Source organism: Rossellomorea sp. DA94, from assembly GCF_029834455.1.
Classification (GTDB): Bacteria; Bacillota; Bacilli; order Bacillales; family Bacillaceae_B; genus Rossellomorea; species Rossellomorea vietnamensis.
This window is the reverse complement of the sequence record NZ_CP122397.1, coordinates 280,001-337,671: the sequence shown is the minus strand read 5'-3', so window position 1 is coordinate 337,671 and position 57,671 is coordinate 280,001. Positions and strand designations below refer to the sequence as shown.

The 57,671-nt window shown below is 45.5% G+C and carries 45 protein-coding genes, 2 tRNA genes, 5 rRNA genes and 3 riboswitches (2 of these 55 running past the window's edge); of the genes, 5 read left to right on the top strand and 47 right to left on the bottom strand.

The genetic code is table 11. The features are described 5' to 3' along the window. Window positions 1-431: the 5' portion of a DUF3048 domain-containing protein gene (locus P8596_RS01845; protein WP_279725639.1), read on the bottom strand. 607 nt of this gene lie to the left of the window's left edge; only the first 431 of its 1,038 coding nucleotides appear in the window; the start codon lies at window positions 429-431; the stop codon falls past the left edge of the window. A gap of 30 nt (window positions 432-461) precedes the next feature. Continuing rightward, window positions 462-2,201: an adenine deaminase C-terminal domain-containing protein gene (locus tag P8596_RS01840; protein WP_279725638.1), complete on the bottom strand. Its 1,740-nt coding sequence runs from the start codon at window positions 2,199-2,201 to the stop codon at window positions 462-464. 125 nt (window positions 2,202-2,326) lie between these two features. Here P8596_RS01840 and P8596_RS23835 point away from each other — a divergent pair, with 125 nt between their 5' ends. Continuing rightward, a complete protein-coding gene (locus tag P8596_RS23835; RefSeq protein WP_082197432.1) occupies window positions 2,327-2,779 on the top strand; it encodes a YgaP family membrane protein in 453 nt (150 codons plus the stop codon). A gap of 180 nt (window positions 2,780-2,959) precedes the next feature. Then, the gene (locus P8596_RS23830; RefSeq protein WP_330994755.1) at window positions 2,960-3,049 is read left to right on the top strand and encodes an EYxxD motif small membrane protein; all 90 of its coding nucleotides are present in this window, start codon (window positions 2,960-2,962) and stop codon (window positions 3,047-3,049) included. Here the strand turns inward: P8596_RS23830 and purD are convergent. The 34 genes from purD to groES all read right to left on the bottom strand — a co-directional run bounded on the left by purD (window position 3,027) and on the right by groES (window position 46,641). Continuing rightward, entirely contained in the window at window positions 3,027-4,298 is a 1,272-nt protein-coding gene (gene purD, locus P8596_RS01830; RefSeq protein ID WP_279725636.1) for a phosphoribosylamine--glycine ligase, read from the bottom strand. The two genes, P8596_RS23830 and purD, sit on opposite strands and share 23 nt — an antisense overlap. A 242-nt stretch (window positions 4,299-4,540) precedes the next feature. Next, window positions 4,541-6,076: a bifunctional phosphoribosylaminoimidazolecarboxamide formyltransferase/IMP cyclohydrolase gene (gene purH / locus P8596_RS01825; protein ID WP_279725633.1), complete on the bottom strand. Its 1,536-nt coding sequence runs from the start codon at window positions 6,074-6,076 to the stop codon at window positions 4,541-4,543. 118 nt (window positions 6,077-6,194) lie between these two features. Next, window positions 6,195-6,770: a phosphoribosylglycinamide formyltransferase gene (gene purN / locus P8596_RS01820; protein WP_279725631.1), complete on the bottom strand. Its 576-nt coding sequence runs from the start codon at window positions 6,768-6,770 to the stop codon at window positions 6,195-6,197. Window positions 6,771-6,806: 36 nt separating this feature from the next. After that, window positions 6,807-7,835, bottom strand: coding sequence for a phosphoribosylformylglycinamidine cyclo-ligase (gene purM / locus P8596_RS01815; RefSeq protein ID WP_279726949.1), 1,029 nt, complete (start codon window positions 7,833-7,835; stop codon window positions 6,807-6,809). Window positions 7,836-7,846: 11 nt separating this feature from the next. Beyond that, a complete protein-coding gene (purF, locus tag P8596_RS01810; RefSeq protein WP_034760830.1) occupies window positions 7,847-9,268 on the bottom strand; it encodes an amidophosphoribosyltransferase in 1,422 nt (473 codons plus the stop codon). Then, window positions 9,244-11,478 (bottom strand): phosphoribosylformylglycinamidine synthase subunit PurL, encoded by a 2,235-nt coding sequence (gene purL / locus P8596_RS01805; RefSeq protein WP_279725629.1) that lies wholly within the window; start codon window positions 11,476-11,478, stop codon window positions 9,244-9,246. The genes purF and purL overlap by 25 nt, the downstream gene beginning before the upstream one ends. After that, window positions 11,462-12,148 (bottom strand): phosphoribosylformylglycinamidine synthase subunit PurQ, encoded by a 687-nt coding sequence (gene purQ / locus P8596_RS01800; RefSeq protein ID WP_159361075.1) that lies wholly within the window; start codon window positions 12,146-12,148, stop codon window positions 11,462-11,464. Before purQ ends, purL begins: the two co-directional genes overlap by 17 nt. Then, window positions 12,145-12,399: a phosphoribosylformylglycinamidine synthase subunit PurS gene (purS, locus tag P8596_RS01795; protein WP_224521587.1), complete on the bottom strand. Its 255-nt coding sequence runs from the start codon at window positions 12,397-12,399 to the stop codon at window positions 12,145-12,147. Before purS ends, purQ begins: the two co-directional genes overlap by 4 nt. Beyond that, a complete protein-coding gene (gene purC, locus P8596_RS01790; protein ID WP_224521588.1) occupies window positions 12,387-13,112 on the bottom strand; it encodes a phosphoribosylaminoimidazolesuccinocarboxamide synthase in 726 nt (241 codons plus the stop codon). Before purC ends, purS begins: the two co-directional genes overlap by 13 nt. 108 nt (window positions 13,113-13,220) lie before the next feature. Beyond that, window positions 13,221-14,516: an adenylosuccinate lyase gene (purB, locus tag P8596_RS01785; RefSeq protein WP_061810341.1), complete on the bottom strand. Its 1,296-nt coding sequence runs from the start codon at window positions 14,514-14,516 to the stop codon at window positions 13,221-13,223. Then, window positions 14,513-15,673, bottom strand: a complete 1,161-nt coding sequence (purK, locus tag P8596_RS01780) for a 5-(carboxyamino)imidazole ribonucleotide synthase (RefSeq protein WP_279725628.1) — start codon at window positions 15,671-15,673, stop codon at window positions 14,513-14,515. The genes purB and purK overlap by 4 nt, the downstream gene beginning before the upstream one ends. Beyond that, window positions 15,660-16,139, bottom strand: a complete 480-nt coding sequence (gene purE, locus P8596_RS01775; RefSeq protein ID WP_279725626.1) for a 5-(carboxyamino)imidazole ribonucleotide mutase — start codon at window positions 16,137-16,139, stop codon at window positions 15,660-15,662. Before purE ends, purK begins: the two co-directional genes overlap by 14 nt. A gap of 162 nt (window positions 16,140-16,301) precedes the next feature. Further along, window positions 16,302-16,403: riboswitch (purine riboswitch) on the bottom strand. Window positions 16,404-16,490: 87 nt separating this feature from the next. Then, window positions 16,491-16,691, bottom strand: coding sequence for an NETI motif-containing protein (locus P8596_RS01770; protein ID WP_034760823.1), 201 nt, complete (start codon window positions 16,689-16,691; stop codon window positions 16,491-16,493). Next, window positions 16,688-17,218 (bottom strand): DUF2179 domain-containing protein, encoded by a 531-nt coding sequence (locus P8596_RS01765; RefSeq protein WP_206858423.1) that lies wholly within the window; start codon window positions 17,216-17,218, stop codon window positions 16,688-16,690. Before P8596_RS01765 ends, P8596_RS01770 begins: the two co-directional genes overlap by 4 nt. 259 nt (window positions 17,219-17,477) lie before the next feature. Continuing rightward, complete coding sequence (locus P8596_RS01760; RefSeq protein WP_279725624.1) at window positions 17,478-18,128, bottom strand: peroxiredoxin-like family protein; 651 nt, start codon at window positions 18,126-18,128, stop codon at window positions 17,478-17,480. A 770-nt stretch (window positions 18,129-18,898) separates the two neighbouring features. Next, window positions 18,899-19,015 (bottom strand): 5S ribosomal RNA (gene rrf, locus P8596_RS01755). A gap of 103 nt (window positions 19,016-19,118) precedes the next feature. Further along, window positions 19,119-22,054: ribosomal RNA gene (locus P8596_RS01750) — 23S ribosomal RNA — on the bottom strand. Between the two features lie 196 nt (window positions 22,055-22,250). Next, a 16S ribosomal RNA gene (locus tag P8596_RS01745) occupies window positions 22,251-23,802 on the bottom strand. Together the 16S, 23S and 5S rRNA genes form the textbook arrangement of a ribosomal RNA operon. A gap of 401 nt (window positions 23,803-24,203) precedes the next feature. Then, window positions 24,204-26,273, bottom strand: coding sequence for a glucose-specific PTS transporter subunit IIBC (gene ptsG / locus P8596_RS01740; protein ID WP_279725623.1), 2,070 nt, complete (start codon window positions 26,271-26,273; stop codon window positions 24,204-24,206). Window positions 26,274-26,456: 183 nt separating this feature from the next. After that, window positions 26,457-27,299: a glucose PTS transporter transcription antiterminator GlcT gene (glcT, locus tag P8596_RS01735; protein ID WP_279725622.1), complete on the bottom strand. Its 843-nt coding sequence runs from the start codon at window positions 27,297-27,299 to the stop codon at window positions 26,457-26,459. 216 nt (window positions 27,300-27,515) lie between these two features. Then, the gene (locus P8596_RS01730) at window positions 27,516-28,850 is read right to left on the bottom strand and encodes an NCS2 family permease (protein ID WP_279725620.1); all 1,335 of its coding nucleotides are present in this window, start codon (window positions 28,848-28,850) and stop codon (window positions 27,516-27,518) included. A 109-nt stretch (window positions 28,851-28,959) separates the two neighbouring features. Next, a riboswitch (purine riboswitch) is annotated at window positions 28,960-29,061 on the bottom strand. Window positions 29,062-29,231: 170 nt separating this feature from the next. Then, window positions 29,232-30,785, bottom strand: coding sequence for a glutamine-hydrolyzing GMP synthase (guaA, locus tag P8596_RS01725; protein WP_279725617.1), 1,554 nt, complete (start codon window positions 30,783-30,785; stop codon window positions 29,232-29,234). Between the two features lie 129 nt (window positions 30,786-30,914). Continuing rightward, window positions 30,915-31,016, bottom strand: a riboswitch (purine riboswitch). Between the two features lie 39 nt (window positions 31,017-31,055). Continuing rightward, entirely contained in the window at window positions 31,056-33,260 is a 2,205-nt protein-coding gene (locus P8596_RS01720; RefSeq protein ID WP_279725615.1) for a transglutaminase TgpA family protein, read from the bottom strand. Beyond that, window positions 33,257-34,474, bottom strand: coding sequence for a DUF58 domain-containing protein (locus tag P8596_RS01715; protein ID WP_279725612.1), 1,218 nt, complete (start codon window positions 34,472-34,474; stop codon window positions 33,257-33,259). Before P8596_RS01715 ends, P8596_RS01720 begins: the two co-directional genes overlap by 4 nt. Continuing rightward, window positions 34,475-35,431: an AAA family ATPase gene (locus P8596_RS01710; protein ID WP_034766072.1), complete on the bottom strand. Its 957-nt coding sequence runs from the start codon at window positions 35,429-35,431 to the stop codon at window positions 34,475-34,477. Between the two features lie 213 nt (window positions 35,432-35,644). After that, window positions 35,645-36,328: a hypothetical protein gene (locus P8596_RS01705; RefSeq protein ID WP_279725610.1), complete on the bottom strand. Its 684-nt coding sequence runs from the start codon at window positions 36,326-36,328 to the stop codon at window positions 35,645-35,647. Between the two features lie 92 nt (window positions 36,329-36,420). Beyond that, window positions 36,421-37,248, bottom strand: coding sequence for an NAD(+) synthase (gene nadE, locus P8596_RS01700; RefSeq protein WP_279725608.1), 828 nt, complete (start codon window positions 37,246-37,248; stop codon window positions 36,421-36,423). Between the two features lie 71 nt (window positions 37,249-37,319). Next, entirely contained in the window at window positions 37,320-38,789 is a 1,470-nt protein-coding gene (locus tag P8596_RS01695) for a nicotinate phosphoribosyltransferase (RefSeq protein WP_279725607.1), read from the bottom strand. 114 nt (window positions 38,790-38,903) lie between these two features. Further along, entirely contained in the window at window positions 38,904-41,438 is a 2,535-nt protein-coding gene (locus P8596_RS01690) for a right-handed parallel beta-helix repeat-containing protein (protein WP_279725605.1), read from the bottom strand. A 12-nt stretch (window positions 41,439-41,450) separates the two neighbouring features. Beyond that, window positions 41,451-42,851 (bottom strand): fibronectin type III domain-containing protein, encoded by a 1,401-nt coding sequence (locus P8596_RS01685; RefSeq protein WP_279725603.1) that lies wholly within the window; start codon window positions 42,849-42,851, stop codon window positions 41,451-41,453. Window positions 42,852-43,061: 210 nt separating this feature from the next. After that, window positions 43,062-44,249, bottom strand: coding sequence for an alanyl-tRNA editing protein (locus P8596_RS01680; protein WP_279725602.1), 1,188 nt, complete (start codon window positions 44,247-44,249; stop codon window positions 43,062-43,064). A gap of 64 nt (window positions 44,250-44,313) precedes the next feature. Continuing rightward, the gene (locus P8596_RS01675; protein ID WP_279725601.1) at window positions 44,314-44,460 is read right to left on the bottom strand and encodes a hypothetical protein; all 147 of its coding nucleotides are present in this window, start codon (window positions 44,458-44,460) and stop codon (window positions 44,314-44,316) included. 203 nt (window positions 44,461-44,663) lie between these two features. Further along, window positions 44,664-46,298: a chaperonin GroEL gene (gene groL / locus P8596_RS01670; protein ID WP_034766062.1), complete on the bottom strand. Its 1,635-nt coding sequence runs from the start codon at window positions 46,296-46,298 to the stop codon at window positions 44,664-44,666. Between the two features lie 55 nt (window positions 46,299-46,353). After that, a complete protein-coding gene (groES, locus tag P8596_RS01665; protein ID WP_034766060.1) occupies window positions 46,354-46,641 on the bottom strand; it encodes a co-chaperone GroES in 288 nt (95 codons plus the stop codon). A 295-nt stretch (window positions 46,642-46,936) separates the two neighbouring features. Here groES and P8596_RS01660 point away from each other — a divergent pair, with 295 nt between their 5' ends. Further along, window positions 46,937-47,680, top strand: a complete 744-nt coding sequence (locus P8596_RS01660; protein WP_034766059.1) for a CPBP family intramembrane glutamic endopeptidase — start codon at window positions 46,937-46,939, stop codon at window positions 47,678-47,680. Further along, window positions 47,677-47,886, top strand: a complete 210-nt coding sequence (locus P8596_RS01655; protein WP_034766057.1) for a YdiK family protein — start codon at window positions 47,677-47,679, stop codon at window positions 47,884-47,886. Before P8596_RS01660 ends, P8596_RS01655 begins: the two co-directional genes overlap by 4 nt. Before the next feature lie 15 nt (window positions 47,887-47,901). Here the strand turns inward: P8596_RS01655 and tatC are convergent, their stop codons facing one another. Genes tatC through P8596_RS01640 form a run of 3 tightly spaced genes read right to left on the bottom strand, consistent with a single transcriptional unit; the run spans window position 47,902 to window position 49,587 of the window. Further along, entirely contained in the window at window positions 47,902-48,669 is a 768-nt protein-coding gene (gene tatC / locus P8596_RS01650) for a twin-arginine translocase subunit TatC (RefSeq protein WP_279725599.1), read from the bottom strand. Between the two features lie 15 nt (window positions 48,670-48,684). Further along, complete coding sequence (locus tag P8596_RS01645; RefSeq protein ID WP_034766054.1) at window positions 48,685-48,855, bottom strand: twin-arginine translocase TatA/TatE family subunit; 171 nt, start codon at window positions 48,853-48,855, stop codon at window positions 48,685-48,687. 54 nt (window positions 48,856-48,909) lie between these two features. Continuing rightward, window positions 48,910-49,587 (bottom strand): redox-sensing transcriptional repressor Rex, encoded by a 678-nt coding sequence (locus P8596_RS01640; protein WP_034766052.1) that lies wholly within the window; start codon window positions 49,585-49,587, stop codon window positions 48,910-48,912. Between the two features lie 190 nt (window positions 49,588-49,777). On the opposite strand from P8596_RS01640, the gene P8596_RS01635 reads away from it, so the two are divergent. Further along, window positions 49,778-51,718, top strand: a complete 1,941-nt coding sequence (locus tag P8596_RS01635) for an ABC-F family ATP-binding cassette domain-containing protein (protein WP_279725598.1) — start codon at window positions 49,778-49,780, stop codon at window positions 51,716-51,718. A 350-nt stretch (window positions 51,719-52,068) separates the two neighbouring features. Here P8596_RS01635 and tsaD read toward each other — a convergent pair whose 3' ends face one another. The 8 genes from tsaD to P8596_RS01595 all read right to left on the bottom strand — a co-directional run. Further along, complete coding sequence (tsaD, locus tag P8596_RS01630) at window positions 52,069-53,085, bottom strand: tRNA (adenosine(37)-N6)-threonylcarbamoyltransferase complex transferase subunit TsaD (RefSeq protein WP_224521601.1); 1,017 nt, start codon at window positions 53,083-53,085, stop codon at window positions 52,069-52,071. Next, on the bottom strand, window positions 53,082-53,519 hold the full coding sequence (gene rimI / locus P8596_RS01625; protein ID WP_224521602.1) for a ribosomal protein S18-alanine N-acetyltransferase: 438 nt from the start codon (window positions 53,517-53,519) through the stop codon (window positions 53,082-53,084). The genes tsaD and rimI overlap by 4 nt, the downstream gene beginning before the upstream one ends. Before the next feature lie 21 nt (window positions 53,520-53,540). Further along, window positions 53,541-54,239, bottom strand: coding sequence for a tRNA (adenosine(37)-N6)-threonylcarbamoyltransferase complex dimerization subunit type 1 TsaB (gene tsaB, locus P8596_RS01620; RefSeq protein WP_254652800.1), 699 nt, complete (start codon window positions 54,237-54,239; stop codon window positions 53,541-53,543). Beyond that, the gene (tsaE, locus tag P8596_RS01615; protein ID WP_229597239.1) at window positions 54,236-54,691 is read right to left on the bottom strand and encodes a tRNA (adenosine(37)-N6)-threonylcarbamoyltransferase complex ATPase subunit type 1 TsaE; all 456 of its coding nucleotides are present in this window, start codon (window positions 54,689-54,691) and stop codon (window positions 54,236-54,238) included. The genes tsaB and tsaE overlap by 4 nt, the downstream gene beginning before the upstream one ends. 167 nt (window positions 54,692-54,858) lie before the next feature. Further along, a tRNA-Asp gene (locus P8596_RS01610) sits at window positions 54,859-54,935 on the bottom strand. A 90-nt stretch (window positions 54,936-55,025) separates the two neighbouring features. Beyond that, a tRNA-Met gene (locus tag P8596_RS01605) sits at window positions 55,026-55,099 on the bottom strand. A gap of 79 nt (window positions 55,100-55,178) precedes the next feature. After that, window positions 55,179-55,295, bottom strand: a 5S ribosomal RNA gene (gene rrf / locus P8596_RS01600). A 102-nt stretch (window positions 55,296-55,397) separates the two neighbouring features. Then, window positions 55,398-57,671 (bottom strand): 23S ribosomal RNA (locus P8596_RS01595) (it continues 662 nt past the right edge of the window).

The window sequence follows — 57,671 nt, the reverse complement described above, 5'->3', positions numbered from 1 at the left end:
TTCGCCTCAGGACTGTATCCGTGAGCGACATACAGACTGTCATATCCTTTTGCAAGCTCTATATAGTAATCTCTGGCGCTTCGGACAGGGCCGATTTCTTTCGGCATCCTGCTTTGGAATATGGCTAGGAAACGGGTGATATCCCCCTCGGCCAACACTTCATACACAATATCCGCTTTCGACAGTCCGGATTGGGGCCTTGCCTTCGGATGGTTATTCACCATCACGGCGACCGCCCGGTTCATTGATTCTTCCTTATCGGCCATCCCCGTTAAAGGATACTGATTCATTTCTTCTGTTTCTACGCCTGTCTCTTCCTTCACCACTGGAGTTGCGGCTTCTTTATCAGATTCTTTCTTTATCTCTTTATCTGAACTACATGCGACAAGTGCGAACGAGCTTAACGCAATGATCAAAGCTCTTTTCAGCATGTTTTTGACACCCCTATTTACTTTACTATTTTAACGCATTATTGTTGGAAAGAGTACCGTTTTCTTCATTACATCATAGATTCCCTTTTGTGTCATCCTTATATAAGGCAGATGAGTGGACTGAAGGAACAGCAATGTATAAATCGGATCAGAGAAGCGGTAGCCCCTCTCTTTTAATAAGTCTTTAAGTGTCTTTTCTTCCTCAATCAGCTCGGGCATTTCCTTCTCTGAAAGTAATCCGCTTAATGGCAGTGGAATCTCGTGCAGGATTTCACCGTTCTCTGCAAGAACGATCCCGCCACCGATTTCTTTCATCCTGTTGAAAGCTGCAATCATATCAGGCTTACTTTTTCCAATCAGGATAATGTCCCCTGTATTGGAGTAAGACGATGCAAACCCCATCACACCTTTAGAGAATCCTTTGATCATGGTGCTGATCCTCCAATTGCCATTCCGGTCCAACAACATGAGGAAGGATTGGTCATGATCGGGATCAAGCAATTCCTCTGATGGATTGATGGAAATGGAGTAAGGCTTGGTGATGACATCGTTCACCATTTCGATCCCAAACGGCATGGAGAATTGGAGATCGTCATACCCTACTTCCCAATCAAGTGATAATGGGGTGAATCCGTTTGCCCCCCAATTGATTTCGGTGGGATCTTCCATCTGTTCACCGTTTTTACGGACCCAGGCACCCTTGGAAAGCACGGAGACCGGAGTCGGATCATCCTTTGCCCGGAGAAAATTAATGTTTGCGACCCGGCCTGTAGCAATCATCCCGTGCAGGTGGGTGATATTGTAATAATTGGCAACGTTGTAACTCGCCATATTATAGGCTTCGATGGGCGGTATGCCCTTGTCGATGGCCATTTTGATCATGAAATCCAGGATACCTTGCTCATAAAACCCCGGTGTCGATCCATCTGTGGTAAAAAGAAGGGAATCGTATGAATCGATGCCTTTTTCTTTTAGCCCGTCTAACAGAGCCGGTAAATCCGGTCTGATCGATGAATGACGCAGTGTAACCGTCAGCCCTTGAATCAGGCGCTTGTATACATCCTCACCCGTCATGGCTTCATGATCGCCGTCAATGCCCAATAAACGAAGCTTGGCAATCGTCTTGTCTGAAGCCCCCGGAAGATGACCTTCCACAATTTTCCCCATCCGTTTGGTTTCCTGCATCCAGTGAAGGATCAGGTCATCTCCTTCGAGGAGACGCGGCCATGCGGTCAATTCCCCGCCTTGAAGCACCGAATCATGTTCGAGCCACGATTTCACTTCCCCATTTGAAAACGTAACCTCTTCATCGACCATCTCGGTTTGAGAGTCAAAACGTGTCCACCAGTACATCGTGACCGGCATTTTGCTGAACTCCCTCAATAAAGTAAACGCTTTCTTTTTTTCCAATTGTAAAAACATCATCAGGTTATCATTGACGAATGTCGTTGTACCGGTTTGGGATGCATACTTGGAAAAAGATTGGGGATTATAAAGCTGAAACGGGTGTACATGCGGTTCGATATATCCTGGAACGAGGTACTGTGATTGGCAATCCATCACTTCGCATTGCTCAAGGTTTTCCGGGAGTTGATCACCAGTATAGACAATCCTGTCCCTGTAAATCCAAATATGTCCCTGCACCCATTTCTTTAATGTCGAGTGAAGGTATGTTGCATTCTTTAAAAGAAGACTGGGAGACAATTCTCCATTCAGTACTTGTACATGTTCTCGCAGTTGTTTGTTCTTCCATCTGTAGCGCTGTTCCAAAGTGAACACTCCTCTAGTGGAATGATATTAGTTTAAGTTTCAATTTATGTTAACATATTTTACTATTTAACGCATTAAAGGTTTACAACAATTATGTGAATTTTCGATTAAGGAGGAATTTACAAATGAAAGTATCATCAAACATCGGGATCATCAATGCCCTGATCCGCATCACGGTTGGATTTACCATTTTAGCGTGGAGTACATCAAAGCTTGCAAGACGTCCATGGAGGGACTCCTATCTTGTCATGGCCGTAATCGGCGCCATGAAAGTCGGAGAAGGAATCCTGCGTTATTGCCCTGTCACGGCCCTGTTTGAAAAAGGTGGAGATGGAGAAGGCAAGAACGGCGGCTTTGGAGGATTTAAAGCAAAGGATATGATGAACTTCAAAGACATGCTGAAATCCGACAAGAAGGACCACACTGATAATGGGCACCAGCACCAACCAACAAACGAACACACACAAGACCCGACGAAAAACACCAAAAAAGAATCCAACTTCAACCCCGAAGAACTCACCAACCAGGAAGTCCAGGAAGCATTGACGGGTTCTAAAGGGACGGACCTTCATTCTTAAGGGTCTGAAAGGACATATATCCTGTGAAATGCCGTAACAGCGGGAATCCTGTTGATTGGCTCCCTTCAAAAAGGCATGATTGCCGAGGTCCGTCCCTCTTTATAGGACATCCCTCGGCAATTTTGCATCCATATTTCATTAAAGGAGTTGTTTGTATTGTTCTGGGAATATTTAACCGATATGTCGTATGTTCTGTTTTCGTTAATCGGCGGAATCGTCGCCATTGCCTACGTGTATGTCCGTAAATCTAGGAAGAGACGTGTTCGATAGCTTTCCGGCCGATATCTCTTCTATAGAACAAGCCTTTGCACTCTGCTTTAGCTAATTCTTTATAAACGGCGGTTTGCGCTTTTTCTACAGTGGGAGCAGAGGAAGCGACCAGTAACACTCTTCCGCCATTTGAAACAAGGGAACCGTCTTCTGTTAATTCAGTTCCTGCATGATAAACGAGTGTATCATCCATCGACTTTTCAAGATCAGGCAGTGGGATTCCTTTTTCATAGTCACCTGGATAACCTTCTGCTGCCAGCACCACGCCAAGGACCGCGTCATCTGACCATTCCAAATCGACAGGCTTTCCTTCAATGATGTTCTTCACTACGAGACCGAAATCAGAAGTCAGACGCGGCAGTACTACCTGCGTTTCAGGATCACCAAATCGTGCGTTGAATTCAATCACTTTCGGGCCCTCACTTGTCAACATAAGCCCGGCATATAAAATTCCGGTAAATGAACGATCCTCTTTCACCATCGCTTGAGCAGTCGGGTGGAGGACCGTGGAAATCGCTTCTTGCACAACCTCTTCCGAAATATGCGGCACCGGGGAATACGCACCCATACCTCCTGTATTCGGACCTTGATCCCCATCATAGGCACGCTTATGATCCTGTGCGATGACCATTGGATAAACCGACTCACCATTTACGAAAGCCATGAGGGAAAACTCTTCCCCAAATAAGCATTCTTCGACAACGACTTTCGATGAGGCATCCCCGAATTTCTCGTTCAGGAGCATTTCTTCCAGTGCACTGATGGCCTCTTCCTCTGTTTCCGCAACTACCACACCCTTACCTGCAGCAAGTCCATCGGCCTTCACTACGATCGGGGCACCGGCTTCCTTCACATATTCGATCGCTTTCTCCACGCTTGTGAATACTTCATACGATGCCGTTGGGATATTGTACTTTTTCATTAATTCTTTCGAGAACGATTTGCTTCCTTCTATGATGGCCGCTTCTTTCGTCGGTCCGAATATGTGCAGGCCTTCTTCCTGGAAGCGGTTGACGATTCCCTCAAGCAACGGATTTTCAGGGCCAACAAACGTATATGCTATGTCCTCTTTCTTGGCAAAATCAATGAGTTCACACACGTCGGATTCAGTGTAAGGGAGATTTGTTGCGACACTTGCGATCCCTGCGTTCCCGGGTGCACAGAACACTTCTGTCACACTTGTACTTTCCGCAAACTTCCTGCATATGGCATGCTCGCGGCCGCCACGTCCGATCACTAATACTTTCATCTTGAAAAAGCCCCCTTTTTTAAGAAAACCCCTCCTGTTGAGCTGTAGATAAGGAGAGGTTGGTATATGGAATGAATATGTGCTGGATGTGCACTGATGGCACCGAAGAGGAGGGGTGTGAGGTCCGTCCCTCATCCCACTCCCCATGAACCAGCTGTTTTTCTTGAATAACCCCTTGTTATTAGGGTTGAACAGTAAACCTCATTAGTAATTCAGTCAAATTTCGAGGTCCGTCCCTCCCATTAATGTTTGAAGTGGCGGATTCCTGTCATGACCATGGTGATACCGTATTGGTCTGCTTTTTTGATGGAGTCTTCGTCACGGATGGAGCCTCCAGGTTGGATGATGGCTGTGATGCCTGCTTTGGCAGCGGCTTCTACGGTGTCGTCCATCGGGAAGAAGGCATCTGATGCCATGGCGGCTCCTTTGGCTTTCACTCCGGCTTGCTCGAGTGCAATGTTTGCAGCACCGACGCGGTTCATCTGTCCCGCACCGACTCCAACGGTCATATGAGCATCCGTTACCACAATTGCGTTCGATTTCACATGCTTCACGACTTTCCAGCCCAGCTTCATTGCTTCCCATTCCGCTTCCGTCGGTTCACGTTTTGTCACGACTCTGAGGTCTGCATCATCAAGGGTGAACGTGTCATCGGCTTGAACGAGCAATCCGCCTTCCACCGTGGTTAACTTACGCTCGATTTTGTTTGTGGTTTCAAAAGGAACCGTCAATAAACGGATGTTCTTCTTACCTGAAAGAATTTCAAATGCTTCGTCACTGAACGCAGGAGCAATCACGATCTCAAGGAAGATTTCATGAAGCTGTTTCGCTGTTTCTTCATCCACGACGCGGTTCAACGCGACAATGCCGCCAAAAATGGAGGTGGAATCCGCTTCATACGCTTTCGAGAAGGCTTCCTCGATGGTCGATCCGATGCCGACACCACACGGATTCATATGCTTCACAGCAACAGCTGCCGGTTCCGTGAATTCTTTTACGATTTGAAGGGCCGCATTGGCATCATTGATATTATTATAGGAAAGTTCTTTTCCATGAAGCTGTCGAGCCATGGCCACAGAGAATTCAGAGCCAAGTGGCGCACGGTAGAAAGAAGCCTGCTGATGTGGATTCTCCCCATAACGGAGCGTCTGCTTTAATTCGTATGTTCTCGTAAAACGTTCGGGGTGCTCTTCACCTGAAATGTCCGTCATGTATTCAGCGATGAATGCATCGTAAGCTGCCGTGTGACGGAAGACCTTTGCCGCAAGTTTACGGCGTTTCTCTAAAGACAGTTCACCCTGAAGCTTTAACTCAGCGATGACCTCATCATAGTCCAACGCATCGACGACGACCGTGACGTATTGATGATTCTTAGCAGCCGCACGCAGCATCGTCGGGCCACCGATATCGATGTTCTCAATCGCTTCTTCTACACCGACATTGGGCTTTGAGATGGTCTGTTGGAACGGATAAAGGTTGACACATACAAGGTCGATCCCTTCGATTCCTTGTTCCTGAAGCTGTTTTCGATGGCTTTCCTCACCGCGTTTTGCAAGTAATCCTCCGTGGATATTCGGGTGAAGGGTCTTTACGCGACCTTCAAGGATTTCTGGAAACCCCGTCACTTCTTCGACTCCCATGACGTCTACGTCATTTTCTAAAAGGAGCTTCTTCGTTCCGCCAGTCGAAATGATTTCATACCCCAATGTCTTTAATTCCTTCGCAAATTCGATGACTCCGCTTTTATCTGAAACACTGATCAATGCTCTTTTTTTCAATGTCTGATCCTCCTCTGCCTTATGTACTGCTGATTTTATTTCATTATATTGAAATCAAAGGTCCGTCCCTCACCACTTTACCACACTACCATGATAAAGCAACCACTCTTCCCCCTCTTTAGTAACCCGTTGTGAGGAAGAGGTGGTTCAGGGTGTTTGGGTATAGGTGGTGTTCGACATGCTGGATTTTGTCCTGCAGTGACTGCCGGGTTTCACCTGTTGTCACACGGACGATCTCTTGTGCGATGATCTCACCTGTGTCCATGCCTGCGTCTACGAAGTGAACCGTGACGCCGGTGATCTTCACTCCGCCGTCGATGGCTTGTCCGATAGCGTCCTTCCCTGGAAAAGAAGGAAGGAGTGACGGATGGATGTTGACGATTCTTCCACCGAAGCTTTCAAGAAGCGTTGGACCGACCAATCTCATATACCCTGCTAATACAATAAAATCAACACCCAAATGAGCCAGCTCATTTAGGATTTCCTGTTCAAATGCCTGCTTATTTTCATAGTCTTTTGCCCGAAAGACGAAGGTTGGGATTCCTGCAGTTTGGGCGCGGTGAATGACAAACGCGCCCGGCTGGTCACATACAAGAAGCCTGATATTCGCTTTCAGAGTTCCGCTTTGTACAGCGTCTACTAGTGCTTGAAAATTACTTCCGCTTCCTGATGCAAAAATGGCAATCTGTCTCATGACTCGCCCCCGTTATTGACATGCTCATCCTTATTCTCAACGAACAAAGCTAACCCCTGTTCCTTTCGAAACGTGTCCAATGATAAAGGCGTCTTCTCCCTGTTCATTGAAGAATCGAAGAATGTCTTCTGCTTGCTCTTCCTCTACAGCTAACACAAATCCAATCCCCATGTTGAAAATGTTGTACATTTCACTGCGCGGAATGTCGCCATAGTGCTCAAGGGCAGGGAAAATACTTGGAATATCCCAGCTTCCTTCCTTTATCTCTGCTTGCAACCCATCAGGCAGCATCCGTGGAATATTCTCAATGAAGCCTCCACCCGTAATATGGGACATCCCGTTAATGGAGAATTGTTTAAGTGCCGCCAGTACAGGCTTCACGTAAATCCTTGTTGGTGTAAGCAATGCTTCCTTTAGTGTGGTCCCGATTTCAGGTATCGATTCTTCCAAAGAAAACGACTGATCTTCAAAGAATACTTTCCTTACTAAGGAGTACCCATTACTGTGTATACCACTGGACCCCAGTCCGACTAACACATTTCCTTCAGAAATTTGTTCGCCTGTGATGATCTCTTTTTTTTCACAGGCACCTACAGCGAATCCAGCGATATCATATTCTTCGTCTGAATACATACCCGGCATCTCGGCAGTTTCTCCACCGATCAGCGCACAGCCCGCTGTTTCACATCCGTCCGCAATCCCTTTTACAATACCTTCTATCTTCTCCGGGAGAGCTTTCCCGGTCGCTATATAGTCTAAGAAATACAGTGGTTCCGCTCCTTGAACGACAATGTCATTCACGCACATGGCCACGCAATCGATCCCGATCGTGTCGTGTTTGTCTGCCATGAAGGCAAGCTTCAGCTTCGTTCCGACTCCATCTGTGCCTGAAACGAGAACTGGCTCACTCAAGTTCAAGGAAGATAAATCGAACATTCCTCCAAAGCTTCCCAATTGACCAAGGACGCCTTCACGGGCCGTTCGTTTCACATGCTTTTTGATCCGGTCTACGGATTCGTACCCCGCTTCAATATCTACTCCTGCCTGACGATACGCATTTGCCATCATGATTCCCCCTATTTCACTAACTCTTTTTCATGTGGATGAAGTGTATCCGGGTAGATTTCCGTTGGATACTTCCCTGTAAAGCAAGCCATGCATTGTCCGCGGTTTTCCGATGAATCATCACGGCCAATGGCTTTGATCACGCCTTCCGGACTCAAGAATGTCAGCGAGTCCGCACCGATGATCTGACGCATTTCCTCCACTGAGTTAGAAGAGGCGATCAATTCTTCATGAGTGGATGTATCGATGCCGTAGAAGCAAGGGTTCTTGATGGGCGGTGAACTGATGCACACATGCACTTCCTTCGCTCCCGCTTCTTTTAGCATGGTGACAATCCGTTTGCTCGTTGTTCCCCGTACGATGGAATCGTCGACCATGACGACACGCTTACCCTCAACGACTCCCCTTACAGGTGAAAGTTTCATCTTCACACCCTGTTCACGTAGGGATTGAGAAGGCTGAATGAACGTACGGCCTACGTAACGATTCTTGATCAGTCCCATTTCATACGGAATCCCTGAAGCTTCCGCATAGCCGATAGCACTTGAGATGCTGGAATCCGGGACACCCGTTACAACATCTGCCTCAATCGGCGCTTCATTCGCCAGTTCCATCCCCATCCGCTTTCTCGCCGAATGGACGTTGATTCCCTGGATATTGCTGTCCGGTCGTGAGAAGTATACGTATTCCATCGTACACATCGCATTTCCGCCTGAAAAACTAAACCGTTCTGAGGTCAATCCCTCATCATTGATGATCACAAGCTCCCCCGGCTCGATATCCCGTACAAATTCAGCCCCAACGATATCAAAGGCACATGTCTCTGACGCCACACAGTAAGCATCCCCGAGCTTACCGAGAGATAATGGGCGAAGACCGTGTGGATCCAAGGCCACCATCATCTCTGTTTCTGTCATGACGACAAATGCGTAAGCACCCTTCAACATCGTCAGTGCGTTTTTCACGCGATCTTTCAGATTAAAGTACCCGCTTCTTTTAATTAAGTGAGCCAGCACTTCTGTATCCGAGCTTGTTTGAAAAATACTCCCCTGTCCTTCAAGCTGGTGCTTCAAGGCGTTTGCATTGACCAGATTCCCGTTGTGGGCAAGAGCAAGACTACCGCTCTGCGAGTTGAAGAGAAGAGGCTGGACGTTCTCGTAGCCTCCTCCTCCTGCCGTCGCATAGCGCACGTGACCGATGGCCGAATCCCCTTCAAGCTTCTCGATCGTGCCTTCCTGGAACACTTCCGTCACAAGGCCTTCCCCTTTAAGGCAGCGTAACGTGTCACCGTCTGAAACGACGATACCTGTCCCCTCTTGTCCCCTATGCTGCAAACTATGAAGGCCATAATACGTAATTTGTGCTGCATTGGGATGTCCCCAAATCCCGAATACGCCACATTCTTCGTTTAAACCTTTGATTTCAGCAGGCATGGGATCGCTCCTTTCCAAGCTGACTCCAATTCTTCTACAGATGCATGTAAAATGACGTCTCCATTTTCTGATGTCACCTTGATTGATTCAAGATCGGTCACGTTACCAATGGCTTTCGCATCTGGAACGAGTTTCTCAAACTCATTCTTGTGTTCCGGTTTCACCGATACGATGAATCTGGATTGAGTTTCACTGAAAAGGTCAGCTACAGTGTTTTCTCCAGAAACCTGGACGCTTGCTCCCAATCCATTTGTTCCAAAAGTTGATTCCGCTAGAGCAACAGCGAAGCCACCTTCAGCGATATCATGGGCAGATGCCACTAGACCTTTTTGAATCGCTTCTAACAGCTGCATTTGGCGGCGAAGCTCTGTCTGCAAATCAATCGCAGGTGCCTGACCGAAGATTTTTCCTTCCGTCAGTTTTTGAAGCTCGCTTCCGCCAAATTCTTCACGGGTTTCACCGATGACATAAATAGAATCTCCGGCTTCCTTGAAGCTTTGAGTCGTAATATGATCGATGTCCTCAATCAGGCCTACCATCCCCACTACAGGTGTTGGATAAACGGCCGTCCCCATTGATTCATTGTATAAGGAAACATTCCCGCCGATGACCGGGGTCGACAGCTCACGACACGCTTCGCTCATCCCTTCAACCGACTTCTCGATCTGCCAGAAGATTTCCGGTTTCTCCGGGTTTCCGAAGTTTAAGCAGTCTGTAATTGCAAGTGGGATCGCTCCTGAACAAACGATATTACGCGCTGCTTCGGCAACTGCAATCTTCCCTCCAACTTCCGGATCCAGGTACAAATAACGAGAATTACAATCCGTTGTCATGGCAAGTGCTTTTCTCGTACCGCGTACACGTACGACCGCTGCATCAGAACCCGGGCTCACAACCGTACTCGTTCTCACCTGATGATCATATTGATCATATACCCATTCCTTACTTGCGATCGTTGGCTGCTGTAACAATGCCTTAAGCGTTTCTTTGTAATCCTCAACCTTTGGAGCGGGCGTTTCCATTGCCTGAAACTCTTTATAGTAAGCCGCTTCTTGGGAAGGCTTGTGATAAACAGGCGCCTCTTCAGCTAGTGCATCGACCGGCACATCTGCGACAGCTTCCCCTTTGTGAAGAAGACGAAGACGCTTATCATCTGTTACCTTCCCGATGGAAACCGCTTCTAAGTCATATTTAGAAAAAAGATCGACAATCTCTTGTTCACGACCCTTTTCCACGACGATCAGCATGCGTTCCTGTGATTCTGACAGCATCATTTCATATGCCGTCATGCCTCTTTCCCGCTGTGGTACAAGATCAAGATCCATTTCGATTCCGGATCCCGCTTTACTCGCCATTTCCGCTGAAGAACTTGTCAGGCCGGCCGCCCCCATATCCTGAATTCCCACAAGAGCATCGTTCTGAACAAGCTCCAAACATGCTTCAAGAAGTAATTTTTCCATGAATGGGTCTCCCACTTGAACCGCCGGACGCTTCTCTTCCGATCCTTCATTCAATTCCTCGGATGCGAAAGTCGCTCCGTGAATGCCGTCACGACCAGTTTTAGCCCCGACATACATGACGGTATTGCCGACACCATGCGCCTGACCTTTTTTAATATCCTTATGATCGATCAACCCGACACACATGGCGTTTACAAGAGGATTTCCTTCGTACGAAGCGTCGAACTGAACTTCCCCGCCGACCGTCGGGATCCCGATACAGTTACCGTATCCGGCGATACCCGCTACGACTTCTTTAAATAGATACTGAACACGAGGAGAATCCAACTCTCCAAAGCGTAAAGAGTTGAGGAGTGCGACAGGTCTTGCCCCCATCGAGAATACGTCTCGTATAATACCCCCGACACCCGTTGCTGCTCCTTGATAAGGCTCAATCGCTGACGGATGATTGTGACTCTCGATTTTGAACACCACTGCTTGATCATCGCCAATATCAACAATCCCAGCTCCTTCTCCAGGTCCCTGAAGAACGCGTTCACCTGTCGTTGGGAACTTCATCAGTACAGGCTTCGAATTTTTATAGCTGCAATGCTCTGACCACATAACAGAGAAAAGACCGGTCTCTGTGTAGTTCGGCGTTCTTCCCAGGATGTTTTCCACCATTGAAAATTCTTCGTCTGTTAAACCCATCTCACGATAAAGCTGCTCTTCTTTCACTTGCGTTGAAGTTGGTTCAAGCATTAACGACATGTTTTTCCCTCCAGTGTTTCACAATCGATTGAAATAGTTTCTTCCCGTCTTCACTACCTAGTAAAGTATCCATGGCACGTTCCGGATGAGGCATCATCCCAAGGACATTTCCTGCTTCATTGGTGATTCCTGCAATATTCTCAACGCTTCCGTTCGGATTTTCATCCGTATACGTGAAGACAATTTGATTGTTTTCCTTCAGTGTGATCATCGTCTCCTCATCACAGAAGTAGTTCCCTTCGCCGTGGGCAATCGGAATTTGGATCACATCATTCTTTTCATAGCCGTTCGTGAACATCGTTTCATTATTCTCAACGGTTAACGGCACGGTTTTACAAATGAATTTCAAGCTGTCATTCCGGCGCATGGCCCCTGGCAGTAGACCTGTTTCGAGTAAAACCTGAAATCCGTTGCACACACCCAGAACCGGCTTCCCTTGCTCTGCCGCCTTCACGACCTCTTTCATGACGTTCGAGAAACGGGCAATCGCTCCTGAACGAAGGTAATCTCCGTACGAGAATCCCCCTGGTAATAGAATCGCATCATAGTTTTCCAGATTATCAGCATCGTGCCAAACGTAGTCCACTTCTTCACCGATTTCATCCTTGATCGCATGGTACATATCGATGTCACAGTTAGAGCCTGGGAATACAATTACTGCAAACTTCATTGAGCGACACTCTCCTCGATTTCATATCGGTAATCCTCGATAACAGGGTTCGCAAGCAGGCGATGACACATTTCCTCAATCGTCGCTTCCACGTTTTCAACAGATGATGGAAGAGTCAACTCCATATACTTTCCGACGCGCACATCTTCCACACTTTTGAATTCCATTGAATGCAGCGCCTGTTTCACAACACTTCCTTGAGGATCTAATACACTTTCTCTTAATGTGATATAAACCTTTACTTTGTACATAGTTTGTTTCCTCCTAAGCGTTCTAAAATGATTGAGTATACTTCTGTTAAACTTCCAATATCTCTTCTGAAAACATCTTTATCTAGTTTCTGATTCGTTTCGGCGTCCCACAGACGGCATGTGTCTGGTGAGATTTCATCCCCTAATAGAATCGTCCCATTTCGGTCTTTCCCAAACTCTAATTTGAAGTCGACAAGCGTGACTCCCGCTTCTCTAAATATCTCTTGAAGGACTTCATTCACACCGAGTGCCATCTCTCTGATCTCGGCACGTTCTTCCCTAGACGCGATCTCCAGGAAATCAATATGATCATCCGTGATCAGCGGATCTCCAAGATCATCGTCTTTATAGTAAAATTCGATGATCGGCTTTTGAAGGGGTGTCCCCTCTTCTTTTCCAAGCCGTTTGGATAAACTTCCTGCAATCACGTTCCGGACCACGACTTCAAGTGGAATGATCCTTACACGTTTGACCAGCTGCTCATCCTCTGAAATCTGTTTAATAAAGTGACTCTGTATCCCTTTTTCAGCAAGCTTTGAAAATAGCAAGCTCGAAATCTTATTATTTAAAACCCCTTTGCCGTCGATATCCGCTTTCTTCTCCCCATTGAAAGCAGTGGCAGAATTCTTATACTGAATCCAGACAACGTCTTCATCGTTCGTTTCGAAGATCTGCTTAGCTTTCCCTTCATATAAAAGCGTTCCTTTTTCCATATGAAATCCCCCTGTTTGTTGAAAATTGCCAATCTTCAGTCTATATTTTCATAAAAAAAGGAAGGGATTCCGTTAAAAACCCCTGCCTTATTCATTTGTCAGAAGGACTTATACCAAGCCGCAACGTTCAAAAATTGTATCCACATGTTTTAAGTGATAGTTGTAATCGAAGCAATCATCAATGTCAGCCGGCGACAGCTTGGACGTGATGGTTGCATCCTCCTCGATAAGAGAACGGAAGGCCACTTGCTTCTCCCACGCCTCCATTGCTTTCGGTTGAACCGTATCATACGCTTCCTCACGGGTCATCCCTTTGTCGATAAGAGCGAGAAGAACACGTTGCGAGTAGATCAAGCCAAGTGTGCGATCCATATTGCGCTGCATATTTTCCGGGAAGACCGTTAAGTTCTTGATGATGTTGCCGAAACGGTTCAGCATGTAATTAAGGGCGATCGTCGCATCCGGCAGAATCACACGCTCTGCTGAAGAGTGAGAGATATCGCGCTCATGCCATAATGGCACGTTCTCATACGCTGTCAGCATATATCCTCTGATCACGCGGGCCATCCCCGTCATGTTTTCAGAACCGATCGGGTTACGCTTATGCGGCATCGCTGACGATCCTTTTTGACCTTTTGCGAAGAATTCTTCTACTTCACGCGTCTCACTCTTTTGCAATCCGCGAACCTCAACAGAAAACTTCTCGATGGACGTCGCAATCAGGGCAAGCGTCCCCATGTAATGAGCGTGACGGTCACGCTGAAGTGTTTGTGTGGAAACCGGTGCAGGCTTGATGCCTAGCTTTTCGCACACGTAAGACTCCACGAAAGGATCGATATTGGCATACGTTCCAACCGCACCGGAAATCTTACCGAATTCCACTCCGTCAGCCGCTGCTTTGAATCGTTCCACGTTACGCTTCATCTCTTCATACCAAAGGGCAAGCTTCAGACCGAATGTAGTCGGCTCCGCATGAACACCGTGCGTACGTCCCATCATGACCGTATGCTTATGCTCAATCGCTTTGTTTTTTAAAATTTCAACGAAGCGTTCCAAGTCTTTTAAAATAATCTCGTTCGCTTGCTTCAGTTGATACGAAAGGGCCGTATCTACAACGTCCGTAGAAGTCAGTCCGTAATGAACCCATTTTCTTTCTTCCCCAAGCGTTTCAGAAACCGCTCTTGTGAAAGCTACGACGTCGTGTCTTGTTTCTTCTTCAATTTCCTTGATGCGGTCCACATTGAAGCCTGCGTTCTCACGGATCTTCGCCACATCCTCTTTCGGAATGTCCCCGATCTCAGCCCATGCTTCACAAGCAAGGATTTCTACTTCAAGCCATGCTTGAAAACGATTTTCCTCTGTCCAAATTGCTCCCATTTCAGGGCGTGTATAACGTTCTATCATACCAGTCGTCCTCCGATCTTTTCTTGCACCTTCCAAATCCCGGCTTCCTTTACGTTCGACATTGTCTCTTCTAACTCATTCGTTAAGATCGTGACATGCCCCATCTTGCGCTTCGGCTTCGGTACACCCTTGCCGTACAGATGGATAAACCAGTCCGGGTGTTTTGGAACAGCCTTCATTATAGGCTCGATATGCTCTCCTAATAGATTAACCATCACAGCGTTCTTTAATAAGGTCGGTTGAACAAGCGGCCAGTTGCAAACAGCTTTGACGTGCTGGGCGAATTGGGAGAAATCACATGCTTCAATCGAGTAATGGCCGGAATTATGCGGCCTTGGAGCCAGTTCATTGATGTAGATGTCCCCGTCTGCTGTCAGGAACATTTCAATTGCCAGCGTTCCCACAAGATCAAGCGTCTCACTGATTTGTTTAGCCATCCCAATCGCTTTCTCTGCTGTTGCTTCGCTCACCCTAGCCGGCGCGATTGTTTCATGTAAGATGTTATCTACATGAATGTTTTCCACTACCGGAAAGTTCGTTTGCTGTCCGTCAGGATTACGTGTCACGATCACGGATAGCTCTTTTTCAAAAGGAATCCACTTCTCTAACACACATGGACCGTTCTCCAATAAAGAAGCGGCTTCCTCTATCTCGCGTACTTCCCGGATCACAAATTGACCCTTCCCGTCATAACCGCCCCTCGTCGTTTTCAAAACCACTGGATAGCCAAGCTTTTCTATATTATCATAGATGTCCTTCTGTTGTTTAATCACAGCATAAGGAGCTACTTCCACCCCTGCAAACGTAAGGGCTTCCTTCTCCATGATGCGGTCCTGAGTGATGCGGATCAATTCAGCACCTTGTGGTAAATAAGCTCGCTCAGACAGCCATTTCAGCGCTTCATAGTCGATGTTCTCGAATTCGTATGTAATCACGTCGCACTCTTCGGCCAGTCTGTATAATGCGTCATACTGATCGAAGCCGGCGGTGATCACAAGGTCTGCTACCTGGGCACACGGTGAATCCGGTGAAGGATCTAATACGGCCACCCGAAAGCCTCTTGCTTTCGCATCCAATGCCATCATCCGGCCAAGCTGTCCGCCGCCGATAATCCCAATCATCTGTCCTGGTAGTATCGTCTTCTTATTCAAGGTCATCACTGCTTTCCATCACTTTTTCACGTAGAGCTTCCCGTCTATTATCCAATCTTGCCGCCAACTCTGTATCTTCTATCGAAAGGATTTGAGCAGCAAGGAGTCCCGCATTCGTGGCTCCCGCTTTCCCGATTGCCACCGTCGCAACGGGTACTCCGCCTGGCATCTGTACGATGGATAACAGTGAATCCATCCCATTCAATGCCTTTGACTGCACCGGAACCCCTATTATAGGCAATGTGGTTTTCGCTGCCACCATCCCCGGTAAATGTGCAGCCCCTCCTGCACCTGCTATGATCACTTTCACTCCGCGTTCTCTTGCCCCTTCGGCAAATTCAAACATATAATCAGGTGTCCTGTGAGCCGATACCACCTGTTTCTCAAATGGAATCTCAAGCTCCTCCAATACCTCACACGCATGCTTCATTGTTTCCCAGTCCGATGTACTTCCCATGATTACTGATATCATAATGGTGACAGGCACCTCCCGTAGTTTACCGAATCCCCGTTAACAAAAAATACCCAGATCAACTGTTCTCTACTTTACTTTGAGAGAAAGCAATTGATCTGGGTATTTTACAGAGAATGGTCCCTTCAATCAGGGTAAGGTCCACACCATGAGATCTGCATCCAGACATCTACTTTCCCTCATAGTCCGACCATTTACGGTAGTCAGGTAGAGACTCATGGGCCATATTCCCATTATTATATGAGGGTATTCGGTTTATTTGTCTCCATCATAACGTGATATGAAGACTCTGTCAACGAATAATCGAACGATAATAAAAGTCTGAAAATTAATGTTCGGGTTTGAAGCGTTTTACTCTTCAATCCTTTTTCCTTCAAAGACAATTGTCTGCCTTATAGGGACATACTCCGTTTTATTTCCTTCTTTCTGTTCTTCAAAAACAGGCTTTTCCATTCGTCTAACCGGCATATAGCCCATTTCCTTCATACGATCGAGGCATTCTGCAATACTCTCGTTTTCCTGCACTTCAAATAATAACTTCTTTTTACTCATTCTTTTAATTTTCCTTTACGTATATTTCGCACGGTCTTCACCCAGAACCCGCCGTGGATCGCTTTCGGTTCATAAGCAATGATGAACGCTTTCGGATCAAGCTCTTTAATTGTATCATACAGCTTCATCTCATACTTCCTCGGTGTCAGGATCTGCAGGGCCATCCGGTTCCCCTCAAGGCCATTCGCCTCCCAATTCGTCACACCGTATCCACGTGCACGAAGCTCATTCGGAAGTGCCTTATCATACTCCTTCGTAATCACATTCACCGTGATATATCCAAGAGCCAGCTTCTCCTCGATCTTCATACCGACAATGACACCAAGACCGTACCCGACTGCATACGCAATCAAATTCTGGATCTCATTCAAATTGTCCAGCACAAGCCCCAGACCCACTACATAAATGACAACCTCAAAGGTACTCACAAACGCTGCAAAATATCGATAACCCTTCAACGTCAGGATCATTCTTATCGTAAAAAATGATACATACACAATATTGATCAATAAAATGATGATGACCATCATCACACTGTTCTCTAACACCTGGATGCTCCTCTCTACACTACTACCTGTAGTATGCTCAAATTAAGTTCCTATTTTACTAGAAAAAATCGAGAATATGAACCACTTCAGAAAGAATAATGAGTGAATATTAGATGACAATTTCTAGAAAAAACGCAGTGCCACACTCCTTGTTTTTCCTATTTGGGGCGGATTAAAACAAAAATGGCTATGTGGCCGCTTTTCATAAGCAGCTACATAGCCGTCCTGGACTGCAATCTTATAAAGCTTTTAACTTCTCAACCACTTCAGAAGGTTCTACACGATCTTTGTAATCGGCTTTCGTATATTCGTACGCAATCGTTCCATCCTGCTGAATAATATACGTCGCAGAAACAGGAAGGGTCCAGGAATCACTATCGTTCGCTTTCTCAAGATCGAGTCCCTTTTCTTTGTAGATGTCTACCAAGTATGGAGGAAGTTTGTACACAAGCTTATATTCATCCGCCACTTTATTTCCTTCATCACTCAGAACAAAGTAATCAAGTTCATTTTTTTCTTTAGTAGAAAGGGATGCATCCGGCGTCTGCGGACTGACCGCTACAAGCTCAGCTCCCGCAGCTTTAATGTCCTCCATCAGCTGTTGGTAGGCACGCAGCTCCATGTTGCAATACGGGCACCATCCGCCGCGATAGAACGTCAGGATCACTGGTCCTTGGTCTAGAATCTCACTTAATTTCACTTCTTTGCCTGAAGCATCGGGTAATGTGAAGTCTGGTGCTTTGTCCCCTACGCGGAGACCTTTACCGTCATCTGAGTTCTCTAGTTCTGTGATGGCTTTCCCCATCTTGTCCTGCATTTCCTGAGGGGTTTTCTCTTTGAACTTAGCGATGTATTCGTTGTATTGTTCACGCATGTTTGTTGTTGTCATTTAGATGACCTCCTTTTGGGGTTTGGGTTTAGTATAAAGGGGTTGGGGGTGGGGAGGAAAGGGATGTGCTTGGGGGGATGGGTTGCTTTGTGTGGGGTGGGATTTGGGTTAGATCTGGTTTAAATTGTGAAAAATTGAACAAATAAAGTTTCGATAGGCATTATATTGAATAAATGATAGATTCCTATTCTATTTTTTAAAAATGAGTCTACTTTTCCTTTATATTTGATCCTAGTGGGAACACTTTGGATGAAATACTTTGATGAGGATGTCAAATTGGTAGAAAGGGTAGCTGTATTAAGAGATTAGTACAGGTATGATGGAATAATTGCGTCGTTTTTAAGCCTGATTGCGTCGTTTTCGGGATAATTGCGTCATTTTTTCGTTTATTGCGTATTTTACCGAATAATTCCTTTCCGGAGACTCATTGCACACCATTTTAAAACAAAAAAAAGAGCAACTCCTAAGAGCTACTCTTTCTTCACATTTGCCTGGCGACGTCCTACTCTCACAGGGGAGCCCCCAACTACCATCGGCGCTGTAGGCTGCGGCTAGTGATGAGCGGCGAATCTCTTCGTCCGCTTCACTCGTTCAGATCCTCGTGTGGGAGCCTGAACGAAGGTCTTCTCTCCCTCGCGTCCTCGACCTTCTTGCTCCTCCCTACCCTCGCACTGCGGTCCAGGAGAGATCTAATAAAACAATCATGTTCTTCGAACTTCAAATCAAAACAAAAAAGAGTAACTCCTAAGAGCTACTCTTTCTTCACATTTGCCTGGCGACGTCCTACTCTCACAGGGGGAGATCCCCCAACTACCATCGGCGCTGAAGAGCTTAACTTCCGTGTTCGGCATGGGAACGGGTGTGACCTCTTCGCCATTATCACCAGACGAATATTCAATTGAAGGTTTGTTCCTTCAAAACTAGATAAAGAATTGATGTCAAGAAAGCCGAATATCGACCAATTGTTGTTCATTAAAATAATGACTCTTTGTGGTTAAGTCCTCGATCGATTAGTATCAGTCAACTCCACATGTCGCCATGCTTCCATCTCTGACCTATCTACCTAGTCATCTTCTAGGGATCTTACTCACTTACGTGATGGGAAATCTCATCTCGAGGGGGGCTTCATGCTTAGATGCTTTCAGCACTTATCCCTTCCGCACATAGCTACCCAGCGATGCCTTTGGCAAGACAACTGGTACACCAGCGGTGCGTCCATCCCGGTCCTCTCGTACTAAGGACAGCTCCTCTCAAATTTCCTGCGCCCACGACGGATAGGGACCGAACTGTCTCACGACGTTCTGAACCCAGCTCGCGTACCGCTTTAATGGGCGAACAGCCCAACCCTTGGGACCGACTACAGCCCCAGGATGCGATGAGCCGACATCGAGGTGCCAAACCTCCCCGTCGATGTGGACTCTTGGGGGAGATAAGCCTGTTATCCCCGGGGTAGCTTTTATCCGTTGAGCGATGGCCCTTCCATGCGGAACCACCGGATCACTAAGCCCGACTTTCGTCCCTGCTCGACTTGTAGGTCTCGCAGTCAAGCTCCCTTGTGCCTTTACACTCTGCGAATGATTTCCAACCATTCTGAGGGAACCTTTGGGCGCCTCCGTTACTCTTTAGGAGGCGACCGCCCCAGTCAAACTGCCCACCTGACACTGTCTCCCACCCCGATAAGGGGCGCGGGTTAGAATTTCAATACAGCCAGGGTAGTATCCCACCGATGCCTCCACCGAAGCTGGCGCTCCGGTTTCCAAGGCTCCTACCTATCCTGTACAAGCTGTACCAAAATTCAATATCAGGCTACAGTAAAGCTCCACGGGGTCTTTCCGTCCTGTCGCGGGTAACCTGCATCTTCACAGGTACTATAATTTCACCGAGTCTCTCGTTGAGACAGTGCCCAGATCGTTACGCCTTTCGTGCGGGTCGGAACTTACCCGACAAGGAATTTCGCTACCTTAGGACCGTTATAGTTACGGCCGCCGTTTACTGGGGCTTCGATTCGCACCTTCGCTTGCGCTAAGCACTCCTCTTAACCTTCCAGCACCGGGCAGGCGTCAGCCCCTATACTTCGCCTTACGGCTTCGCAGAGACCTGTGTTTTTGCTAAACAGTCGCCTGGGCCTATTCACTGCGGCTCTCTCGGGCTTGCACCCTACCAGAGCACCCCTTCTCCCGAAGTTACGGGGTCATTTTGCCGAGTTCCTTAACGAGAGTTCTCTCGCTCACCTTAGGATTCTCTCCTCGCCTACCTGTGTCGGTTTGCGGTACGGGCACCTTTTTCCTCGCTAGAGGCTTTTCTTGGCAGTGTGGAATCAGGAACTTCGCTACTATAATTCGCTCGCTATCACAGCTCAGCCTTCACGATGATGGGATTTGCCTCATCATCAGCCTAACTGCTTAGACGCACATATCCAGCAGTGCGCTTACCCTATCCTCCTGCGTCCCCCCATTGCTCAAACGGAAAAGAGGTGGTACAGGAATATCAACCTGTTGTCCATCGTCTACGCCTATCGGCCTCGACTTAGGTCCCGACTAACCCTGAGCGGACGAGCCTTCCTCAGGAAACCTTAGGCATTCGGTGGATGGGATTCTCACCCATCTTTCGCTACTCATACCGGCATTCTCACTTCTAAGCACTCCACCAGTCCTTACGGTCTAGCTTCGCAGTCCTTAGAACGCTCTCCTACCACTGACACCTAGAGGTGTCAATCCACAGCTTCGGTGATACGTTTAGCCCCGGTACATTTTCGGCGCAGAGTCACTCGACCAGTGAGCTATTACGCACTCTTTAAATGGTGGCTGCTTCTAAGCCAACATCCTGGTTGTCTAAGCAACTCCACATCCTTTTCCACTTAACGTATACTTTGGGACCTTAGCTGGTGGTCTGGGCTGTTTCCCTTTCGACTACGGATCTTATCACTCGCAGTCTGACTCCCATGGATAAGTCTTTGGCATTCGGAGTTTGTCTGAATTCGGTAACCCGATGAGGGCCCCTAGTCCAAACAGTGCTCTACCTCCAAGACTCTTACACATGAGGCTAGCCCTAAAGCTATTTCGGAGAGAACCAGCTATCTCCAAGTTCGATTGGAATTTCTCCGCTACCCACACCTCATCCCCGCACTTTTCAACGTGCGTGGGTTCGGACCTCCATTCAGTGTTACCTGAACTTCATCCTGGACATGGGTAGATCACCTGGTTTCGGGTCTACGACCACATACTCAAATCGCCCTATTCAGACTCGCTTTCGCTGCGGCTCCGTCTTATCAACTTAACCTTGCATGGGATCGTAACTCGCCGGTTCATTCTACAAAAGGCACGCCATCACCCGTTAACGGGCTCTGACTACTTGTAGGCACACGGTTTCAGGTTCTATTTCACTCCCCTTCCGGGGTGCTTTTCACCTTTCCCTCACGGTACTGGTTCACTATCGGTCACTAGGGAGTATTTAGCCTTGGGAGATGGTCCTCCCAGCTTCCGACGGGATTTCACGTGTCCCGCCGTACTCAGGATCCACTCAAGAGGGAATGAAGTTTCAACTACAGGGTTGTTACCTTCTTTGACGAGCCTTTCCAGACTTCTTCGTCTACTTCATTCCTTTGTAACTCCGTATAGAGTGTCCTACAACCCCAAGAGGCAAGCCTCTTGGTTTGGGCTATATCCCGTTTCGCTCGCCGCTACTCAGGGAATCGCAATTGCTTTCTCTTCCTCCAGGTACTTAGATGTTTCAGTTCCCTGGGTCTGCCTTCCATACTCTATGTATTCAAGTAAGGATATTGTTCCATTACGAACAATGGGTTCCCCCATTCGGAAATCTCTGGATCAAAGCTCACTTACAGCTCCCCAAAGCATATCGGTGTTAGTCCCGTCCTTCGTCGGCTCCTAGTGCCAAGGCATCCACCGTGCGCCCTTCATAACTTAACCGAATTGGTTGTTACATCAGGTTTAAAACCTAAAATGGCGATACTCGGTAATTTCTTGACTATCAATTTATCTTTATCTAGTTTTCAAAGAACAAACACAACTTTTATCTCGTAAGAGATAAAAAATGTTTTGATGGTTGAACCATCAAAACTGAACAAAACTTCGACTGTCAAACGTTTTAGTAAATCTTCCTTAGAAAGGAGGTGATCCAGCCGCACCTTCCGATACGGCTACCTTGTTACGACTTCACCCCAATCATCTGTCCCACCTTAGGCGGCTGGCTCCAAAAGGTTACCTCACCGACTTCGGGTGTTACAAACTCTCGTGGTGTGACGGGCGGTGTGTACAAGGCCCGGGAACGTATTCACCGCGGCATGCTGATCCGCGATTACTAGCGATTCCAGCTTCATGTAGGCGAGTTGCAGCCTACAATCCGAACTGAGAACGGTTTTATGGGATTGGCTAAACCTCGCGGTCTCGCTGCCCTTTGTACCGTCCATTGTAGCACGTGTGTAGCCCAGGTCATAAGGGGCATGATGATTTGACGTCATCCCCACCTTCCTCCGGTTTGTCACCGGCAGTCATCTTAGAGTGCCCAACTGAATGCTGGCAACTAAGATCAAGGGTTGCGCTCGTTGCGGGACTTAACCCAACATCTCACGACACGAGCTGACGACAACCATGCACCACCTGTCACTCTGTCCCCCGAAGGGGAAAGCCCTATCTCTAGGGTTGTCAGAGGATGTCAAGACCTGGTAAGGTTCTTCGCGTTGCTTCGAATTAAACCACATGCTCCACCGCTTGTGCGGGCCCCCGTCAATTCCTTTGAGTTTCAGTCTTGCGACCGTACTCCCCAGGCGGAGTGCTTAATGCGTTAGCTGCAGCACTAAGGGGCGGAAACCCCCTAACACTTAGCACTCATCGTTTACGGCGTGGACTACCAGGGTATCTAATCCTGTTTGCTCCCCACGCTTTCGCGCCTCAGTGTCAGTTACAGACCAGAAAGTCGCCTTCGCCACTGGTGTTCCTCCAAATATCTACGCATTTCACCGCTACACTTGGAATTCCACTTTCCTCTTCTGCACTCAAGTTCCCCAGTTTCCAATGACCCTCCACGGTTGAGCCGTGGGCTTTCACATCAGACTTAAGGAACCACCTGCGCGCGCTTTACGCCCAATAATTCCGGACAACGCTTGCCACCTACGTATTACCGCGGCTGCTGGCACGTAGTTAGCCGTGGCTTTCTGGTTAGGTACCGTCAAGGTGCCGCCCTATTCGAACGGCACTTGTTCTTCCCTAACAACAGAGCTTTACGATCCGAAAACCTTCATCACTCACGCGGCGTTGCTCCGTCAGACTTTCGTCCATTGCGGAAGATTCCCTACTGCTGCCTCCCGTAGGAGTCTGGGCCGTGTCTCAGTCCCAGTGTGGCCGATCACCCTCTCAGGTCGGCTACGCATCGTTGCCTTGGTGAGCCGTTACCTCACCAACTAGCTAATGCGCCGCGGGTCCATCTGTAAGTGGTAGCTAAAAGCCACCTTTCAACATTTCCTCATGCGAGGAAATGAGTTATCCGGTATTAGCCCCGGTTTCCCGGAGTTATCCCAGTCTTACAGGCAGGTTACCCACGTGTTACTCACCCGTCCGCCGCTGATATCAGGGAGCAAGCTCCCATCAATCCGCTCGACTTGCATGTATTAGGCACGCCGCCAGCGTTCGTCCTGAGCCAGGATCAAACTCTCCGATAAAAGTTTGAATAGCTCTTTAAAAATAAATCTAGAATTAACGTTGACGTATTGTCTTGTTTTGTTCAGTTTTCAAGGTTCAATGTTCCGTTGCTTCTCTCGAAGCGACTTGACCATCATATCAAGAATTCAGTGCGTTTGTCAACAACTTTTTTGAAATGTTTTATGATCTCGTTGAATGTTGTTTATGTAACCCGCTACTCTCTTGCGACGGTTTTTAAAGTATATCAAGCTATTAGATATTCGTCAATAGATTTACTAGATTTAATTTAAAAACTTTCACACCCTCCTACTATGAGTTCGTGATTCTTCTATTTAAAACAACCATTATCTTCTATATATAAACAAAAATAAAACCGGCTCACCTTCCATGATGGCAGGTGAGCCGGTGTATCATTTGACTATTAGTCGATCTTAATGATGTTTTCGTCGTTACGGTTAATGTTACCAGACTTCTCGATTGTCACTTGTTGACCTTCTTTTAGGTTTGTGAAAACAATCGGTGTCATGATGGATGGTGCGTTTGCCTTGATGTAGTCAAGATCCACTTCTAGTAATGGTTGACCGGCTTCTACCTGGTCCCCTTCTTTCACTAGCGCTTCGAATCCTTTACCTTCCAATTTCACTGTATCGATTCCCACGTGGATCAAGACTTCACGGCCTGCTTTGGACTCAAGTCCGATGGCATGCTTCGTTGGGAATACGTTCACGACTTTACCTGTGATTGGAGAAACGATTGTTCCTTCAGTCGGCACGATCGCGAAACCGTCACCCATCATCTTACCTGAGAATACTTGGTCAGGAACTTCTGTGATGTCTTTGATCTCACCTGTGATCGGAGCTACGAATTTTTCGTTGTCGCGTTCTGTTTGAAGAGCTTCCGGATTCACCTCTTCGATTTGTTGCTCTACTTCTTCGTTTGCGTTTGTTTCTACTCTGCGTGGAGCTTTCCCACGGATGATGTCTTGCATTTGTGATTTGATTGTGTCTGATTTTGGTCCGAAGATCGCTTGAATATTATCTCCCACTTCAAGTACACCTGAGGCACCCAGTTTTTTCAGACGGTTTTTATCTACTTGTTTCACGTCATTGACGGATACACGCAGACGAGTGATACATGCATCTAAGTGAGCGATGTTCTCTTGTCCACCCATTGCGTCAAGGATGTTGTATGGAAGATCACCAGCTGAGCTTGCAGGAGCGTCATCTTCATCTTCATCCACGTCTTCACGACCAGGAGTCATAAGATTGAACTTGCGGATAGCGAAACGGAATCCGAAGTAGTAGATGAATGCAAACACGATACCTACCGGGATGACGATCCAGGCATTCGTTTGTGGGTTAATCAATCCGAATAGAATGTAGTCAATTAAACCACCCGAGAATGTCATACCAATCTTTACATTTAACAGATGCATCGTTAAGAATGATAAACCTGCAAAGATACAGTGTATTCCAAATAGTACTGGTGCTACGAATAAGAATGAGAATTCGATTGGTTCTGTGATACCTGTCAAGAATGAAGTCAAGGCAGCGGATGCCATGATCCCACCTACAACAGCTTTACGTTCCGGCTTCGCTTCATGGTAGATCGCCAATGCCGCTGCTGGAAGTCCGAACATCATGAACGGGAATTTACCTGTCATGAACGTACCTGCAGTCAGGTCTTGTACACCATCTTGAATTTGTTTCATAAAGATTGCCTGGTCCCCACGTACAACATCACCAGCTGCTGATGTGTAAGAACCGAATTCGAACCAGAATGGAGCATAGAAAATGTGGTGCAATCCGAATGGAATAAGTGAACGTTCAATTACACCGAATACAAACGCTGCAAGTGCTCTGTTTTCACCGAGCATAAAGTTAGAGAATGTGTTAAGACCATCTTGGATCGGTGGCCAAATTAATAACATTAATAATCCTAATACCACGGAAGATGCTGCTGTGGCAATTGGAACAAATCGTTTACCTGCGAAGAACCCTAAATATGAAGGAAGTTCAATTTGGTAGAAACGGTTGTACATGGACGCTGCCAGGATCCCGACGATGATACCGCCGAATACACCTGTTTGTAGGGTTGGGATACCGAGGACCAGTGCAAATGCAGGATCGACACCGTCACCTGTAACGTCACCAATACCTAATCCTTCAACCGTTCCCATTGTTACGTTCATAATCAAGAAACCAACGATAGCCGCTAGACCGGCTACCCCTTCTCCACCGGCAAGACCGATGGCAACTCCGACTGCGAAGAGCAATGCCAGGTTTCCGAAGATAATTCCACCCGCTTGTTCCATTACGCTGGCAACGGTTTCAACGCCGCCGTTATTAAGGAATGGGGCAATGTCTAGAAGCGTTGGATTTTGAAGAGCATTACCAAACGCTAGTAAAAGTCCGGCTGCTGGTAAGATCGCAACTGGAAGCATTAATGCTTTACCGACTTTTTGTAGTACACCAAAAGCCTTTTTAAACATGTGAGTTTCCTCCCTTTATTTTCATTTTCGACTAATTAGATGATTGCGCCTAACCAAACAAAAAAGGCATGAGAAAAGAGGATAATGAACGTATATGGATAGACTACCCCAAAATACACGTTTCAATTATCTTCTTTACTCATGCCTGATCGAATCAGTAACACGTAAGAAAAGATAAGTACGTTAATTCACTTTATTTTGAATCCGCTGCAGATGCATTGTGAGGTATACTGCCTCGGCATCGTACACGGGTTTCTGCAATGTTTGCTGCATCATCTTAATCAGCTTCCAAGATAGATTATAGCAGACAGGGTATTCTTCTTTCAACAGTTTTGCAATTTTTTCTGGTTCTTCTACTCTTTCTCCCCTGAGAACCCTCTCGATCGTATAGCGAATATGACGTATGAGCCTCATATAATCGACGCTTTCTTTATTGATTTCAACGTCCAGCTGTTGTTCGATCATCCCTATCAGTCGACTGACCAACTGGGAATGCTGATTCACCTCAGAAAGATCCTTGTTCATCATGGCACTGTGAATATGAAGGGCGATGAATCCCACTTCCCCTTCAGGAAGATGAACATCAGTCATTTCATTGATCATGCCTACGACTTCTTTCGCTATTTCATATTCAAATGGATACAGCGTTCTTGTCTCCACCAGGAACGGATTCCGAATCTCCATCCCTCTCATCAATCGGTTAATGGCAAATAGAATATGGTCTGTAAGGGCGATATGGATATGCTCGTTAAGGAATGAATTGGTTCTTTTCCTGATCAATTCGATGGCAGAGATAATGACGTTTGACATATCCTCATTTAAAAAAGGAAGAAGGTTTTTGTATTGCTCCTGTTCTTTTTCCCCTTTTAGGACAAACATCTTTTCGGCAATATCATTTTGGATGGGATCACCCTTTTTCCGGTTGAACCCTATCCCCTTCCCGATCAGCACGACTTCTCCGTAGCTCTCGTGAACGGCAATCAATACGTTATTGTTTAAGACTTTTTTTACATTTAAAGTAGACATACTCAATTCTCCCTATATATTCGACCATTTTCGACACTACCCGATTCCATGATTTTAACGAAAACTGACCCTTTTTTCAATTGATACTTCTTACCTTAGTACTACTTTCTCTACCATTGTTGTTATTCCCTTTATTTATTTTCTACACTTTCTCCGATAAAAACCAAAAAGAAGCTGATCTGCAAGCGATCAGCTTCTGATGATGGTTGTCTATTTTTATACGAGGAAGATAAAGTACAGTACAAAGATCACAAACAGGAAATACATGATTGGATGAATTTCTTTTCCGCGACCTTTCATGATCATCGTAATCGGATAGAAAATGAATCCGATGGCGATACCCGTTGCAATACTGTACGTAAGCGGCATGGCAACGATGGTCAGGAATGCCGGTACAGCAACTTCGAATTTCTTCCAATCGATTTCACCTAATGACGATACCATCAGTACCCCTACAATGATAAGGGCCGGTGCCGTCACCGCCGATGTGATGACCGCCAGTAATGGGAAGAAGAAAATCGAAAGCAGGAATAGGATAGCCGTTACAACTGATGCGAATCCAGTTCTTGCTCCTGCAGCAACCCCTGCAGATGACTCGATGTAAGACGTGGTTGTAGATGTTCCCAGGATCGCTCCTACTACTGTTGCACAAGAATCCGCGAACAACGCTTTACCGGCTCGTGGTAATTTATTGTCTTTCATAAGTCCAGCCTGGTTGGCCACCGCTACCAGTGTACCGGCTGTATCAAAGAAGTCGACGAATAGGAACGTCAGGATGACTACAAGCATTTGGATGGTAAAAATACTGCCTGCATCATTGAATAAAGGTTCAAGTGCTGCACCGAATGTCGGTGCAAGACTTGGTGCCGCATCCACTACTCTTTCCGGTGTATCAATCAGTCCTGCGATCATTCCCACGATGGCCGTTACGACCATCCCAATGAAAATTCCGCCTTTGACGCCTCTTGTCATTAAAATGACCGTGATGACAATTCCGAAGATGGCAAGTAACGTAGTTCCCTTTGTCAAATCACCCAGACCGACTAATACGGCATCGTTATTTACGATGATGCCTGCATTTTGAAAACCGATGAAGGTAATGAATAAACCGATTCCGGCTCCAACAGCGTATTTTAATTCTGCTGGAATCGAGTTAATGATTTTTTCCCGGATGCCAGACATTGTCAAGGCGATGAAAATAAGTCCTGAAATCAAGACGCCCGTCAAAGCCGATTGCCAAGGTACACCCATTGTTAATACGACAGTGTATGCGAAGAAGGCATTCAAGCCCATTCCCGGTGCCAATGCAATCGGATACTTGGCGATGAGCCCCATGATCAACGACCCGATGGCCGCAGCCAACGCTGTCGCTACGAACACTGCACCATAATCCATTCTCATGCTGTCCGGAAGATCCGGCACGGATTGAAGGGTCAACGTAAGCGGGTTGACGATTAAGATATAAGCCATCGATAGGAAGGTGGTCAATCCCCCGATGATCTCCCTTTTATAATTCGTTCCTAACTGGTCAAACTGAAAGAAATTCCTCATGCTTGTACTCCTCCTATAGAGTCGCCGTAGAAAATAAAAAAACCTCGAACTACCAGAGTTCAAGGCTTTGACTGTTAAGATCAAGATCAAGAAGGAACCAACGTACGGTCCTTTTCATCCATCACCTCGTAGTCAAGCCATTTACGGTAGCTTGGTAGAAACGCTCGGGCCTTATTCCCGAAATTATACGACGTAATACTTTTATTATGTTTTTTATGATTACAGTACTATTGTACCAACGGGATTTCAGTCCGTCAATACAAAATACGAACATTATTATATATTTTCCGATACAATGTTCGTTTAATACAAAAAACGACAGGCATCCTCCGTCTTTGTCGAAACGGAAGAAACCTGTCAGCTTTACAACTATCTATACCATTACTCCCACTCAATCGTTGCAGGTGGCTTACTCGTCACATCATACACCACGCGGTTAATATGATCGACTTCGTTCACGATGCGTGTGGAAATTTTCTCTAATACATCCCATGGAATACGTGCCCAATCCGAGGTCATACCGTCAATGGACGTGACAGCACGGATTCCGATTGTGTAGTCATAGGTTCTGGCGTCACCCATGACACCGACACTTCGGATGTCAGGAAGAACGGTGAAATATTGCCAGATGTCACGGTCAAGTCCGGCTTTCTTGATTTCATCACGAAGAATGTAATCAGACTCACGGACGATTTCAAGCTTCTGTTCAGAAATTTCACCAAGCACACGGATACCAAGACCAGGTCCCGGGAATGGTTGGCGCCAAACGATTTCATCCGGAATACCGAGCTCGGAACCTAATGCACGCACCTCATCCTTGAATAATGTGTTCAGAGGCTCGATCAAGGTGAACTGCATATCTTCAGGAAGTCCACCGACGTTGTGGTGGGACTTGATCGTTTGCGCAGTCGCCGTACCGCTTTCAATGATGTCTGTATATAACGTACCTTGTGCTAGGTATTCGATTCCTTTAAGCTTCGTCGCTTCATCATCGAACACATAAATGAATTCATTCCCGATGATTTTACGTTTTTGCTCAGGGTCGGATATACCTTTTAATTTATTCAAGAAACGATCCTGGGCATCTACTTTAATCACGTTCATATTAAAGCCGTCAGCGAATGTCTTCATGACACTGTCAGCCTCGCCTTTACGAAGGAGTCCGTGATCGACGAAGATACATGTCAATTGGTCGCCGATGGCTTTGTGGATCAATACAGCCACGACAGATGAATCGACCCCGCCGCTTAATGCGCAAAGGACCTTTTTGTCCCCCACTGTTTGGCGGATCTTGTCCATTTCCATTTCAATGAAGTTCTCCATGGACCAATCGCCTGTGCATCCACATACTTCGAATACGAAATTCTTGAGCATTTCGTTCCCGTGTTCTGAGTGTCGTACTTCAGGGTGGAATTGTACCGCATATAACCCTTTTTCCTCGTTACTCATAGAAGCGATCGGGCAAGATGGATTCGTTGCGTTCACATCGAATCCTGCAGGAGCTTCGACTACAAGATCCCCGTGACTCATCCATACGACTTGCTCTTCGGGAAGATTCGAGAATATCTTGGACTGCTTCTCGATATTGATGGCTGCCTTCCCGTACTCACGGTGCTTAGCGCGTTCTACCTTACCGCCAAAGTGCATCGTCATCAACTGCATGCCGTAACAAATTCCGAGAATCGGAATATCAAGATCAAAGATGCGCTCATCGCAACGGAATGAATCTTCACCGTATACACTGTTCGGTCCGCCTGAGAAGATGATCCCCGTCGGATTCATTTCCTGGATTTCTTCAAGGGTAACTGTATGCGGATGGAGCTCACTGTAAACACCAAACTCACGAATTCTTCGCGTGATTAATTGATTATATTGACTTCCAAAGTCCAATACGACGATCATTTCCTGATTGTGCAATTCTTCTTTACCAAGCATTCAGTTCACCTCTTCAATTTATTTACCTACTACCATCTTTTGTTGTTAGCATTCCAAAAAAAATATAAAAAAAACTAGACTCCGCCTTAAAAAAAGGCAGAATTCTAGTTTTTTGAATACACGGATGTCAACTAAGAACACTGCCTTCATAGTCCAGTCATTTAAGGTGACCGGGTAGATACTTTCGAACCGTATTATCGAGGATATACGAAGGATGCTAACGAACGCTATTTGAATTTGACATCATTTTATACTTTGTGATCAACCTGGTCAACCGGTTGTCCTTTTAATTAAATTTTCCCATAATTCCCTCATCTTCGCCCAATCTTCTGATGTAGGACTCTGACCGTATAATATCCGTTCATAATTATTGGTCAAACTGGTCATTTCACGGGTACCGAAGAACTGATCGACGTATCTCGAATACCCCCGTAATGTCTGACCGTCATCCATTTTCAATCCGTATCTTTCCAATTGCTTCATGAGGGACAGATAAGCTTCCGAGAATACATCATCCGATGACTTCCTGCGGTAGTAAAAAATCAGGACATATGGCATCCAGCGTCTTCTCACAAGGTATAATGCAATGGCAATGATGATCAGCAGAATGGTTCCCATCACGATCTTGCCCCAATTGTCCGCAATGAACGACGTGATGTCATCCCAAAGCTTCGATAATGAAAAACCATTACCGGAAGATGCGGTATCTTCATCAGGCTGCAGGGGTTGTTTCGGTGCTTCCTTTTTCTCCGGAACAGGGACTTCACTATTATCAGAATCGGGTATATCAAGGTCATACTGGTAAGAAACATTGTTGCTGAAACCGACAGTAGGCTCAAACGGAACCCAGCCCACTTCCGGGAAGAATACCTCTACCCATGAATGGGCATTATTGTTCGATACTTCGTAAAGTTTGTAGGTCGAATCCACCTGCCTGCTGTATTCCCCTTCTGTATAGCCTTTAGCCCATCTCGCCGGGATCCCGAGCGAGCGGACCAGCACCACCATGGAAGTAGAAAAGTTATCGCAGTATCCGCGCTGCGTTTCAAACAGGAACTGATCCACGTAATCCTGTTCTTCTTCAGGAACCGGTACATCGAACTGATCGTATACATACGCTTCCTTTGAAAAATATTGCTCGATCGCCCTTACTTTGTCATACCAATTATCTGCTTCCGACGTAATTTCAACGGCCAGGTCTTTGACGCGCTGAGGAGTCGTATCAGGCAGCTGGGTGTAGCGGTCGACAAACTCAGGTACCTGCATGATCTCCTGCTCCTCATTGGCCGCCTTCATCTTTTTCTGGGAATAGAATGGAGAGCGGTAGGACAGCTCATACTCTTCAAGCTTAACGGTTTCATCGGATTCTTTATAACTCGTCACTTTTTCATCTATGGGATCGAAGCTGAAATATCCATTTTTATTCCCGTTGATCGTTTCGACCCCGTAAGGATAAGCGACATGGGAATAGGTACGCTCGACCATGACCTTCTCACTTTCCAGGCCCCGCTCTTCATCGGATTCCGGTGAAGGGATCGGAACCTTTTTCCCCGAATCAAACGTGAGTGGTTCCTTTTGATCGTCAGGAATGGACTGTTCCCATCCTTTCCCCGTATATAAATCCTTCGATTCAATTTTCCAGTAATGCTCCCGCGTCACCTCTGCATTGAAAATGACCGTGGGATCACCGACAAAGGGACCCCCAAGCTTCGTATCATCTGTATCGTAGCCAATCTTGTTGACACCACTTCCACCGGCACCCTCAGAAAAGGATTGAAGATACGGGACAGGATCAGGCCAGATCGGGTCGGCTTTAGGTGCTGCAAACGCAACAACCGAACTGATCGTAAGCATCACCGTCAAAGGAACGATCCAGCGATGGCGGCTCATCTTGGAACCAAGGAGCTTTTCTTTTTGCACCAGCCGTTCAAGGGCCAATAATCCCATAAGAAGAAAGCCGAAAATGACGACGCGTATAATCGAATGATCCCCTTCATACACCGTGAAAGTATCAATCAAACACACATAAGTGACCGTCATCACATAAAACAGGAGAATCGTTTTCCGGACAGATATCCAGTAATGAATCAAGTACGTCATCAGCCACAGAAGGACAAAGAATAACAGGCTTCTATACTCAAAAGACAAACTAGGCCATTCACGCCCGAGGGTCAACCCGAGATTCTCCCATAAATCATGACTGAACTCCTCGAACCACTTGGGAGAGAAGAAAGAGCCCCTGTAATACAACCCATGCAGACTGTACAGAATAAAAAGGATTTTCACACATGCGGTGATAGCATAATGAATCCGGAAATAAGAGAGGGCGAGTGCCAAGGCGATAAAGACAATGAAATAGGTCAGACTCGCTGTGTCCGTCACAACTTTAAGTGGTTTTAGCCACTCCCATAAAAGGAGGAATCCAAAGAAATACGTCACAATCTTGAAAAAGGAGCTTGCTGTTTCTTGCCTCATGCCCGTTTCACCTCCAGAAATGCCGACGAGAAGTCGCCTTCAAAGCATACCTGCAAACGAATGCCGCGGGAGGAGGCATAGGCTCTCAACGATTTCTCTTCTGCCGTGTACGAATCCCCTGCCCTCTTCACCAGAAAGATGACGACAGAGCTGTTCCGCTTCGCATATTCGTTCACGCTCATAATCATTTTTTTTGAGACGGACGAGGTCACAAATAGCACCGCCGCTGATTGAGAATAGTTCAATCCCGCTCCCTGCAGGACTTTCCCCAGAGCAAACGGGCTGTCCTGCCTCACTTTCGCCAAATGATAATTCAGCTGACTCAAGTGCTCATCTCCCCCCCGGATGGGAAATGAAACATGATCTCCACCAATTGACACAAGGCCGACCTGAGCCCCTTTTTTGACGATGGACCTGACTATCGATGCCGTAAAGGTCACCATCGCTTCAAACGCTTGCGAAGACTCCCTGTCCAAGACAATGAGGACGTCATGGGACTGGCGCTCCTCAAACTCCTTCGTCATCAGCTCATTGGTCCTCGCAAAGGTCTTCCAATGAATCCATGAGAAGCGGTCTCCCGGTTGATACTCACGGATACCCGTCGCCATTGTCGTATCCTTTTGGATCTTCACACTTGAAGTCGTCATCCCCTGGTCATATCGATTCTCCAATGGTCGATAAGGGACATCGACGATCGACGGGTACACGAGGAGCCTGTCCACACAATCCACCGTGGCTTCCTTTTCAAAAACACCAAAAAAATCACCTGTTTTGAACCTGACATTAGAAAAGATGTGTTCTCCACGGGGAAGCTCATCAATGTAATACGTCAGCTTGATCTTTCTTCTGAAGCCGGGATGAATCATCGCTTTCGCCTTTTGAAAACCGGACTGATGAAAGACAGAATCAGTCACCACATCTTCCAACACCAAATAAAACAGAGGAAATGGCAGCTTTCGGGTCAGGGTGATGGTCACCTTCAATTCATCCCCGGCCTTGTACTCAGCAGATTCAAAACTCCGCTCCACATAAAACTCTGATAACGGATATAAGAACACAAAAACCGAATAAAGGGAGAACGGCAAAAAACTATAGAACAGAAACCAGCTTACAAACCCACCTTGAAACATCGCATATGAAAAAGTAACGCCCATCAGAATAAGCAGGAGCAGAAACTTCCCCAGCGGTTTAAGAAATTGAAGTTTCGTCTTCATTTATCTCACAAGCCTTTGTACCGGGACCGGAATTCGCGCCATGACTCTCTCCACCACTTCTTCAGGTGTAATCCCTTCGTATCTCGCTTCCGACTTCATAATGATCCGGTGAGAAAATACGAAAGGCGCCAGGAATTGAACATCGTCGGGAACTACATAATCCCTGCCTCGTAAATAGGCATAAGCCTGACAAGCCTTCATCAGGGCAATCGATCCACGGGGACTCGCGCCCAGGTACACATTCGCATGGATCCTCGTACGGTTCGCAATCTCAACAATGTATTTCTTAATGGTGTCGTCCACCAATACTTCCTTGACGTCCCCCTGGATATACCTCAATTCCTCAAGGGTCATAACAGGCTCCAATTCATCGATTGGCGGAGTCCGCTGGGCACGGTGAAGTACCTCCATCTCCTCCTCTGGTTCCGGATAACCCATTTTCATTTTCAGAAGGAATCGATCAAGCTGAGCTTCCGGAAGGGGATAGGTCCCTTCATATTCAATCGGATTCTGGGTCGCCATAACGAAGAAAGGCTTATCGAGCTTTCGCGTCATCCCGTCAATCGTCACGCTGCTTTCTTCCATACCCTCAAGTAAAGCGGACTGTGTCTTCGGGGATGTACGGTTGATTTCATCCGCAAGAATGATGTTCCCCATGATCGGTCCAGGTCTGAAATTAAATTCCATCTCTTTCGGGTTATAAATCGATACCCCAATCACATCAGACGGCAGTAAATCCGGGGTGAACTGAATTCGTTTAAAGCTCGCCCCAACGGATTTAGCCAATGCGCGAACCATCATCGTCTTCCCTACACCCGGAACGTCTTCAAGCAAAACATGTCCCCCGGCTAGCAGGGAAACGATGCTCAGTTCCGCTACTTTTCTCTTTCCAATCATGACTTTCTCTATATTATCAATGATACTTTGTAACTTTGGATTCACCGTTTCATGTGACATCGTACCCCTCCTGAATGATTCAAACTCATCTTTAACTATTACTACTTTCGTTTAAAAAGTCGAAAATCCTCTATAATTTGGGAAATTGCTTTAGAAATTTTAGGGAATTGGTAGGAGATAAGGTTCTTTTTAGGGTGGAGAACTGATAAATTTGTCGAAATAATAAGGAAGCCTCCTGAACATACAGGAGGCCCAACATAATATATACTCAGATTAATAGCTTTCCAACTTCTTCGTTGTTCTTCCACCAACCTTAAATGGAGTTGTTAATTCTTCCAAATCTCTTCCTTCTCCCAAAAACTTATTTACATACTCATCCCCAGGGACCCTCCCCACATCTTTTTCGGTGACGTATATTGGAATGCCGTGAAATTTCATTCGATCGATCCAGCCGTCCAACTGATTCTGCACTTCTATATCGAAAATCCGAAAGTCCCTTTCCCCAGCATTATCCCAAACAATAATAATCCTAGCCCCGATGATACGCGGGCTTCTTATGGCATTACTGGTATTCGGGATATACCTTAACGTATGACCGATGATCATTTGATCCATTTGGTCGTACGTAATAAGCTCTTCTACTTCTTCTTTTGTTTTCACGTTTTTATAATAAAAATAGTAGCCTTCATGATTGAGATGCTTTATGATGTTCAAATTCGTATATTGCTTCAAATTGTTATAACTAAACCTTGTTAAAAAGGCCATTATGGCAAATACAAAGAAGATAAATCCCGCCATGACCGGGAAAAAATCAAAGGTTAAAAAATATATGACTAACCATAGCAGACCTAATGATATGATTCCAAAGACAGTGATTAATCCCCTGTGAAACCTTAGAGCATAATCCGGTAACTGATTTGTGTAGCGTAAGTCTTCCCCACCTTGCATTTCAATCATTTCATACTCTCCTCTTATAAATATCTCAATTATAATAATGAACCCAAAACAAAAGGTTGACCCAGCTTAATAAGCAGGCCAACCTTTTGTGATTATTTCCAAAAATCATCAAACACCGTAACCGGCAGATGACGTTTGTGCTGTGTTTTCAGGTAATGACCTTCAATGGTTTTCTTGGCTTCAGAGGGTACTTCTTTCCCTTCCAGGTAATCATCCAACTGATCGTATGTGACGCCAAGGGCTTCTTCGTCCGGAAGCGACGGACGATCTTCTTCCAGGTCCGCTGTCGGTTTCTTATTATATAAGTGTTCCGGACAGCCGAGCTCGATCAAAAGCGCTCTCCCTTGACGCTTGTTCAGGCGGAATAAGGGAACGAGATCTGCCGCTCCATCACCGTATTTGGTGTAGAAGCCGGTGACTGCTTCAGCAGAGTGATCCGTACCGAGCACCACGCCATTTTTCATGGCGGCAATGGCAAATTGCACCTTCATCCGTTCACGTGCCTTTTCATTCCCTTTGACAAAGTCGGAAAGCTCGATGCCGTTCTTCTTCAACGTTTCCACGCTTGCATCGACTGCGGGCTGGACATTGACCGTCATCGACACGGTCGGGATGATAAACTCCACGGCATCGATGGCATCCTGGGCATCCCCCTGTTCCCCATAAGGAAGCCTGACGGCATAAAAAGCATAATCCGATGAATCGGACTCCTGATTCATTTCATCAATGGCCATCTGAGCCAGTTTTCCTAATAAAGTGGAATCCTGACCTCCTGAAATGCCAAGGACCAGACTTTTCATAAATGAATGTTTCTTCAAGTAAGCCTTCATAAAGTCGACGCTGCGACGGATTTCTTCCTGCGGATTGATTTCCGGGGAGACCATCATTTCTTCTACGATTTGTTTTTGAAGAGAATCCATGTCTTCACACTCCATGTTAGGTTTTATTACATCATATTATATCTTTTTATCTTACCCAATCACAGGCAAACTTACCAATTTCCGCTATGTTTTTCTTTCACTTCGGCTTTTACGCGGTGAATCAGATCCATCTTATTGTTCCAACACTCTTCACTTAGATCCACAGGGTACTCTTCCGGATTCATGGAACGTTTATATTCATCCCATAACAACTCAAGGTTTTCATTCACAAAGCTTCTCATGTTTTCCAGAGGAGGCGTATCATACACAAGCTCCCCATCCTTGAATACATCCACGTGAAGCTCCCTCGCTTCAAAATTCGTCACGAACTTACTGATATACGTATGAACGGGATGGAACATCTTCAACCGTTCCTGACTTTCAGGGTGTTCATGATCCAGGGCAATATATTCACCCTCTGATTTATGATTAACCGTATTGACGATGCGGTAAACCCTTTTCATCCCTGGAGTCGAAACTTTCTCCGCGTTGCTCGAGATCTTGATCGTGTCTTCCATTTCACCTGACTCATTTTCAATGGACACAAGCTTATATACGGCACCTAACGCAGGCTGATCGTACGCTGTGATCAGCTTCGTCCCGACACCCCATACATCAATCTGTGCCCCTTGCGCCTTCAAGTTCAGGATCGTATACTCGTCCAGGTCATTGGAAGCGATGATCTTCGTATCCGTAAAGCCGGCATCATCCAGCATCTTGCGGGCGATCTTGGATTGATACGCCATGTCCCCGCTATCAAGACGGATCCCCTTGAAGTTAATCTTATCGCCAAGCTCCTTCGCGACTCTGATTGCCGTCGGTACACCGGATTTCAATGTGTCATACGTATCGACTAGGAACACACAATCCTTATGGCTCTCCGCATACTTATGGAACGCCTGATATTCATCCCGATAAGCCTGAACCATGGCATGAGCGTGGGTTCCGGAAACCGGCATGCCGAATAACTTCCCGGCACGGACATTACTCGTCGCATCAAATCCGCCGATATACGCAGCCCGCGTTCCCCAAATCGCTGCATCCAGCTCATGGGCACGTCTTGTCCCGAACTCCATCACAACCTCATCCTGTACCACCTGCTTGATCCGGTTCGCCTTCGTCGCAATCAACGTCTGGTAATTCACGATATTCAAGATCGCCGTCTCCAGTAACTGAGCCTGAGCAAGCGGCGCCTCCACACGAACAAGGGGGACATTCCCGAACGCAACCTCCCCTTCCTCCATGGACCGGATCGTCCCGGTGAAGCGAAGCTCCGCCAAATACTCGAGGAAAGCCTCCTCATATCCCAACTCCCGTAAGTACTCGATATCACTTTCCGAGAAATGAAACTTTTTCACATATTCAATGATCCGTTCGAGCCCGGCAAATACCGCATATCCATTGCCAAAAGGCAGCTTTCGAAAGAACACTTCAAAAACAGCCTTTCGATTATGGAAATCATCATCCCAATACGCCTTCGTCATATTTATCTGATACAAATCTGTATGCAACGCTAAACTATCATCTGCATAGTTCGTCATGTATTTCTCTCCTTTAAGCTATAGCCAATTGTAGGTCTTATCTATTTTAACCAATATTGGGTGGGATATCGAATGATTGGTTTCAAAAAAAAAGGACTGACCTGGGTCAGTTCTCTAATCTTGAATAACACCAAACTCTTTAAACACCGCTAAAGGCTTTATATATTCCCATTGAACGGTACCATCCATTTCACTCCCGCTTGTGTGAGTAGGAGCTGACTGTCCAGAAGTTCCGGCAAGAGTACATTTATAGACAAACCCGTTTGAATTGATGAGGTCGTTTAGTGAATAAGGTGTGTTCGGCCTCCACGCATTCGTATTTGCCTGACCTGATTGAATACAAATCCATCCTAAATTCCCACCTGCTTCAGGCATGGCATTATAAATTATCTCGCCTCTTGAAAAAATACCCGATGAAGGAGAAGTAACCGAATGTGTAGTAGGATCAAATAATTTGTATCTAACCAGATTGGGTAGTGTCAGGATAATATTATACGTTTTATTGTTCGCAATATGAGCTTCCCATACTTCTTTGTCACTTTTAAAATAAGGGATGGTGATTGGTGTGTCTCCTTTATATTCAATTGTGTTCCCAATTACAGACGCAATAATTGAATCGGTTATATAGTTATTATCGAATAACGATTCAATACTGCTATTACTTATTTCAAACCGGCACTCATGAAATTCTACCTTCACACCTTCTGAAATGTTTGACATCGCTTGAAAGAAGTAAGGCATTTTTGTTGATTTAAAATGACACTGATTAAACACCATATTATTTTTTCTTTTCTCGCTATTGACACAAGTGGATTGGACGAGAGAATCAAAAAAACGACAGTCGTTGAATTGCACAGTGTGAAAGTGCTGATACGTCCGAAACCTGCAATCGTTGAACTCACAATCCCGGATCGAGATATTGCTTGGCACTCCAGTGTTAAGTGTGATTAACAGGTTTTTAAATTGACAGTTTACGAAGTCATTGGAAAAATGCACCTCTGGTTGGAATTGATCGCTCGGATCTGAATAAAAGATACAGTCACTGATTTTATTCGCAGCCTTTAGAATCGCACCTCCAACAACCAATTTCACTATATTATCCCGATATACAGCATTCCCCAAAGAACCTATGCCATTTTTAAAGAAATTATTTGAAACAATCGTGTTATAACTGGAGTTTTCCACATTAAAACTGCCTTCAATATAATTATTTGAAATAGTTACGAAAGAATTCTTTTGACCGCCTGCTCCGAATAAATATAAACCTGCCCGTCGCATATAATTTCCTCTAATAGTGGCAAATTCTTGATCGTATACAACGATTCCAGAGCCACCCATATTCGTAATGACATTGTTTTCAATAAACACCGAGTATCCCCTGGTCAATATCCCATGAAATCCTCCAGTGATTAAGTTATCTCTAATGATACTGTTATCACCATATGAATCTTCCTGGTTAATCGCATACTTTGTTGAATCAGGAAATTGCGGAGCACCATCTAAAAAATTCGTATTGAACTTCCCATTATCACGAATACGATTATTTTTAATAATGCAATAGGAACCCCCCATTGTGATTCCGCCGCGGTGACCATCATAAATTTCATTGAATTCCACCACATTATGTGCAGGCATCCCTCCAAAGTTTGTAAATATGTTCAGGTTCCTGCTTGGATCGGATTCATTTCTAAAGATGAATTTGATTTTCTTTGCTCTTTTAGGGATCGAGATGGGGAACAGCACACGCATATTGGTGGTTCTGCCTATAAAAGTATTATCCTCTGTATAAAAAGCTACATTGAATTCTTTATTGTTTAAGCTGGTTTGCCTGGAATAACCCTGTCCTGATAGAGAAATCACACTATATTCGCCAGCAGGTATCGTAACATAATCCGTAATGATACTATTATCTGATGGAGTGACTACTCCATTCCCATCCATGTCCCCAAGAACCGGAGTACCCGGTATACTTCCTCGAATCCATCCAACTGAAGTGAAATTGACGTTGTCCCCCGCATACCCGCTTATTTCGCAGTGACTCAAAGAACAATAAGAAGCTCCATACGTAAAGGATACTCCATATGTGTGTTCTACATATTTCTCACTCGGATCGTTAAAACTGCGTTCATACATATCGCCTATTATTTTCCCGTTGGTTAAATGTGCATTCTTTACCTGGTGAAATGTAAAGGATACTCCTGCAAACAAATGAATAGCTCCAGAAGTTCGCTCATCATATGGAGATTTATTGTCAGAGTCATACATCACTTTTAAGGTTGAACCATTTAGATTAAACGTAATATTATCCACCAAGGTAATCGATAAAGGGTAACAAATTGAATACTCACCCCTCGGTAACATAACAAGTGTATATTCTTTACCATGTGCATATTTTAATGCCCGGTTAATGCCTTTAATATTGTTATAAGCTTTATGATAATCTTCTTCAGAATATGGTTTCTGTGGCAAACCTTTTTGAATCCCCCAATGCTCTAAATCGATTACATACGTTCCATGCCCATATCTTTCTGAGAACAACTTCTCCGCAAGATTCTGATCTTTATTAATGAATACTGAATCTGCTACCGTTATAGGAAAAGCGAGTGTCCCTTCTTCATCTATCAATTTTTTTATTCTACCATCCAACATTATCACCCCTATTTAATTCTCAATAAAAGAACTTCCATGAATAATTAGAGCAGGAGAATTATTTAGTATATCCGTCACATAATGGTTGGTGGATTCATTGGTAAAGTCAAAATCAGATTTAAGGATTAATTCTCCCCGCCCGTTTCTGGCATACAGTTTCACTCGATATAATAACCCCTGCATAGTTGTCGTGTTATTCTTACTTGCGAATAAGTTAAAACGATCGGTAATTCCGCTCTCATTCACACCCTCAATCCGCACGGTTACGAATTGTCCTGAAGGGATCACTGCATAACTTGTACTCGCTTCAAACCTCCCATTTACATATAAATCGCACCCGGAGCGGCGATAGCTGGCACCATTGTGCTGGGTATAAATTTGAACCCCAGAAGTTGCCCCCTCTATTAAATAGTTACTCCAGGAATTGACTTTGGGATTGAGGGCACATTGTATTTCCATAGCGTCAAAGGTGATTTGAGGAGTTTCTACATAATCGCTTCCTCCTCTAAGAGATAAAACTACATCACCTTGAGTTTTAGAGACAACCGACCTACCATTCGATTCATGATTATTTTCATTTCTCGTAACGACTCTGAATGAATATACAGTGGAACTCATTAGTTGTGTAATCTCGAATGATGTTTCTGTTGTAGTACCTACCAAAGTATCCCCTACAAATACTAGATATTCTAAAGAATCTTTCGTCCTGAAGTTAGGTTTCCAAGTGAGTGTTATAGAATTTTTCGTACTATTAATCGCTTGAAGTTCAATGACATCCAGTGGAATGACGTAACGAATAAGCTCGTCTACAGAATAGTCTTCTAATCTCAAAGAACCTCCACCAACATTTTGTTTACCGGCTTGCCACTTACCCTGGGAATAAACCAAAATATCCCCATCCGTTAATTGATTAGGGGTCAGTTCGATATCCAGTAGATCAGACAGGCTATGATTATGAGCATCATCCGCTTTAGAATCCCAATTACCCTTCTCATCATCCGTCACAAATCGATGATCTTCATCTTCCGTTATCATACTTGCCGGATGTGATTCAGGATGGGTATATTCAGTACTAACTTGTTCTTCACCGTCAATGGTAAGTTTGTTGGACGAGGAAATCCCTAATCGATCAAGAGTGGGTTTGTTAGGATGGGAATGACTTGAGGTGGTTAAATCATTAATAGCCGTTTCATGGGTTGAGATTTCACTTAAGTCTATGGAAGACTCAGAACCCGTTTGTTCAATTTTATCTAAGATGGATTTATTTGAATGAATATGCTTTTCTTGATCTAGTTGATTCAACCTGGTTTCGAGTTGATCAACTTCCGCTTGAATTCCATTGTCATCATAAACAATAATTTCCGTGCCATTAATGATAATCTTGCCATTATTATTCGATTCGTTGACTGCCATCTACACAGCCTCCTTGGTATATTTCGTAAGTTTACATTACTCAATTACCCTGAAAATAGTAATAAAGTAATAGTTGGACATGCTTTATTTTATGCACATGCCGTAAAGTTGTGATTAGAAAGTGGAAAAATCCATTCTTATGTCCCTAAGAAAAATTATTGAATATTAAATAGAGCCACCCGGTCGTGCGAGGTGGCTCTATCACATTCTTTATAGTTGTCTTATCAAAGCTTCAAGCAATTCTTCCTTACTCATAACAGCCTCTCCCCCACCTTGAACAAACGACTCTTTCCCGCCGCCTTTACCATTGATGAGTGGGAATACTTTTTGTGCGACTTCTCTTAAGTTAATCGTCGGGAGCGACCCCTTAGCCGCTACAAGCTGAAGCTTTTGATCATTATGCACGACCAGCATCACAATCGCATCTTCTCTCTTAGAAATGATGTACTGTGCAATCTTCTGAAGTTCCTGGATCGGCCTGTCATTATAAGCTTTTTGGATAAGAGTATAGTCATCTTTTTGGACTCCAATTAACCCTTCTGCTTCATATGTCAGCAGAACCTCTTTCAATCCTTCGAGTGCTTTTTCCTGTTCTTTCTGTTTGGAAATCAGTTGCTCGGCAGTCGATACCATGTTTTCTTCCGGGGATTGCAGGACACTTGTGAGTTCTTTCAGGAGTCCATGTTTACGATGCAGTTGATGGAGCACCCGGTCACCGCACACAAATTGCAATCGGATATGACCTTTGTGCTTTTCCCAATCAAGGATCTTGATGGCTCCGACTTCGCTCGTGGAACGGGGATGCGTCCCACCGCACCCGTTGTAGTCGAATTCCGGGATGATGACGAGACGGATCTCGCCTGTGACGGATGGGTGTTTACGCAAGGGATAATCGGACAGTTCCGCTTCTGTCACCCTCTTCGTCTCGATCGGACGTGCTTCCCTTATGATCCGGTTGGCTAGCTCCTCTGCTTTCGAAGCATCTGAGTTGCTGATGTCACTGACGTTTAAGTCGATGGTGAGGGACTCTTTTCCGAGATGAAAGCTGATCGTCTCATATTGGAGTGCTTCTGCAAATGCGGCAGACAGGATATGCTGACCGGCGTGCTGCTGCATATGATCGAATCGGCGTTGCCAATCGATCTGTCCTTCGACAACTTCTGAAATATCCTCAAACGGTTCTTCTATGTAATGACGGATCTCTCCGTTCACCTCTTCAACATTGATAATTCTCTTATCCTTTAGCGTTCCTGTATCATAGGGCTGGCCGCCGCCTGTCGGGTAGAAAGCCGTCTCTTCTAATACAACGTACCAGCCTGACTCATCCTGCTCCTGCTCCTGAATGGACGTGTTAAATTCTCTCATATAGGCATCTTGATAGTATTGTTTGACTGTCATCGGTAACCCTCTTTCTGAACTGTTCTATCCATACTTTATCATAAGAAGGATGGATGGAACCATGTCAGTCTCTTGGCTTCTTCTCGATTGGCACCGTCCCGACCTGCTCCCAAGGTATTTCCCATCGTCTTTCGAATTCTTCCTTTGCCATTTCGTCTCCTTCAATGATTCGTTCTACCAATGTCCTGAGTTTCATCGTTGAATAGTTCACGTTATCACCTGCTTTTGTTTAGTTGAAAAGTAGAAGTCACACGGAGTATACGTAAATCGTTTTAGTATGGATGTGTTTTATCGTACTTTTTACCTATATGGTGATGTTTTAAACTTTTCAACTCTCTCCCAACCCAAAAAAGTGGCCATTCCATAAGGAATGACCACTATTATCTGGATAGCTCCAGGAATGGCGATGATGAATTACATCATGCCGCCCATTCCACCCATGCCGCCCATACCGGACATATCCGGCATGCCACCGCCTTCTTCAGGAATGTCCGCTACTACTGCTTCAGTAGTCAGGAACATTGCTGCTACAGACGCTGCGTTTTGAAGCGCAGAACGAGTTACTTTGGTTGGATCTACGATACCTTTTTCGATCATGTTGACCCACTCACCAGTAGCTGCGTTGAATCCGACACCTACTTCTTCCTTCTTCAGACGTTCTACGATGATAGAACCTTCTAATCCAGCGTTGTGAGCGATTTGACGGATCGGCTCTTCAAGAGCACGCAGCACGATGTTGATACCAGTTGCTACATCTGCATCCGCTTCGATTGATGCTACTTTATTGTATACGTTCACGAGTGCTGTACCACCACCGGATACGATACCTTCTTCTACTGCTGCACGAGTAGAGTTCAGGGCGTCTTCGATGCGTAGTTTACGTTCTTTAAGCTCAGTTTCAGTTGCAGCTCCAACTTTGACTACTGCTACTCCACCTGCAAGCTTAGCAAGGCGCTCTTGTAATTTTTCTTTATCGAACTCAGAAGTGGACTCTTCTAATTGAGCACGGATTTGGTTTACGCGAGCTGCGATTTTTTCTGGGTCTCCAGAGCCTTCTACGACAGTCGTGTTTTCTTTCGTTACGACTACTTTCGCCGCGCGGCCAAGTTGAGTGATGTTTGCAGATTTAAGGTCTAAGCCTAAATCTTCTGTGATTACTTCTCCACCAGTTAGAACCGCTAAGTCTTCAAGCATCGCTTTACGACGGTCACCGAAGCCAGGAGCTTTAACAGCTACAGCGTTGAATGTTCCGCGAAGTTTGTTCACAACAAGTGTTGCAAGAGCTTCACCTTCAACATCTTCTGCTACCATTAATAGTGGCTTACCTTGTTGTACAACTTGCTCAAGAACAGGAAGTACTTCCTGGATGTTTCCGATTTTCTTGTCAGTGATCAGGATGTATGGATTTTCTAAGACAGCTTCCATTTTATCTGAATCAGTGACCATGTATGGAGATGCATATCCGCGGTCGAACTGCATTCCTTCTACTACGTCAAGTTCAGTAGTGAACCCTTTAGATTCTTCAATTGTGATAACGCCGTCGTTTCCAACGCGCTCCATTGCTTCTGCGATCAGTTGACCGACTTCTTCGTCAGCTGCAGAGATAGCCGCAACTTGAGCGATGGAATCTTTGCCTTCGATCGGCTTAGAAATCACTTTTAATTCTTCGATAGCCGCTTGAACCGCTTTTTCGATTCCTTTGCGAACGCCAACAGGGTTAGCACCAGCTGTTACGTTTTTAAGACCTTCACGGATCATTGCTTGAGCAAGGACCGTTGCAGTCGTTGTACCGTCACCGGCGATTTCGTTTGTTTTGCTTGCTACTTCAGCAACCAGTTTTGCACCCATGTTTTCGAATGCATCTTCCAGTTCGATTTCTTTCGCAATGGTTACACCGTCATTTGTGATAAGTGGTGAACCGAATTTCTTCTCAAGTACCACGTTACGTCCTTTTGGTCCAAGAGTTACTTTTACTGCATTTGCTAATTGATCGACACCGCGAAGCATGGAACGGCGTGCTTCTTCGCTGAATTTAATATCTTTAGCCATTATAAAGTCCTCCTCTTATTTAAATAATGTATGGTTTACTATTACGGAATTTAAATTATTCGCCAACTACAGCCAGAATATCGCTATCGCGAAGGATCAGGTATTCTGTGCCTTGGTATTTCACTTCTGTACCAGCGTATTTAGAGAAAATGATTCGATCGCCGACAGCTACCTCAAGAGCAACGCGCTCACCGTTGTCAAGAATGCGACCAGTACCTACAGCCATCACTTTACCTTCTTGTGGCTTTTCCTTTGCGGAATCCGGTAGCACAATACCGCTTGCTGTTTTTTCTTCTGACTCAACTAGCTCGATAACGACGCGATCACCTAGTGGTTTTAACAAGTGAAACAACCTCCTTGAATTATGTAAATGTTTTTTATTAGCACTCGCTCACTGTGAGTGCTAACACAACTATTATATTAATTAATTCGTTTTCATTTTGCAAGAGTCCTGCCTAAAATTTTTTTCGTCATTTTTCTCTTTTTTTCACACCCTCCTATCCTATGCCCTCCTTTCCCCATATATTCCAGGCTGAAAGAAACCCTTAGATTTGAACAGTTCCGCTTTTCTTAGTAGAATTGTACAGGAGTAAGTTCAAGCTGATCGTTATCTTACAGGTACAAAAGGAGATCAAACGTTGAAAAAACATTTCGGATTTATTTTAATAGCCTATATCGTCATGCAGCTTTCAAGCATTGTCGGGGTACCCCTTTTATATAAAATCGGTGTCGACGTCCTCGGTAAACCCGATGAGACGGTACGAAGCCTTGTCCCTGGATATTGGCTTGTCATCAGCTTTACGCTGACCCTTCTCATTGTGGGAGGCATTCTCAGGAAAAGCGAAACAAGCACCCGTCTCGAACGGAGTGCTCCCATGGGCGCCGGCCGTTCGATTGTTTGGGCGGTACTCGGAATCTTCATGGCATTCATCGCTCAATCGGTTGCGATACAAGTCGAATATGCATTAGGAATTCAGATGGGGTCTGAAAATACTCAGATGATCATCGGCATCATTGAAAAAGTGCCGTTATCCATGCTGGTCGCGGCCATCATCGGACCCATTCTGGAAGAGATCGTATTCAGGAAGATCATTTTCGGCGTGCTTTACGAGAAGATGCATTTCTTCTTTGCCGCTCTAATCAGCTCGGTCATTTTCGCTCTTGCCCATTTCGAGCCTGAGCATGTGATCCTGTATTCAGCAATGGGATTCACCTTTGCCTTTCTTTATGTAAAAACGAAGCGGATCCTTGTGCCAATATTTGCTCACGTGGCCATGAATACAACGGTCGTTCTAATGCAATCTATCTATAAGGACGATATCGAAAAAATGATGAATGAAGCTGAAAAAATACAAGGATTTATTGGAGGATTATTTCTATGAGGAGATCACCATTATTCTCGGGAGTGATCTATCTCCTTCTCGGTGTGCTCTTCACATACTTTGCTGTACAAAACGTACAGAATGATGAAGGTTGGGGATTTTTCACGTATATGCTGATCTTTCTTGCAACCCTGGACTTCGGTTCCGGGTTACGGATGGTCATGCTGCATTTCAAAATCAAAAAACAAATAAAGCACAAAAAATAAGGATTGATCAAATGATCAATCCTTATTTTTGTCTTCAAACTGTTCCATTTCAAGCTTCTGCTCCGCCTCCAATACTTTTTTGTATCCGATCTTGGAGATCCAGATGCTGACTTCATATAGTATGAAGAGCGGTACCGTCACCATTAGATGGGACACAATGTCGGGAGGCGTGATAAGGGCCGCGATGACCAATAAGATAAAGTAGGCAGCTTTCCTCATCTTCCCCATCATCATCGGCGTGATGATTCCTAACCGTGTAAGAAAAAGCATGGCTACGGGTAACTGAAAAAGAAAACCGAAAGGAATCGTGATCTGGAATAAGAAATGAAAGTATTCGTTTATCCCTATCACTTGTTCTATATTTAGGTTCGTTGATAAACCCATCATGAATTTCACGATATATGGAAACAAAATAAAATAAGAAAATGACAATCCACCTAAGAAAAGGAGAAGGGAAACTGGAATGTAACTCAGCGTCACTTTTCTCTCTCTTTCATATAAACCAGGGCTCACAAAAGACCAGACTTGAAAGAGAATGATAGGGGATGTCATGATCAAAGCAATGAACATGATCATTTCCATATAGATCTTGAGAGGATCTGTGATACGAAAGGCGTTCATGGTTAATTCTTTCGCTTCATCGGCATGCTGTAAGTACCTGATCAGCGGTTCTGCAAGAAAGAAGCTTACAACAACTGCTAACAAGAAGAAAACGACTACAAACATGAGTCGTTTTTGCAATTCTCCTATATGTTCATAAACTGTCATGTCTCTTTGACTCATGGCGTTCATCCTACTCTACTTAGCACTATTATTTTTTTCGTCTTCATCATCTGCTAAGCCTTTTGTTGCATTTTTAAATTCACGCAATGTATTTCCTGCCGCTTTTCCTAATTCCGGAAGTTTCTTAGGACCAAAAATAAGTAAAGCAACGACTGCTATTAATACGAGGCTACCTGGACCTGGCATAATGAGACACCTCCTCTTTTACCATTCTATCATAACGCAAATATGAAGAATTTTCTATTCTGTTATGATTCCATCTTGTGACATTTCCGTGTCATCCTCCGAGTAATGCTTCAAGAAGTATACGAGTGACTGAAGCTCCACCGCCAAGTCGATATGATGGACGCGGATATGGTCGGGCACCGTCAATCTCGCAGGGGTGAAATTCAGTATCCCCTTTATATTCGAAGAAACCAATCGGTCTGTGATATTCTGAGCAGAAGATGCCGGCACCGTCAGAATCGCTACTTCAATATCATGCCCCACAAGCTTCTCTTCTAAATCATCTAAATGAAAAACGGGTACGTCGCTGATTTGAGTCCCGACCTTCTTTTCATCCACCTCAAAAGCCATTTCGATCTTCGTATTATTATTCTTGATGAAATTATAATGAAGAAACGCCGTACCGAGATTCCCCACCCCGATCAGCACAACCTTCGTAAGGGCATCCTGATCCAGTGTCTTACGGAAGAAGGATAACAGATAATTGACATTATAGCCGTATCCCTTTTTACCCAATGCACCAAAATAAGAAAAGTCCCTGCGGATCGTAGCAGAATCAACTTTCACCGCTTCACTTAATTCCTTCGATGAAACCCTCTGCTTACCTGATGAGTACAGATTCTTGATAAATCGATAATATAGCGGAAGGCGCTTGGCCGTTGCCTGTGGAATTTTCGTTGTATCCTGGTTCATATTGTATTCCCCCACATCTATTCAAAACCTCTGATACCGCTTCCAAAATAGAAAGCATACAGATTTAATAAACTCTCCTACCCATCATACACTATATTTTATCCTAAGTGTACGAAGATTAATAGGTGTTTTATTGCCGTTCCCCTCTCAAATACGGTACACTAGCACTATGAAATAGAGGTGAAACGTCATGATTCTTTTACAAGTGAATCAATTAACAAAAAACTTCGGTGCAGATAATATCCTATCAAATATTAAACTTGAAATACAGACTAGAGATCGTGTTGCCCTTGTCGGCCGTAATGGTGCGGGGAAGTCGACTCTTCTAAAAATAATAGCAGGACACCTTTCCTACGATTCCGGGGAGATCACAAAGCCAAAAGGCGTCTCCATGGGGTATCTTGCCCAAAATACGGGTCTCGAATCGGATCTTTCCATCTGGTCTGAGATGCTGACTGTCTTTGAGGAATTGAAACAGCAGGAAAAAAAATTGCGATTATTGGAGCAGCAAATGGCCGATCCCTCGGTATATGAACAAGAGGAGGTCTATCAACGGGTATTGAAGGAATACGATCAACTCCAGGTTCTCTTCAAGGACTCCGGCGGCTATCAGTATGAAGCGGATATCCGTTCCGTCCTTCACGGATTGAACTTTGCCGATTTTGATTACGAAACCAAGATATCCACACTGAGTGGTGGTCAGAAAACCCGTCTTGCCCTTGGTAAGCTTCTTCTGACCAAGCCTGACATCCTTATCCTGGATGAGCCGACCAACCACTTGGATATTGAAACTTTATCATGGCTTGAAACGTATCTTCAAAGCTATGAAGGAGCAGTCCTGATCGTTTCCCATGATCGCTACTTTTTAGACAGTGTCGTCAATCAAGTGTATGAAATTTCCCGGAACAGAAGTAAGAAATACCCAGGGAACTACAGCAGATATCTTGAACAAAAAGCAGAAGACTTTGAGAAAGATCTCAAAATGTTCGAGCGTCAACAGCAGGAAGTCGCAAAGCTCGAAGACTTCATCCAACGGAATATCGCAAGGGCGTCTACCACGAAAATGGCACAGAGCCGGCGAAAGAAGCTGGAGCGCATGGATCGGATGGATCGACCACTCGGCGATGAGAAGTCTGCCAGCTTCACGTTTCAAATTGACCGGTCAAGCGGGAATGACGTCCTGCACGTCCAGGACCTTACCATTGGCTACGGGAAAAACGAGACGATTTCCTCCCATATCGATTTCTCTGTCAAAAAAGGGGACAGTATCGCCCTGGTTGGACCGAACGGAATCGGGAAATCGACGCTTTTAAAAACATTGGTGAATAAACTTCAGCCACTGGACGGCACATTTAAATTCGGATCCAATGTTTCCATCAGTTACTATGACCAGGAGCAAGCCGAACTATCATCGAACAAGACCGTATTAAATGAACTGTGGGACGAATATCCGATGAAGATGGAGAAAGAAATCCGGACGGTCCTCGGTAACTTCCTCTTTTCAGGGGAAGATGTCCTAAAGCCCGTTTCTACCCTAAGCGGTGGAGAAAAAGCACGGTTAGCCCTCTCCAAGCTGATGATGGAAAAAGGAAACGTCCTGATTCTGGATGAGCCGACTAACCATCTTGATCTGGATAGCAAAGAAGTGTTGGAAAATGCCCTGATTGATTATCCCGGAACCATCCTCTTTGTGTCACACGACCGGTATTTCATCAACCGAATTGCCACAAAGGTCGTTGAATTATCCAAAAAAGGCTCGACGGAGTATCTTGGCGATTACGATTACTATGTAGAAAAATTACAGCAGCAGGAAGAATTGGCGGCACTTGAACGCACGGAACAGGGTGAACAATTACAAGAGCCCACTCAAAAACGATCTCACAAGATTGATAAAGAAGCGAAAAAGCTCGAACGTCAACGAAAGCGCAGAGTCGAAGAAATCGAAGGCCTCATGGAAGTACTTGAAATAAACATACAGGAAAAAGAAGATCTCCTCTGCGATCCTGACATCTTTCAAGATCACGAGAAAGTACAGGAGATTAATGAATCACTAACAAAAGCGAAAGAAGAGCTTGATTCTTTATTGGAAGAATGGACAGAACTGGAAGAACTCCTTCAAGAAGAACAGTAGTCCACAGGATTGGGGATAACGATCACTCCCCAATCCTTTCTTATTCCACATTATTATCCACAGTTACAACACTTATAAAACGTTACTCAAAAGAGTTTTCCACAATATCCACAAAAACAGCCTGAGTTATCCACAGCATTTACCATTATTTAGGTTCTGGATTACTCATGTTTTTCACAATGTATACACACTAAATAAGTAGTTACTAACAATTTGTCCACAACCTGTTGATAAAACGTATGTTCGTTCCTTTAAAATCCTTCCCCCCTGACTAATTCTGTGCATTACTCACAGGATATCAACAAACAATAAAAAAAAGCTTGAACGATGTTTCGTTCAAGCTTTCCCTTTTAGAAATTCTCGATATCAAGTCCTGGATGAGCATTCATATCCATGCTTCCCCTTTTTCCTTGTTGGAATAACACTGTTCCTGCGGCTGCAATCATAGCAGCATTATCTGTACAAAGAGATAGGGGAGGAATGACCAATTCCGCTTCCATTCCCTCAAATGCTTCTTGAAGGGCAGCACGCAAGCCTTTATTGGCCGCAACTCCGCCAGCAAGTAATACTTGCTCCACTTCATACTCCTTCACAGCCTTAACCGTTTTCGTTACTAACACATCAATGACACTTGCTTGAAAGCTCGCGGCCAAATCCTGTGGATGAATGGTCATGCCCTTTTGTTTGGCATTGTGAAGCGTGTTGATAACCGATGACTTCAAACCACTGAAGCTGAAATCATAAGATCCTTCTTCCAGCCATGCCCGTGGCAGCTCAAGACTTGCTTCCCCAACATGTGCCAGCCTGTCAATATGAGGACCACCTGGATATGGAAGGCCCAATGTCCGCGCTACCTTGTCGTACGCTTCTCCGGCAGCATCATCGCGTGTTTCTCCGATGACCTCAAAGGACCCGTGATCTTTCATGAGTACAAGCTCCGTATGTCCTCCGGAAACAACCAGGGAAAGAAGAGGAAACCTCATCTCTTTCACTAAGCGATTGGCATAGATATGCCCTGCAATGTGATGGACCCCCACCAACGGTTTATCGTGGGCAAAAGCGAGAGCCTTGGCCGCGTTGACACCGATTAATAGTGCGCCTACCAAACCAGGTCCTTCCGTCACAGCGACACAATCTATATCCTCCATCGTCATCCCGGCTTGATCTAGCGCTTCCTCCAGTACATACGTAACCTGCTCCACATGATGACGCGATGCAATCTCAGGTACCACTCCACCGAATCGCTTATGACTTTCAATTTGAGACGAAACAATATTCGTCACAATCTCTGTTCCATTACGTATAATCGCCACAGCTGTCTCATCACAGCTTGTTTCAATTCCCAATACTACTATATCTTTTTTCATAAATTCACCCACATTACTAAAGCATCCTCTTGATTGTCCGAGTAGTACCTCTTACGAATCCCACCGTCTTTGAAACCGAGCTTACGATATAAGTGCTGCGCAGGCATGTTTGAAACCCTGACTTCGAGTGTCATTACGCGAGCGCCAAATTCAACCGCTATATCCATGATCTTGCGCATAAGACCTTCCCCCAAACCACGTCCCCGGTAATCAGGGAGCACGGCTACATTTGTGATATGGGCCTCATCCACGACCAGCCACACGCCGCAGTAACCCGCAAGCTTCTCTCCATCTTCTGCAACGAGGTAGGTGGACAGGTGGTTATGCTCAATTTCATTCAAGAAAGCGTCCCGGCTCCAGGGAATGCTAAAAGATTGATTTTCAATTTCCATTACCTCGTTTAAATCATCGACTGTCATAAATCGTATATCCATATTGTAACGATCCTTTATCATCTATTCAGATTTATTTTGGGCCTCCAGCCACTTCACTTCTGCTTCCGCCATCCGTATATAGTTGGGAAGCACTTCATGTGCCGTCATTTCTTTTAAACCCAGTCCAATATAAGCCAGTTCAGAAGGGCGGGGATTATGACTGACAAATGGTGCGATTCTTGCTTGATCTCCAAGTACTTCCTTAATCATGCCCTTATGGATGGAGACATCATTCCCGACAAATAACAACTCTTTATCTAATTCTTTTAACTTTGTCGCCCATTCGTCAAGCATCATGTTGCGATCTTCTTCCACGCAAACTAATCGATCTCCCTGAAACTCATAGAGTCCTGTGTATACCTGTCCTCTTCTGGCATCAAACAACGGAACGATAAACCCTTGAAAATATCGTCCGGATGAAGCCAAAGTAGCCAGGCTCGATACAGGGACAAGAGGGATATTCAATGACCATGCCAGGGTCTTGGCCAATGTGACCCCGATTCTTACACCCGTATAGGAACCGGGTCCATTCGCCACAACAATCTTCGTTAATTCCTTTGCCTCTACCCCACAGTCTTTTAACAACCGTTCGACAGCCGGCATGGCTCTCACAGAGTGGTTCTTTTTCATATACGTGATGTACTCCCCAATTACTTTATCCTCTTCAATCAAGGCAACCCCAAACGGATAATTGGAGGTATCTATTGATAATATCGTCATGACACAATCTCCTTACACAATTCACTATAACGATTTCCATGCGGCTTCAACACAATCCTTCTCTTGGAGTCGCCTTCCCGGTAAATCGACAAGCTTAATAATTCTTTTGGAAGCTGATCCTTTATTAAGTGAGCCCACTCTATGACGGTCACACCTTCTCCTTCAAAATATTCATCAAATCCCAAATCTTCAAAGGAATCGTCCAGCCTGTATACATCCATATGATAAAGAGGCAGGCGCCCCTTATATTCTTTAATAATGGTAAAAGTGGGACTGTTCACGGTTTTAGTGACACCAAGACCCTTGGCAAGTCCTTTCGTAAACGTTGTCTTCCCTGCCCCAAGATCACCTTCCAGCGTCAACACAGCACCAGGCTTTAATAGTCCTGCAAGCTTTTCTGCAAATTGGCCTGTTTCCTCCGGACTGTTTGTCATAATCTCAAACTGATTCATGTTAATCTCCTCAATCATCATTTAGAGTATAAAAAAACCTTAGGATCGTTTGTTACCCTAAGGGAGAATGTATATATGTAGTTTACCCTTTTTGGGGTATGAGAGTAAAGGTTCTGAAAAAAGACAATAAAAAAAACGAAACAACGTTTCGTTTGAATGAACAAAAATGGCGGTCCGGACGGGACTCGAACCCGCGACCTCCTGCGTGACAGGCAGGCATTCTAACCAACTGAACTACCGGACCAAAGTTTTTTCACGATAGTGAAAATAACTATCCATGCGTGACTCATGAAAGATTAGCGATAACCTTTGATAAAACAAGTCAAAAATGGTATTGCGGGGACAGGATTTGAACCTGCGACCTTCGGGTTATGAGCCCGACGAGCTACCGAACTGCTCCACCCCGCGACGATAAAAATGTTACTATCTTCTATACTACTATATGCACCTTCACAAATAAAGTGATTGTACAAAAAAGAATTGTTTCGCCTGGCGACGTCCTACTCTCACAGGGGGAGATCCCCCAACTACCATCGGCGCTGAAGAGCTTAACTTCCGTGTTCGGCATGGGAACGGGTGTGACCTCTTCGCCATTATCACCAGACGAATATTCAATTGAAGGATTGTTCCTTCAAAACTAGATAAAGGATTGATGTCAAGAAAGCCGAATATCGACCAATTGTTGTTCATATAAATATGACTCTTTGTGGTTAAGTCCTCGATCGATTAGTATCAGTCAACTCCACATGTCGCCATGCTTCCATCTCTGACCTATCTACCTAGTCATCTTCTAGGGATCTTACTCACTTACGTGATGGGAAATCTCATCTCGAGGGGGGCTTCATGCTTAGATGCTTTCAGCACTTATCCCTTCCGCACATAGCTACCCAGCGATGCCTTTGGCAAGACAACTGGTACACCAGCGGTGCGTCCATCCCGGTCCTCTCGTACTAAGGACAGCTCCTCTCAAATTTCCTGCGCCCACGACGGATAGGGACCGAACTGTCTCACGACGTTCTGAACCCAGCTCGCGTACCGCTTTAATGGGCGAACAGCCCAACCCTTGGGACCGACTACAGCCCCAGGATGCGATGAGCCGACATCGAGGTGCCAAACCTCCCCGTCGATGTGGACTCTTGGGGGAGATAAGCCTGTTATCCCCGGGGTAGCTTTTATCCGTTGAGCGATGGCCCTTCCATGCGGAACCACCGGATCACTAAGCCCGACTTTCGTCCCTGCTCGACTTGTAGGTCTCGCAGTCAAGCTCCCTTGTGCCTTTACACTCTGCGAATGATTTCCAACCATTCTGAGGGAACCTTTGGGCGCCTCCGTTACTCTTTAGGAGGCGACCGCCCCAGTCAAACTGCCCACCTGACACTGTCTCCCACCCCGATAAGGGGCGCGGGTTAGAATTTCAATACAGCCAGGGTAGTATCCCACCGATGCCTCCACCGAAGCTGGCGCTCCGGTTTCCAAGGCTCCTACCTATCCTGTACAAGCTGTACCAAAATTCAATATCAGGCTACAGTAAAGCTCCACGGGGTCTTTCCGTCCTGTCGCGGGTAACCTGCATCTTCACAGGTACTATAATTTCACCGAGTCTCTCGTTGAGACAGTGCCCAGATCGTTACGCCTTTCGTGCGGGTCGGAACTTACCCGACAAGGAATTTCGCTACCTTAGGACCGTTATAGTTACGGCCGCCGTTTACTGGGGCTTCGATTCGCACCTTCGCTTGCGCTAAGCACTCCTCTTAACCTTCCAGCACCGGGCAGGCGTCAGCCCCTATACTTCGCCTTACGGCTTCGCAGAGACCTGTGTTTTTGCTAAACAGTCGCCTGGGCCTATTCACTGCGGCTCTCTCGGGCTTGCACCCTACCAGAGCACCCCTTCTCCCGAAGTTACGGGGTCATTTTGCCGAGTTCCTTAACGAGAGTTCTCTCGCTCACCTTAGGATTCTCTCCTCGCCTACCTGTGTCGGTTTGCGGTACGGGCACCTTTTTCCTCGCTAGAGGCTTTTCTTGGCAGTGTGGAATCAGGAACTTCGCTACTATAATTCGCTCGCTATCACAGCTCAGCCTTCACGATGATGGGATTTGCCTCATCATCAGCCTAACTGCTTAGACGCACATATCCAGCAGTGCGCTTACCCTATCCTCCTGCGTCCCCCCATTGCTCAAACGGAAAAGAGGTGGTACAGGAATATCAACCTGTTGTCCATCGTCTACGCCTATCGGCCTCGACTTAGGTCCCGACTAACCCTGAGCGGACGAGCCTTCCTCAGGAAACCTTAGGCATTCGGTGGATGGGATTCTCACCCATCTTTCGCTACTCATACCGGCATTCTCACTTCTAAGCACTCCACCAGTCCTTACGGTCTAGCTTCGCAGTCCTTAGAACGCTCTCCTACCACTGACACCTAGAGGTGTCAATCCACAGCTTCGGTGATACGTTTAGCCCCGGTACATTTTCGGCGCAGAGTCACTCGACCAGTGAGCTATTACGCACTCTTTAAATGGTGGCTGCTTCTAAGCCAACATCCTGGTTGTCTAAGCAACTCCACATCCTTTTCCACTTAACGTATACTTTGGGACCTTAGCTGGTGGTCTGGGCTGTTTCCCTTTCGACTACGGATCTTATCACTCGCAGTCTGACTCCCATGGATAAGTCTTTGGCATTCGGAGTTTGTCTGAATTCGGTAACCCGATGAGGGCCCCTAGTCCAAACAGTGCTCTACCTCCAAGACTCTTACACATGAGGCTAGCCCTAAAGCTATTTCGGAGAGAACCAGCTATCTCCAAGTTCGATTGGAATTTCTCCGCTACCCACACCTCATCCCCGCACTTTTCAACGTGCGTGGGTTCGGACCTCCATTCAGTGTTACCTGAACTTCATCCTGGACATGGGTAGATCACCTGGTTTCGGGTCTACGACCACATACTCAATTCGCCCTATTCAGACTCGCTTTCGCTGCGGCTCCGT

Excerpts from the sequence above, each read along its gene's own strand:
- P8596_RS01710 (WP_034766072.1), bottom strand. The coding sequence starts at position 35,431 with ATGTCACATGAAACGGTGAATCCAAAGTTACAAAGTATCATTGATAAT.
- purN (WP_279725631.1), bottom strand. The coding sequence starts at position 6,770 with ATGAGACAGATTGCCATTTTTGCATCAGGAAGCGGAAGTAATTTTCAA.
- tatC (WP_279725599.1), bottom strand. The coding sequence starts at position 48,669 with ATGAGTCAAAGAGACATGACAGTTTATGAACATATAGGAGAATTGCAA.
- purL (WP_279725629.1), bottom strand. The coding sequence starts at position 11,478 with ATGTCGTTAATGCTTGAACCAACTTCAACGCAAGTGAAAGAAGAGCAG.
- glcT (WP_279725622.1), bottom strand. The coding sequence starts at position 27,299 with ATGTCTACTTTAAATGTAAAAAAAGTCTTAAACAATAACGTATTGATT.
- P8596_RS01730 (WP_279725620.1), bottom strand. The coding sequence starts at position 28,850 with ATGAGGAATTTCTTTCAGTTTGACCAGTTAGGAACGAATTATAAAAGG.
- purF (WP_034760830.1), bottom strand. The coding sequence starts at position 9,268 with ATGCCTGCTGAAATCAAAGGTTTAAACGAAGAATGTGGCGTATTCGGG.
- P8596_RS01655 (WP_034766057.1), top strand. The coding sequence starts at position 47,677 with ATGAGGAGATCACCATTATTCTCGGGAGTGATCTATCTCCTTCTCGGT.
- P8596_RS01635 (WP_279725598.1), top strand. The coding sequence starts at position 49,778 with ATGATTCTTTTACAAGTGAATCAATTAACAAAAAACTTCGGTGCAGAT.
- P8596_RS01720 (WP_279725615.1), bottom strand. The coding sequence starts at position 33,260 with ATGAGGCAAGAAACAGCAAGCTCCTTTTTCAAGATTGTGACGTATTTC.
- P8596_RS01705 (WP_279725610.1), bottom strand. The coding sequence starts at position 36,328 with ATGATTGAAATGCAAGGTGGGGAAGACTTACGCTACACAAATCAGTTA.
- guaA (WP_279725617.1), bottom strand. The coding sequence starts at position 30,785 with ATGCTTGGTAAAGAAGAATTGCACAATCAGGAAATGATCGTCGTATTG.
- rimI (WP_224521602.1), bottom strand. The coding sequence starts at position 53,519 with ATGGATATACGATTTATGACAGTCGATGATTTAAACGAGGTAATGGAA.
- purS (WP_224521587.1), bottom strand. The coding sequence starts at position 12,399 with ATGTACAAAGTAAAGGTTTATATCACATTAAGAGAAAGTGTATTAGAT.
- P8596_RS01645 (WP_034766054.1), bottom strand. The coding sequence starts at position 48,855 with ATGCCAGGTCCAGGTAGCCTCGTATTAATAGCAGTCGTTGCTTTACTT.
- purD (WP_279725636.1), bottom strand. The coding sequence starts at position 4,298 with ATGAAAGTATTAGTGATCGGACGTGGCGGCCGCGAGCATGCCATATGC.
- P8596_RS01680 (WP_279725602.1), bottom strand. The coding sequence starts at position 44,249 with ATGACAGTCAAACAATACTATCAAGATGCCTATATGAGAGAATTTAAC.
- P8596_RS23830 (WP_330994755.1), top strand. The coding sequence starts at position 2,960 with ATGTCGTATGTTCTGTTTTCGTTAATCGGCGGAATCGTCGCCATTGCC.
- purB (WP_061810341.1), bottom strand. The coding sequence starts at position 14,516 with ATGATAGAACGTTATACACGCCCTGAAATGGGAGCAATTTGGACAGAG.
- P8596_RS01690 (WP_279725605.1), bottom strand. The coding sequence starts at position 41,438 with ATGTTGGATGGTAGAATAAAAAAATTGATAGATGAAGAAGGGACACTC.
- ptsG (WP_279725623.1), bottom strand. The coding sequence starts at position 26,273 with ATGTTTAAAAAGGCTTTTGGTGTACTACAAAAAGTCGGTAAAGCATTA.
- P8596_RS01640 (WP_034766052.1), bottom strand. The coding sequence starts at position 49,587 with ATGAACCAGGATACAACGAAAATTCCACAGGCAACGGCCAAGCGCCTT.
- purE (WP_279725626.1), bottom strand. The coding sequence starts at position 16,139 with ATGATATCAGTAATCATGGGAAGTACATCGGACTGGGAAACAATGAAG.
- P8596_RS01760 (WP_279725624.1), bottom strand. The coding sequence starts at position 18,128 with ATGACAACAACAAACATGCGTGAACAATACAACGAATACATCGCTAAG.
- tsaE (WP_229597239.1), bottom strand. The coding sequence starts at position 54,691 with ATGAATCAGTTTGAGATTATGACAAACAGTCCGGAGGAAACAGGCCAA.
- purM (WP_279726949.1), bottom strand. The coding sequence starts at position 7,835 with ATGGCAAATGCGTATCGTCAGGCAGGAGTAGATATTGAAGCGGGGTAC.
- P8596_RS01685 (WP_279725603.1), bottom strand. The coding sequence starts at position 42,851 with ATGGCAGTCAACGAATCGAATAATAATGGCAAGATTATCATTAATGGC.
- P8596_RS01770 (WP_034760823.1), bottom strand. The coding sequence starts at position 16,691 with ATGAGTAAAAAGAAGTTATTATTTGAAGTGCAGGAAAACGAGAGTATT.
- groL (WP_034766062.1), bottom strand. The coding sequence starts at position 46,298 with ATGGCTAAAGATATTAAATTCAGCGAAGAAGCACGCCGTTCCATGCTT.
- P8596_RS01715 (WP_279725612.1), bottom strand. The coding sequence starts at position 34,474 with ATGAAGACGAAACTTCAATTTCTTAAACCGCTGGGGAAGTTTCTGCTC.
- tsaD (WP_224521601.1), bottom strand. The coding sequence starts at position 53,085 with ATGAAAAAAGATATAGTAGTATTGGGAATTGAAACAAGCTGTGATGAG.
- nadE (WP_279725608.1), bottom strand. The coding sequence starts at position 37,248 with ATGGATTCTCTTCAAAAACAAATCGTAGAAGAAATGATGGTCTCCCCG.
- tsaB (WP_254652800.1), bottom strand. The coding sequence starts at position 54,239 with ATGACGATATTATCAATAGATACCTCCAATTATCCGTTTGGGGTTGCC.
- P8596_RS01695 (WP_279725607.1), bottom strand. The coding sequence starts at position 38,789 with ATGACGAACTATGCAGATGATAGTTTAGCGTTGCATACAGATTTGTAT.
- P8596_RS23835 (WP_082197432.1), top strand. The coding sequence starts at position 2,327 with ATGAAAGTATCATCAAACATCGGGATCATCAATGCCCTGATCCGCATC.
- purK (WP_279725628.1), bottom strand. The coding sequence starts at position 15,673 with ATGACCTTGAATAAGAAGACGATACTACCAGGACAGATGATTGGGATT.
- purC (WP_224521588.1), bottom strand. The coding sequence starts at position 13,112 with ATGGAAAAAGGAACGCTTTTATATGAAGGGAAAGCTAAGCAGATCTTC.
- P8596_RS01765 (WP_206858423.1), bottom strand. The coding sequence starts at position 17,218 with ATGGTCATCATCATTTTATTGATCAATATTGTGTATGTATCATTTTTT.
- purQ (WP_159361075.1), bottom strand. The coding sequence starts at position 12,148 with ATGAAGTTTGCAGTAATTGTATTCCCAGGCTCTAACTGTGACATCGAT.